This is a genomic window from Aminobacter carboxidus (genome assembly GCF_014863355.1).
GTDB lineage: Bacteria > Pseudomonadota > Alphaproteobacteria > Rhizobiales > Rhizobiaceae > Aminobacter > Aminobacter carboxidus.
Genome location: NZ_JACZEP010000010.1, coordinates 112,358 through 155,224, shown reverse-complemented (window position 1 = coordinate 155,224; position 42,867 = coordinate 112,358). Strand labels below are relative to the sequence as shown.

Here is a 42,867-nt window from a genome sequence, read left to right as displayed (position 1 = left end):
GGCTATCGCCCAACGCTCCGGATCAAAGAAATGCGCTATCATCGCTGTCGCGCGAAAGCTCATCACCATCCTCAACGCCATGATCCGCGACCAAAAACACTTCGCTTGAACACAGTTGCCATGCCGTTACCGGCGGCGACAAGGCGCTGTCTTCACGGACGCCTCGCCGCGTTGCGGCAGACCGATGAGACGACAGTCAAAGCGATGCCGGGATTTAGTTTGGGCTGCCCTCGATACGACGTCAGCATGGCGCCCGCGCCGGCTGGGGCTCGGCCCGGACGGGCGCAAGCTGTAGCCAGCGCGGCACCGGCCACGCGCCGCGAGGCCGGTGCAACGCCTGAGACGGTGAAGGCCTAAGGCTGCAGCAGCCGGGCGATCGCCGCCTTGATCAGCGCAAGCACCGAGATGAAGGCAAAGGCGCCGCCAAGCCCCCAGGCGGTCGCCAGCTGCAGGTCGCGCAAGGTGATGCCGTAGCTGTTGGCAACGATCAACGCGCCGAAGAAGCCTGTGGTGAACAGCAGCATGTTGCCGGTCGGACCGAAGCCGTCGTCCTTCATGATGGCGTCGAGTGCAGCGCCAAAAAAGAAGGCCATGACGGCGACGAAGGCGACTGCCATCATCAACCAGCCCGGATCGAGATTCCACAACATGCGCGGTCCTTTCAAAGGCCGTCTGTGCAGTTCTCCCAGGCCCCCTCCCAGGCAAGCGTCGTTCCGATCAGCTCGTCAGATCAGGTTCGATGATTCTATGGATCAATCGTTTCATTTTGCTTGTCCTAATGTTCGGCATTAGAGCGAACCGGGTAAGATTCCTTCCTCCTCCTTCCGGCCCGGCCGCGCGGAGCATCCCATGACGTCGTCTCCCAAGCGCCTGATCCCCGCCACCTTTGTGCTGCTTTGGGCAACCGGCTTCATCGGCGCGCGCTATGCCATGCCCTGGGCCGAACCGTTCACCTTCCTCGCCGTGCGCTTCGTGCTCGCCTTCCTGCTCCTGGGTGCTTTGATGCTGGCGCTCGGCTCGGCCAGGCTTTCGCGTCGCGCCGCCCTTCATGCCGTGCTGATCGGCATGCTGCTGCACGGGGTCTATCTCGGCGGCGTGTTCTGGGCGATCCACCAGGGATTGCCGGCCGGCCTGTCGGCGCTCATCGCCGGGCTGCAGCCGCTGGTCACCGCCGTTTTGGCCGGCAAGCTTCTGGGCGAAGAGATCAAGCCCAGGCACTGGGTCGGCCTCGCCATCGGTTTTGTCGGCGTGGTCATCGTCTTGTCGCCCAAGCTCGGCGCGCTCGGCGGCGGCGTGACCTGGCAGACGCTGACGGCATCCGTCATCGCCATGGCCGGCATCAGCGCCGGCACCATCTGGCAAAAGCGCGTCGGCGCCACAGGCGACCTGGTATCAGGCACGTTCTGGCAATATGTCGGCGCCGCTGTCGTGATGGCGGTCGCCTCGGTGATCTTCGAAACGCAGGCGATGACGGTCAATGGCGAGCTGGTCTTCGCCATGGCCTGGCTGGTCTTCGTGCTGTCGATCGGCGCGATCTTCCTGTTGCTGGTGATGATCCGCGACGGCGCGATGTCGAAGGTCGCCTCGCTGTTTTACCTCGTGCCGGCGGTAACCGCTCTCATCGCCTGGGCGCTGTTTGGCGAGCAGCTGTCGGCGATCCAGCTTGTCGGCATGGCGATCGCCACGCTCGGCGTCGGCCTGGCCACGGCTCAGCCGGGCCGGGCCACGGCGCAGCCGGGCCGGGCCACGGCTCAGCCGGGCCGGCCACAACTCAGCTCGGAACCCGGGCGCGGGCCTCGAGATAGCGGCTGATCGCGGCGTTGAGCTCGCCGCCAAGGATGAAGATCGCCGAGACGATGTAGAGAAACACCACCGCGATCATGATCGAGGCGAGGCCGGCATAGGTGGTGACGTAGGACGAGAACGTGTCGAGATAGGCGGCGAAGATCGTCGACCCCAGCACCCAGGCGATGAGGGTGAAGACGATGCCGGGGATGATGCTGAACAAGCGGCGCCGACCCGCCGGCAGCCACATATGCACGGCAAACAGGCCAAACACGATGACGCCTGAGGCGATGGTGAAGCGCCACACGGTGATGGTGCCCATATAGGGCTGGATCCATTCGAACCTGGCTTCGAGGAGGCGCGCGATGATCGGCGCGAACACCAAAAGCACCGAGATGGCAACGAAGCTGATCGTGGCGATGAAAACGAAAATCAGGCTCTGCGTGCGCCGGAACCAGATGGTGCGGGTCTCGGTGATGCGGTAGGCGCGGTTGAGCGAGGTGCGCAGCGCCTCGACCCCGTTGGAGGCGAAATAGGCGGCGAGCACCACACCATAGGTCAAAAGGTCGGTGCGCGGCACCGTCAGCACGTTGACCACCTCGCGCGCGATCGGGGCGGCGATCTGGTCGGGCCAGGTGTCGAAGACCAGATGCACGGCGGTTTCAGCAAAAGCGTCGGCGCCGAGGAAGCTGGCAAGCGTGGTGGCAAAGATCAGGAACGGAAACAGCGCCATCAGCGCCGAAATCGCCAGATGACTGGCCATCGCCCAACCGTCGTCGTCATGGAAATGGCCGGCTGCGTCAAAGAGCACGCGCCTTGTGGCGACGATCCTGCGCATCAGCTCCAGTTTACCACTCCGTCCGATTGTTTCTGAGGCGCGAATATGGGAAGGCTTTGCCCCAGTTGGCAAGTAGCGCATCGGCTCCAAAATCGGCAAGACCTTCGGCAACAACGATGCGAAGATTCGACAAAGTGGCGGCAACGAGGTGAACCCGATCAACGAGTTACGCACTGTCATCGTGACCGGCGCGTCGTCGGGCATCGGCGCTTTTTGCGCCCGCGCGCTGCATGCCGAAGGCTGGCGCGTCTTCGCCACCGCCCGCAAACCGGACGATCTGGCAGCCCTTGAAGCCGACGGGCTCGAAGCGCTTTATCTCGATTATGCCGAGCCGCACTCGATCGAAACGCTTGTCAAAACCGTGCTCGAACGCACCGGCGGCCGGCTCGACGCGCTGTTCAACAATGGCGCGCACGCCCAGCCCGGTGCCGTCGAGGACCTGCCGATGGCAGCATTGCGCGACCAGTTCGAGGCCAATTTTTTCGGCTGGCACGACCTGACGCGGCGCCTCGTGCCGGTGATGCGCGCCCAGGGCCACGGCCGCATCGTCAACTGCTCGTCGATCCTCGGGCTGACACCAGTGCCGTTCCGCGGTGCTTATGCCGCCTCCAAGCATGCGCTCGAAGGCCTGATGCTGTGCATGCGCCAGGAGCTGTCAGGCAGCGGCATCCATGTCGCGATGATCGAGCCCGGTCCGGTGACCTCGAAGATCGCCAGCAACGGGCTGACCTGGTTCCTGCGCTACATCGACCACGACAACTCGCCGCATCATGAGGCCTATCGCGCCCAGCTCGAAAGGCTGTCGGGCGGCGGTTCGAAATCGCGGCTGAAGCTTGGGCCGGAAGCGGTGCATGCGGTATTGCGACACGCCCTGCTGTCGCCGCGCCCGCGACCGCATTATGTTGTCACCACACCCGCAAGAATCGGCGTCATGCTCAAGCGGATATTGCCCGCAGCCCTGCTCTATAAAATACTGGCCCGCCAGGCCTGAGCGGCCGTCGACTGAACTGGAATCAACATGGCTACCGTCTTCAACATCCTCGCCGTCGTCTTCATGTTCGCCGTGGTCGTCGTTTTGATCCGCGGCCTGGTCAATCTGTTGCGCGGCGGCTCGGGCAACACCTCCAACAAGCTGATGCAGGCGCGTGTGCTGTTGCAGGCGGTGGCGCTGGTGTTCATCTTGCTGACGCTTTATTTCACCCGCGGCGGCTGAGCAAAGATGGTCAAGCTCAACAAGATCTACACCCGCACCGGCGACGACGGCACCACCGGCCTCGGCTCGGGCGAAAGGCGGCTGAAATCGGATCTGCGCGTCGAGGCCTATGGTGGTGTCGACGAGGCCAATGCCTGCATCGGTCTGGCGCGGGTGCATACGGCATCGCAACATCCCGACATCGACGCGATGCTTTTCCGCATCCAAAACGACATGTTCGACCTCGGTGCCGATCTGTCGACGCCCGACACCGGCAAGGATCTCGGCTACGAGCCATTGCGCATCATCGCCAGCCAGACCGCCCGCATCGAAGCCGACATCGACGCGCTCAACGCCGGTCTCGAGCCGCTGCGTTCCTTTGTGCTCAATGGCGGCTCACCGGCAGCGGCTGCCCTGCATCTTGCCCGCACCGTCGCCCGGCGCGCCGAGCGCGTCATGGTGGCGCTGGCGCAGGATCCGAACGAGCACGTCAACCCGGAGGGCATCCGCTACATCAACCGCGTCTCGGATCTGCTGTTCGTTGCCGCCCGCGTCGTCAATGACAACGGAAAAGCCGATGTGCTATGGGTTCCCGGCAAGAACCGTTGATTTGCAGATAGTCTGAATTGCGCGTCATTGCCGAAATCGCCTTCGATTTCGGGTCGATGCCATCGCTGGGGAGGCGGAAGCGAGCCGCATGTTCATTCCGCTCTACGATTCCAACCATCTGCGCCACATCAGGCTGCAATATGTCACCCTTGGCCTGATCGCCATCAACGTCGTCGTCTATCTCCTGACCTCGGTCGGCGGCGAGGAATTTGCCACCGCAGCCGTGCTCGGGCTCGGCTACATCCCTTCTGTCGTGCATGATCTGGCCGAGCTGTCGCCTGACCTGATCATCATTCCGGAGAAGTTCAGCTACGTCACCTATTCCTTCCTGCATGGCGACATCTTCCATCTCGGCGGCAACATGCTGTTTTTGTGGGTGTTCGGCGACAATGTCGAAGACGCGCTCGGCCATTTCCGCTTCCTGGTGTTCTACCTCCTGTGCGCCGCCGCCGGCGCCTTCCTGCACGGCTTCATCCTGCCGGATTCGCAGATGCCGCTGATCGGCGCCTCGGGCGCGATTGCCGGCATCGTCGCCGCCTATCTGATCCTTTACCCCCGGGTGAAGGTGTGGGTGCTGGCCTTCGCCCGTATCCCGCTGCGCATTCCGGCCTGGATCCCGCTGGTGCTGTGGGTCTGCTTCCAGTTCCTGATGATCGCCATCGGCGGCGACGACGAAGTCAGCTGGGCAGCCCATGTCGGCGGCATCGTTGCCGGCGCGCTGCTGGTGCTGGTGTTGCGCCGCAGCGAGGTGCCGCTGTTTGCCGATGCCGAAGAGGCGGTGCCAGGCGCCGGCAAGGCCGCAGCACCTGCCATGCCGGAGCCGGCGACAGCAGAGCCGCCGACCGCCCAGCCGACCACCCAGCCATCGGCCCAGACACCGGGCCAGACACCGGGCCAGCCGGGCACACGCTGGGGCCGGCAATAGCGGCCATGGGCACAGGCTTTTTTCAAACGATTTGAGCTTGAAGCAGATATTGACGCTAACGTTAGCCGCAACTACGGTCCCGCCGCTTGCGGCAGCCCTCCCGCCACCAAAAGCGCGAGATCAAGTCTGTTTTTCCGCCCAATATGTCGGCAATCGACAATTGGGTGGCCACAAGCGCTGCTATAGCGCGCACACTATCGCTGTTCAGAGAGGTACCAGCCCATGAAAGTTCTCGTCCCGGTCAAGCGGGTTGTCGATGCGAACGTGAAGGTGCGCGTGAAGTCGGACGGCTCGGGCGTCGAGCTCGCCAACGTCAAGATGGCGATGAATCCGTTCGACGAGATCGCGGTCGAAGAAGCGATCCGCCTCAAGGAAGCCGGCAAGGTCGAAGAGATCGTCGTCGTTTCGATCGGACCTGCCCAGGCCCAGGAAACCTTGCGCACAGCACTCGCCATGGGCGCCGACCGCGCCATCCTGGTCAAGACCGACGAGGCGGTCGAACCGCTCGGCGTCGCCAAGGTGCTGAAGGGCGTGGTCGAGGCTGAACAGCCCGGCCTGGTGCTGCTCGGCAAGCAGGCCATCGACGACGATTCCAACCAGACCGGCCAGATGCTGGCCGCCCTGCTCGGCTGGGCCCAGGGCACCTTCGCCTCGAAGATCGAACTCACTGGCGACAAGGCCAATGTGACGCGCGAAGTCGATGGCGGCCTGCAGACGGTGTCGCTGAAGATGCCGGCGATCGTCACTGTCGACCTGCGCCTCAACCAGCCGCGCTACGCCTCGCTGCCCAACATCATGAAGGCCAAGAAGAAGCCGCTCGACGAGAAGTCGGCTGCCGATTTCGGTGCCGATATCACCCCGCGCCTCAAGGTCTTGAAGACCGAGGAGCCGGGCGGCCGCAAGGCAGGCATCAAGGTCAAGACCGCGGCAGAGCTGGTCGACAAGCTCCGGAACGAAGCCGGCGTGCTCTGAGATTTGAGCTGAGGCCGGGCTGCAAATGGCGCCGTCCTGCGCTCACCGCGGCGACGTACGAAAGTACGCTCCGCTCCGGTTCTCGGACGTCACCATTTTCGCCACGGCCTGAGCTCAAATCAGGCAGCTGATGAATTAAGGGATAAAGAAATGGCAATTCTCCTCATCGCCGAACACGACAACGCTTCGCTCTCCGACCAGACCGCCAAGGCCCTGTCGGCAGCGCTCAAGATCGGCTCAGACATCGACGTGCTGGTTGCCGGCAAGGGCGCCAAGGCAGCCGCTGACGCCGCTTGCAAGCTCAAGGGCGTGCGCAAGGTCCTGCTCGCCGAAGCCGACGAGCTGACCGAGCGCCTGGCCGAGCCGATGGCGGCACTGGTCGTTGGCCTCGCCGCCAACTACGACACCATCGTTGCCGCGGCGACCTCGACCGGCAAGAACGTCGCCCCGCGCGTCGCAGCCCTGCTCGACGTCGCCCAGGTCTCTGAGATCGTCGAGGTCGTTTCGGCCGACACCTTCAAGCGTCCGATCTATGCCGGCAACGCCATCCAGACGGTGCAGGCACAAGGGCCCAAGAAGGTCATCACCGTGCGCACCGCCTCGTTCCAGGCAGCACCCGATGGCGGTTCGGCCGCTGTCGAGACCGTTGCCGCTGCCGCCAACCCCGGCCTGTCGAGCTTCGTCGAAAACAAGCTGTCGGCGAGCGACCGTCCGGAGCTGACCTCGGCCAAGATCATCATCTCGGGTGGCCGCGCACTCGGCTCTTCGGAGAAGTTCCAGGAAGTCATTTTGCCCGTCGCCGACAAGCTCGGTGCTGCCGTCGGCGCCAGCCGCGCTGCAGTCGACGCCGGCTACGCCCCGAACGATTGGCAGGTCGGCCAGACCGGCAAGGTGGTGGCGCCCGATCTCTACATCGCCTGCGGCATTTCGGGTGCGATCCAGCACCTCGCCGGCATGAAGGATTCCAAGGTCATCGTCGCCATCAACAAGGACGAGGAAGCGCCTATCTTCCAGGTTGCCGACTACGGCATCGTCGGCGACCTGTTCGTCATTCTGCCGGAACTCGAAAAGGCGCTTTGACGCCCAAACGCCTGCGGGATTAAAATATGATGGCCGGGGTAGACGAGTGCTACCCCGGCCATTTAGTTTGCATTGCACAAAACTAAAAAAGCCTGCGACGGGATAGGTGTGATGACGGGTAAGATCGAGACGATCGGCATTGTCGGCGCTGGCCAGATGGGCGGCGGAATTGCGCATGTCTCGGCGCTGGCCGGCTACTCCGTGCTGCTTTACGACGTGTCGCTGGACCGCATCGAAAAGGGCATCGCCACCATCAACGGCAACCTGGCGCGCCAGGTCGCTTCGGGCAAGCTCGAGGACCAGGCCCGCAAGGACGCCATGGCCCGCATCTCGTCGGCCCCTGCCATGGCCGACCTTGCCAGTGCCGACCTCGTCATCGAGGCGGCGACCGAAGACGAGACCATCAAGCGCAAGATCTATGCGCAGCTGTGTCCGCAGCTCAACCCGGAGGCGATCCTCGCCACCAACACCTCGTCGATCTCGATCACCAGGCTTGCCGCCCAGACCGATCGCCCCGAGCGTTTCATCGGCATCCACTTCATGAACCCGGTGCCGCTGATGAAGCTTGTCGAGCTGGTGCGCGGCATCGCCACCGAAGACAAGACCTTCGAGGCGTCCAAGGAATATGTCCGCAACCTCGACAAGACGGTGACGGTGTCGGAGGATTTCCCCGCCTTCATCGTCAACCGCATCCTGTTGCCGATGATCAACGAGGCGATCTACACGCTGTATGAAGGCGTCGGCACTGTCGAGGCCATCGATACCGCCATGAAGCTCGGCGCCAACCACCCGATGGGGCCGCTGCAGCTTGCCGACTTCATCGGCTTGGACACCTGCCTGTCGATCATGCAGGTGCTGCATGACGGCCTGTCGGACTCGAAGTACCGCCCCTGCCCGCTGCTGGTGAAATATGTCGAAGCCGGCTGGCTCGGCCGCAAGACCGGACGCGGCTTCTACGACTATCGCGGCGAGCACCCGGTTCCGACGCGCTGAGCCGCGTTCAGGCGGATGCGCCTTGTCTGCCGGTCGCCAGAAAAAACCTGGCTGCCGGCCAAAGGCACTGACCAGTGCCTTTTCAGCCTGGATGACATGCAGCCAGAGCAATTCCGGGAAAACTGCGCAGCGGTTTTCCCTCAGGAATTGCGCAAAAACAGGAAGCCTGAGCAATTCCGGGAAAACTGCGCAGCGGCTTTCCCAGGGAATTGCGCAAAAACAAAGAAAAGCGGAAATGCTCTAATGGCCACTCCCGGCTGCGAGGGTGGCCCCCTCCTTGTCATGTGTCGCCAGCTTTTCGACCATGGTGGCTGTCGCTTCGTTCATGCCAATGATTTCGACCGGGATGTCGTGGTGGCGGAATTTCAGCACCACCCTGTCCAGAGCGCTGATGCTGGTGATGTCCCAGAAGTGTGAGGCATGCAGATCAATGACAACACCCTTCAGATCCTCTTCGCGGAAGTCGAAAGCCGAATGAAAGGCCTCTGCCGTGGCAAAGAAGATTTGGCCGGTGACGTAGTAGGTACGAACGGCATTGGTGTCGTCGCGGGTTGAAGCGACCCCGAAGAATTGCGTCACCTTATGCGCGAAAAACAGACCGCTCAGGATCACGCCAAACAACACGCCCTTGGCCAGATCGTGGGTGGCAACCACGACGATCACCGTTCCGAGCATGACGAAGCTTGAGCTTTTCGGATGCGTCAGCAGTGCCTGGAGCGAGCGCCATTGGAATGTGTTGATCGACACCATGATCATGACAGCGACCAAGGCAGCCATCGGAATCTGAGCGACGTAGGGTCCGAGTACGACGATCAAGAACAGCAGGAATGCCCCGGCCCAAAGTGTCGATAGCCTGCCACGTCCGCCAGAAGACACATTGATGACGGATTGCCCGATCATGGCGCAACCGGCCATGCCGCCGAAGAAACCGGCCGTTATGTTGCCGAGACCTTGACCGGCGCACTCGCGGTTCTTGTCGGAGGTTGTATCTGTCATCTCGTCGATGATGGCCGCAGTCATCAGACTTTCCAACAATCCAACCATGGCCAGGGTGAGCGCATAGGGCAGGATGATCCGCAGCGTCTCGAGCGTGAACGGAACCTGCGGCAGCGCGAACCAGGGCAGCTCACTTGGCAACGCGCCCATGTCGCCGACGGTACGGATACCGAAGCCGAAATACATCGATACCGCCGTCAGCAAAACGATGGTCACGAGTGGCGAAGGCACGGCCTTGGTGAGGTAGGGGAAACCGTAGATGATCGCGAGACCAGCAGCGGTCATGAGATACACGTTTGGCCCCTGCCCCAGCAGCTCGGGCATCTGCGCCAGAAAAATCAGAATGGCGAGGGCATTCACGAAGCCGGTGACCACGGACCGGGAGACAAAGCGCATCAAGTTGCCGAGTTTGAGGACGCTTGCAATGAGCTGAAAAACGCCTGTCAAGATCGTTGCGGCGAAAAGGTAGCCGATACCATGCTCGCGTACGAGCGTGACCATGACCAAGGCCATGGCGCCCGTCGCGGCTGAGATCATCGCCGGGCGTCCACCGGCAAAGGCTGTAACAACGGCTATGCAGAAAGACGCATATAGGCCGACCTTGGGGTCGACGCCGGCGATAATCGAAAAGGCGATGGCCTCGGGAATAAGCGCGAGCGCCACAACGGTGCCGGACAGCAGTTCGCGTGTAACATTTGGAGCCCATTCGCTCCGAAGGTGAACCAGGGTCATGTGGAAGTAACTTTCATCGTCTCGCAGAAGCCTGGTTGAGGCATGCGAGGCTCGCAGCACGGAGAGCCGGCGTCTTCAGGGGAGCCGTATCCAGCGAGACCGTGAATTGAGTTGTCCGGCGGATCGGCGGCCGGAAGAGCCACCCGGGATTTCACCGGGTCCAGTTTAGTGGCCCTTCCTAGCCGCATTTCACGCTGCGTTGCAATAGCCTCTGACACCCAGACATGGAAACACAATGGGCTGCGAGCATGCGGTTTCGGGGGTCAAGAACATCTCGACACGCACGAACGAGAACGTGGAACGGGCGCCGGTGCCGACGCGCTGACAGCCGTCAGTTCACGTTTTCCGATGTGTCAGGCAAGGGTCCGATAGGTCGGGCTCTTTGTCTGCACGCCCGGTTGGAGGCGCCAAAACGCTCAGCCGAGCCGCCTCTGGATAAGCCCCTGGATGACCATCAGGATCGAGACGATCACCAGATAATAGATGAGTGCCGCGCAATACCATTCGACGAAGCGGAAGCTCGCGGCGATCGCGTCATTGACCACCGCCATGATCTCGCGCAGCGAGATGACATAGGCCAGCGGGTAGTGTCTCAGTTCGAATTTAGCAGTTGCGGATTCCCTCGAATAAGTTGACGCTACAGCATGTCGTTTGGGAGGGGGACATGCCAAGCGCGTTGCCGGTAATGGGTGAAGTCGCGGGCGCAGCCGCTGCTCTTGCTGGGTTCATCCTTGTCTTTCTTGGCGGGATTTTCGCCAGCTTCGATTCCTACGAAAGGACCGAGAAGAAGAGTGTCCTGCCACGCTTTCAAAGGCGCGCGTGGTTCGGCTTCGTTGGCTTCGTACTTGCTCTGGCATCAACCTTTTTGGCCCTTGTGGCAAAATGGCTCACAAATGAATGCACCGCCGCTGTCGCCTTGGTGTTATTGTTCATTGCCCTGATTTGGGTGCTGTACGCGACGCTCTCTGACGTTCGAGAGGTTAGCTGATGGCCCTGACTCTGGAGTCTGAGCAGCGCTTGGAAGAGGCTGGACTGATCGACTTCTACGATGAGCACGCGGCAGCGTGGCTCGACACCGCTAAGCAGACTAAGAAATTCGTCAAAGGGAACTTCCCCGCCGGGTCATTGATTAGGCGGGATGACGTAGCGAAGGCGCTTTATCCAATTGTCGAGGTCAATGAACTACTCAAAGACCAACTCAATGCGGACAAACTTCGTGGAAAATTTTGGATTCGCTACTTCGTGGATCTGATAATCGATCGAACCTGGGAGCAATTAGATGACGACGAACAAGCCGCTGAATAAATACGAAGAGTTCGTGTCGAACGTCCTTGCCCGGAATTTCAATCAAAAGATCGATGCTGAAAGCCTTCGCACGGCAGCAGAGAAGATGGCTGAGGCGGTTAAGTTGACTCAGCCAAAAGCGGCAGCTAACCGCGCTTCTGATACGGACCACGCTTACCGGGCTTAGGCGCTACCGCATCCATCATCCCGCATAGGTCGGCCATCGACCAAAGCGTCTGCGAAACGCCAGCGGCCATTGCCGGAGACATTTTCAGCGTCTTGTGGATGAGAATGAAATTGTACCAGACGGTGTACAGCGCGACCATGTGAACGTGGTTCTCAAATTTTTCCGAGAACGCATTCGTCAATCGCGTGAACCGGCGCATGTGCATGCGCATCGTAAGGTTCTGGCGCTCCACATACGACGTGCTGACGTGCGCCAGATCGGGCGATCCTTCGATCCGGTTCTCGACAGCGCCAGTGCAGACAGCGGGGCTGTAGCGACGTTCGGCGGTCGGCTTCTTGCCTTCCGGTTCGCCATACTGCTTCACCAGCATCGCGTAGTCGATATCCGCGCCGAACGTCTCCTCAACCGCGTTGAGATAGGCGCGATGCTCACCAGCGCCCTCAACCACGCTTTTCATGGCCGCAACGTTCTTCTGCTTGGCTGAGGTGAAGGACCAGATTTCATCGCACTGGACACGCTGGGACTTCACGTTGCGCACTTCACGGTCGTGCAGTTCGGCGCAGAACTTGCCCGCATCGACCAGCAGCTTCGAAACCGTATTGATCTACACATCGCAGATTCGGGAGATCGACCGCATGGACGATCCCTCACACAGCAGGGTGAGGATTTGGACGCGGGTTTTCAGGGGCCGCTTGTTCATGCCCCAAATATCTGAATTTTATGCTTAGTGTCACGCATATATGTTCGGTTTTAACCGTAGCTGAACGACGGTTTCACCGAAGAAGCCCTTTTCTGTCCCGCACAACATCTCAATATCCTGTGCATTCAAATTGAGGGCATCGACAATTTCCGCTTTGGTCCTCACCCCGTGCTTGATGAGCATATCTAAGGCTGCAACGAGGATCGAAGGTGCTTCCGTTTTGAATGCCGTATCAAGAGGCTCCCGTTTCCTCATGCCTTTTGCCGAAAGTTGCCGGTAGAGGTAGCTAACCTGCGTTGGGGAAAGTATCCCAAGCTCCTTGCAGCGGTATATCATCGCCGCTACCGATACCCGCCAGCGCTCTTTTAGCTTTAGGAAGTAGTGAACAGAAGTCGATACCACTTCACGAGAAAAAACCTCCCTCGGAAGCAAGAATGCGCCAGCGAAATAGTTCGCTTGGCGTTCGATCTTATTTATGTTTTCCGATGTAACGTCGACACCGTTGTGTAGCAAGATATGCCCAAGCTCGTGCGCTAGGTCGAAGTTGAACCTGGGCAATTCGTCCCTGTCAGCGCTGCATAGGATGAACGGACGTCCGCCTTGCCAACGGGAGACTGCATCCATGTCCTCGCAATCAACCGGCTCTTTTATGATGATGACGCCATTGGCCTCCAGTACCTTGGATAGATGGAAAACCGGCCCGCGTCCCAATTGCCAATGGTCGCGAACGGCCCCGGCAATACGCTCCAGAGCGTGTTCGTCTCCAGTTTCCCAGTCCCAATCAAAGACTGGCAGATTAACCTTTGGCAGTTCGATAAAGCCTTCGATGTAACTAATAATATCCCACGCCCATTCGAGGCGACGAGCAATCCTCAACCGATCAGGCTTGTTCATCCGCTTAAGGCCTCGCCAGAATGGCGAGCCAAAACTTCCAACATCGCGTGGCCTGTTTGTCGTGAAGAAGGATGGAGGCTGCCCGGTGGCCGCAATGATCTTCGACAGCGCCTCGGCAGAAGGCGCTATCTGACCAGTCTCGTATTGACCGACCGCCTGTCGCGTGACGCCGAGCATTTCAGCGAAGCTTTCAACTGTGTAGCCTCGGGCTTCACGGGCTTCGCGAATCCTCTCGGGCACAACACGCGGCGGCGTCGCCGGAGTCGTGCGAAAAATGTTCGACATAATATCTGCCTGCTATTTCTGCTTCTTCTTGTCAGACTTGGTGTCCATGAAGCGCTCGACAACATCGAGCTTGAACTTCATCGCCGTCGTCGGGTCAGGAGGTGGTGGCACATGCGGTTCTACACTCAACGTACCAGCGTTCCGCATGATGTTGATGCGGCCGAGAAACACCTTCCTATTCGCCTCAGGCATGCACCAACAAACATGCGTAAGGCCACCGGTCAGGTCTGCGTTGAAGGACAGCCACGCATAGTATTTGTCGGGCGCTATCTCATGGAAGGGGACGACCTTGCCGTCATTGAAAAGATCAAGTTGGTTGCTGAGGCTCTTGTCCTGGCGGATCGGGGCGTCCTGCGGAAAGGCCCCCTCCGTGTCTGTCCGAACGATGTGCGCTTCGAAGTCGGCAGCCGCGATGTTCAGAAGGTGCGAGCTCCCCGTTGTGTTGGGTACTTCCATCGCTTCGAATGGAAGGCTGCCGTTCAAGCAATCCTGGCGAAATTGCCACATCGCCGCTACGCGGCGAAACAGGCCTCTATGATCGTTGCCTATTGAGGTCGTAAGCCACGGTGTGTTGCGCCGCATGTCATCTGCAAGGGATACGCCAGTCGCAAGGGCGCGGACAACCGCGACATCTGTGCTCGCAGGGAAAGCGCCCCGCAATTGATCTTCAAACTCAGCCGACATCCGAAAATCCTTGTCATCGTGAGATGCAAGTCTATTACCAGATTCGGCAAGTCGCGCAAAGTGAATTCTACTTCTTTCCCCATCGGCTTTCCGCCGCCTTCCTAGCAATCTCGGCGCGCCGCTCTGGCGTCATATTCTCGGCGCGCTTCTTACCGCCCTTGGCACCAAGCGCCTTGGCGGCAGGGTCTTTGCCATCGTCTATTACGTCGTCGGCTTCTTCACCGGTAGCAATGCGCATGATCTTGACGGCGTTGCCGATCACGTCGGCGGGTCGCTTCTGGCCTTTAGGTCCGGTTGGCATCTTTATAGAACCACACAGCGTTGTCGTCGGGTCGATTGTCTATCCTAGCGTCATGTGCTCGGGCGAACTCGTATGCCCGCCCCCGCGCTCCATCGTCCGGCTCCCCCGGCGGGAAAAGCAGTTCATAGACATCATAGGGAACCCGGGCACCTTTGCCGGGCTCCAACCCTCCGAGTATCTTGCCGAGATCGTCGAGGGTCATCCTCACCTCCTACATGCTTTCCGCTAAGCATATAGGAGGTTCCGCCTTTGGGAGCAAACCGGCTGCGGCGGTTTCGCCTGAACGTCAGATTTCAAACTGAGACACTACCCGGCTTCCATCTCGGATCAAAAGCGGTGCAGCATCGGCAGGAGCCGATATCAGCTAACCGACCGTCTCTGCGACCTGATGACCTTCAGTTCAGGAGATTGGGCTGATACCAGCTCGGTGTCATCTCCGACGGCATCGCTGCGAGCTCGACACGGTTGCGTCCCGCGCCCTTGGCTTCGTAGAGATGCAGGTCGGCGACGCGGAACAGTTCTTCGAACACCACTGGCCGGTCGAACAACGCACCGCCGACGCTGACCGTCAGCACATGGCTGTTGCCGCCGGGCCTGAACGGCGCGTCGGCCACCGAACGGCGGATGCGCTCGGCGATGTCGGCGGCATTGACCGGCGTCACGCCGGGCAAAAACACCGCGAATTCCTCGCCGCCAAGACGGCCCAGCATGTCGTCGCCCCTCAGGCAGGGCTGGATCGCCGCAACGATGAGGCGCAGCGCCTCGTCGCCCTCGGCATGGCCGAAGCGGTCGTTGACCGACTTGAAGTGATCGGCATCGATGACCAAAAGCGCGCCGATGGCGCGCTTTCGCCGCGCGATCTCGCCGGCCAGCACGTTTTCGACCCGGGTCGAAAACGCCCCCCTGTTGAGGCAGGCGGTCAGCGCATCGGTCGAGGCGGCGACGACGAGCTTGTGGTTGACGATCGCCAGCTCACGCAGCTTGAGCGTCAGGTAAAAGAACAACGGCCCTGCCAGCAGGATCGGCACGACAGTTGCCTCGATCAGCCCGAGATGCAGCACCTCGGCACTGGCGTTGCGGAACACCGCATAGGTCACCGCAAGCGACACCGCGATGCAGCCCAGTGTGCCGAACACGGTCCATCCGGCGAGTTGCAGCCATGCGCTAGGCGAAAGCTTCTTCAACGATACCGGCAACCCTGCCACCTCCTTGATGCCTCAACCGATCATCGATCGTGCTGCATGAACAGGAGGTTAGCGCGGGGCGTCAAATGCGAGCGATCACTGCAACGAGTTGCGCTCGGCCGGTCGTGCGTCGGTTAGGATATGCCAATATCGGCCGGCCTCATCGGGCTGTCTTCGCAGAACGCACGTGCTTTTTGAAGCGCATCTTTGGCTGGCCAAGACCGCCTTCGCGCTCGTAAAAGCGGATCGCATCCCAATTCCGCAGCGGCGTTTGCCATTCCATCCGCTCCACCCCCGCTTCCTCGGCCACAAGACCGACATGGTCGAAGAGCTGCTTTCCAATTCCCTGTCCGCGCGCAGTCTCGTGCACGAACAAGCAGTCGAGGTGGGCAAACCGGCCGGCAGTCCACAGCGCGTAGTCGAATGTGATAGCTGCATAGCCGATCAGGGTTTTCTCATCTTCAGCTACGATAAGATGTGCAGGAGGTTCACGAGCATCGAGAATGGCGACGAGATCGGCTTCATTCACGCATGCGCTCGCCCGCTCGAAGAGCGCATGTTGCCGGATCAAGTCCAGCAACTGTGCGGCGTCTTTGGGCAAGGCCTTTCTGATTAGAACCGTCACGCTGTCTTGGAAGCTGCAAGCGCAAAGCCTTCGTCGAGCCATCCGGTGATGCCGCCCGCCATGATCTTGACGGGGCGTCCCAACTCAGCGAACCGCAAAGCGCCGCGTGCCGCGCCGTTGCAGTGAGGACCGGCACAATAAGTCACGAAAATCGTATCGTCGGGCCACTCGACCATCTTCGACCGAACGATCTTGCCGTGTGGAAGATTGATGGCGCCCGGTACATGGCCCTTGGCAAACATCGCTGGGCTGCGCACGTCGACAAGCACGAAGTCAGCGCCCTTGCCGAGCGCCTCATGAACGTCCCAGCAGTCGGTTTCAGAAGTAAATTCAGCAGCGAAATGTTGCCGGGCGAGCTCGCTAGGTGCGGGTGGGATAGCGGTAACTGATGTGGTCATATCGGTCTCCTTTCCCTTTGTGTCTACGATTTGGCCCCGTGCTTGCAATTGGCAAGAATGACAATATACGTAAAGATCATGCCAAAGTTGACTGGACCCCTGGTTGTCGCCCTCCTTTACGACGGGCTGTGTACCTTTGAATTCGGCATCGTCGCCGAAATCTTCGGACTCTCTCGGCCTGAATTGGGATCGGGATGGTACCGGTTCGCCAGTTGTGCGGTCGATGAGGGGCCGATGCGTGCCCATGGCGGGTTCGTCATCGTCGCCGACAACGGCCCGGAGGTCATCGAACAAGCCGACATTGTTGTCGTTCCAGGCTGGAAGGGTGCTGACGTTCCCGTCCCTGAAGCGCTGTGCCAGCAACTGCGAGCGGCTCACAGGCGCGGGGCCCGGCTGGCGTCCATATGTTCCGGCGCATTTGTTGTTGCTGCGACGGGTCTGCTTTCGGGTGGTGCAGCAACGACGCACTGGCGTTATGCCGACAAGCTGCGCCGAAATTACCCCGACATCGAGGTTGATGACACCTCTCTGTACCGCGCTCATGATCGTATCTACACATCAGCGGGAAGCGCGGCGGGGATCGATCTCCTGATCGAGATCGTCAGGCAGGATTTCGGGGCGGTTGCAGCGAACTCAGTCGCTAGACGTCTCGTGATGCCCGCGCACCGAACGGGGGGACAGGCACAGTTTCTTGAACGGCCTGTTCCGATCCGGGAAGGGCTGGAAATCGCCCCGCTTCTTGACCGCATACGGGCCGATCTTGCGACCAACTGGAGCATCGAACGGATGGCACATGAAACCCGGATGAGCATGCGAACATTTCTGCGCCGGTTTTCCGAAGCCACAGGAAAGACCCCGGGGGATTGGATCGCGGCCGAACGTGTCAGCGAGGCGAAGCGCCTGTTGTGTCAAGGCAACGCGAGTATGGAGGCGATCGCGTTGGCAGCAGGTTTCGGAAGCTCCCATACGCTTCGACATCATTTTCGGAAAAAAGTCGGGATAAGCCCGGGTGAATATCGCGCACGTTTTATGATCGAGATGCCCGATAAACAGATGGCATCGGCCTAAGGTGTCAGTTCGCCCGTACCGGAACTGACCCCTAACGCCCGCGCCCTAGAGCAATTCCAGGAAAAGTGCGCAGCGGTTTTCCGTCCGGAATTGCGCAAAAACAAGAAGATAGAGCGATTCCGCGATTCGAAGAAAAGCGGAAATGCTCTAGACCCGCTTGCCGTCGCTGCCGAAGAAATGCAGCTTTTCGCGCCGCGCAAAGATCGGCAGCTGGTCGCCGACCAGCACCTCGGTCCGGCCGGCCACGCGCACCACGATCTTGCCGCCGCCGGCGGCGCAATAGAGAAAACTCTCTGATCCGACCGGTTCGACGCCGTCGACCCTGGCCATCAGCCTGAGCCCGTCGCTCGAGGTCGCGCCATCGGCGCCGACCTCGCAATCCTCGGGCCTGAAGCCGATCATTGTCGCATTGCCTGACACTTCAGGCAGCGTGATGGCGTCTTCGAGCTGGCCGCCGCGCAGCGGCAGGAGGTTCATCGGCGGTGCGCCGATGAAGGAGGCAACGAAGGTCGAAGCCGGCTTTTCATAGATGTCGAGCGGCGCGCCGAGCTGTTCGACAAGCCCGGCATTCATCACCACCAGCACGTCGGCGAGCGTCATCGCCTCGAGCTGGTCGTGGGTGACATAGACCGAGGTGACGCCGAGCTTGCGCTGCAGGCTCTTGATCTCGACGCGCATCTGGCCGCGCAGCTTGGCATCGAGGTTGGACAGCGGCTCGTCGAACAAAAAGACCTTGGGGTTGCGCACGATGGCGCGGCCCATGGCGACACGCTGGCGCTGGCCGCCCGACAGTTCGCGCGGCCGGCGCTCGAGCAGGTGCTCGAGCTCCAGCGTCTGGGCTGTCGCGCGCACGCGCTTGTCGATCTCGTCCTTGGGCGTGCCGCGGTTGCGCAGGCCATAGGCCATGTTGTCGTAGACCTTCATATGCGGGTAGAGCGCATAGTTCTGGAACACCATGGCGATGTCGCGCTCGGTCGGGCCGATGGCATTGACCACCTTGCCGTCGATCGAGCAGGTGCCGGCCGAGATGGTCTCGAGCCCGGCGATCATGCGCAACAGCGTGGACTTGCCGCAGCCCGAGGGGCCGACGAGCACGCACAGCGCCTTGTCGGGAATGGCGATGGACACGCCCTTCACCGCTTCGACCCCGCCGGCATAGACCTTGCGTACGTCCTTGAGATCGACGGTTGCCATTATTTCTCCGTATCGACGAGGCCGCGGACGAACCAGCGCTGCATCAGCACAACGACCAGGATGGGTGGCACGATGGCCAGCATTGAGGTGACCATCACCAGATGCCATTCGGTATCGGCATCGGCAAACGAGATCATCTTTTTCAGCGCAATGACGATGGTGTTCATGTCGTTGCGGTTGGTGACGAGCAGCGGCCACAGATATTGCGTCCAGCCATAGATGAACAGGATGACGAACAAGGCCGCGATATTGGTGCGCGACAAGGGCAGAAGTATATCCTTGAAGAAGCGCCACGGGCCGGCCCCGTCGACACGCGCCGCTTCGACCAGTTCGCCCGGAATGGTCAGGAAGAACTGGCGAAACAGAAGTGTTGCGGTGGCCGAGGCGATCAGCGGCACGATCAGCCCGGTATAGGTGTCGATCAGGCCGAGATCGACCATCACCTTGTAGGTCGGCAGGATGCGGACCTCGACCGGCAGCATCAGCGTGATGAAGATCAGCCAGAAAAACACCATGCGCAACGGAAAGCGGAAGAACACGATGGCATAGGCCGACAGGATCGAGATGATGATCTTGCCGATGGCGATGCCGAGCGCAACGATGGTGGTGTTGAACAGAAGTGTCGTGACGCTGACCCCGCCGATGCGCCCGACCCCGCCGAACAGCGCTTCGGAATAGTTCTCGACAAAACGGTCGCCGGGCAACAGCGGCAGCGGCGGGCGCAGGATGGTCTGCAGCGAGTGGGTCGAGGCAACGAAGGTGTAGTAGATCGGAAACGCCACAATCACGATGCCGAGGATCAGGATGGCATGGGCGACATAGATGCCGGCCTTCGACTGGCCGATCATCAGCTTGTCGTGGCCGCTTGCGGGCGGAAGGGCTTTCGGCTCAGCCATAAGGGCCTTCGGCTCAGCCATAATGCACCTTCTTTTCGACATAGCGGAACTGGATCGCGGTCAGCGCGATGACGATGACCATCAGGATCACCGACTGTGCCGCCGAGTCGCCGAGGATCAGATTGACGAAGCCGTCATTGTAGACCTTGTAGACCAGCGTCTCGGTCGACTTGCCCGGCCCGCCGCCTGTCACGGCATGGATAATGCCGAACGTGTCGAAGAAGGCATAGACGGTGTTGACCACCAGCAAGAAGAAGGTGGTCGGCGCCAGCAGCGGAAAGACGATCGTCCAGAAACGCTTGTTTTCGCCGGCACCATCGATCGCCGCCGCCTCGATCAGCGTCTTGGGGATCGCCTGCAGGCCGGCGACGAAAAACAGGAAATTGTAGCTGATCTGCTTCCATGATGCGGCGGCAACCACCAGCGCCATCGCGTGCTCGCCGTCGAGCAGCGGGTCCCAGTTGATGCCGAGCCAGCGCAGGCCATAGGCCAGCGAGCCGATCGAGGGGTTGAACAAAAACAGCCACAGCATGCCGGCAATCGCCGGTGCCACCGCATAAGGCCAGATCATCAGCGTGCGGTAGAGGTTGCGGCTGCGCACCACCTTCTCGGCCATGACGGCGAGCAAAAGTGCGGTGCCCATGGCAACGGCTGCCACCGAGACCGAAAAGATCGCCGTGACCTGGATCGAGTTGAGGTAATTGGGGTCCGACAGCACCTTCTTGAAATTGTCGAACCAGACGAATTTCGACGACAGGCCGAACGGATCCTCGCGCAGCATCGACTGGCGCAGCGCCTGGCTGGCCGGCCAGTAGAAAAACACCAGCGTGATCGCCAGCTGCGGCGCCACCAGCAGATAGGGCAGGATCTTGTTGGGAAAGACGACGCGTGGGGACAATGAGGGCCTCTTGTTACGCGTTTGTCAGAAGCTGGATGGCATCGCTGCCGTCCTTCGGCCCAGCGTTGGCGCCGCCCCTCACCCTTGCCCTCCCCCGTAAACGGGGCGAGGGCGGCGTCCACCTTGCCGCTTGTCCTTTCTCTCCCCGTTCGCGGGGGGAGAAGGTGCCGGCAGGCGGATGAGGGGCAGCGCTACGATGGCATCAAGCTGATGTCAGTTGCCGATCGCTTCCTGGATCGCCTTGTTGCCGCGTGTCACCGCATTGTCGAGCGCCTGCTGGGCGGTCTGCTGGCCGGCGAGCATCTTTTCGAACTCTTCGTTCTCGATGTCGCGGACCTGCGGCAGGTTGATCAGGCGCACGCCCTTGGAGTTTTCGGTCGGCGCCTTGCCCATCATCTGCGTGATCGGAATCTCGCGGCCCGGGTTCTTGTCATAGAAGCCCGACTTCTTGGTTTCGTCATAGGCAGCAATGGTGACCGGCAGGTAGCCCGATACCTGGTGCAGGCGGGCCTGGATCGGCGTCTGCGACAGGAAAGTGAAGAAGGCTGCGACGCCCTTGTACTCTTCATCCGACTTGTCGCCGAAGACCCAGAGGCTGGCGCCTCCCGGAATGGTGTTCTGTGGCGTGCCTTCGAGATCGGGATAATAGGGCAACTGGCCGAGGCCATAGTTCATGCCCGACTTGATGACGTCGCCCAGGCCGCCCGAAGATTCGGTGAACAGGCCGCATTCGCCGGCGAGGAAAAGCTGCTTGGCCTCGGACGTGCGACCGCCATACTTGAAGGTGCCGTCCTTGGCGAGGTCGGCGATGGCCTGGAAGTGCTTGACGAAGGGCTCCGAATTGAACTTCAGCTCGACGTCTGTCCCGGCAAGGCCGTTTTCGTTGGTGCCGTACTGAAGGTTGTTCCAGGCGGCGAAATTCTCCAGGCCGATCCAGGTCAGCCAGGTCGAGGTGTAGCCGCAATTCGCAGCGCCGCTGGTCTTGATCTTCTTGGCGGCTTCGAAGACTTCAGGCCAGGTCTTGGGTGGATTATCGGCGTCGAGACCGGCCTTCTGGAAGATGTCCTTGTTGTAGTAGAGGATCGGCGACGACGAATTATAGGGGAACGACAGCATGGTGCCGTCGGGCTTGGAATAATAAGCGACGATGCCGGGCAGGTACTGGCTCTTGTCGAAAGCCTTGCCGCCCATCGACAGGATGTCGGCGACCGGCTTGATGGCGCCTTCGGCACCCATCATGACACCCGTGCCGACGTCAAAAACCTGGATGATGTGCGGCGCCTGCTTGGCGCGGAAAGCGGCGATGCCGGCGTTCAGCGTCTCGGGATAGGTGCCCTTGAAAACCGGAACGATCTTGTAGTCGCTCTGGCTCTCGTTGAATTCCTTGGAAAGCTGCTCGACGACCTCGTTGTTCGCGCCGGTCATGGCATGCCACCATGAGATCTCGGTGACCGCGAAGGCGGAGGTGCTGGACAACAGCGTCATGGTGGCGGCAATTCCGGCCGCGAAGCCTAGGGTCTTCATTGTCTCGCTCCCGTTCTGGTTGGCGAAATGTTTAGTTCCGCTAGGACCAGTATTGTCGGATTATGACAGCGCGACAACAGTTTTGTAGCGATCGTATGAAGGTCGCATTTGGCGCGCTTCGATTTCGCTTTCGCCACAACCTCCTGACAAGCTTTCGCTTTTTTAAAAAACGAAAGCAATTTGCCGAGAATTGGACTCGTCTCAACTGTCGGCAACGCCGGCTAATGAAAGGCCGGAAATGGAATATATGTGCCGCCAGACGCCCTTCGCGGAAAAAAACCGCGAAGATGGCGGCGCCTAAGGTGCAATCTGAAATTGCAGTTGCGCAGCGCTAAACGTGTGTGGACACGCAAGGCCTTGATCCCGGCCTTATTCGGCGAGTGCCGCCTCGATCAGCTTTTTGGCGTCGGCGCCGGCCCATTCGGCGGGGCCGTTCATGTTGGCGAGCAGGCAGCCTTCGCCGTCGATCAGCAGTGTCACCGGCAGGCCGAGCGCCAGCCCGCGCTTCTTCAGATCGTTGAACACGCCAAGCGTGTTGTCGCGGTAGTGACCGAGCGAGGCGACACCGGTTTCTTCGAGGAACTTCTTCGGCTTGGTGTCGTCGCCGGTATCGACATTGATCGCCACGACCTCGAACTCCTCGCCGCCCATCTCACGTTCGAGCGCGTCGAGTGCCGGCATCTCGGCGCGGCACGGCGCGCACCATGTCGCCCACAGATTGACCAGAAGCGTACGCCCCCCATGGTCGGCAATGGTCATCGGCTTGCCCTCGGGGTCGTTGAAGGCAAGCGTCTTCAGCGACTGCGGCGGATCGGCCGGCATCATTGCCGCGACATGGCCGGTGGCCGCCGCGCCCACGACCTTCGCCCTTTCGGCCTTCGCCGCGCAGAGCTTGTCGTCGGGGCTTGTTGCCTTTGTATCGGCAATGACGCTCGGCTGCGGCGTCTTGTTGCCAGGAAGGGTCGTGCTGACATATACCGCGACCGCGCCGGCGATCACGCCCGCAACGGCGGCAACCAGGATATGGCGTGGGGTTGGAAACATTTTTCTGCGGTCCGACATCTAATCAATTTTCTCCGGAGCCCGGGTATCACGATGAGCGACAAGAAGGCCAGCAACCAGATGTGGGGCGGACGTTTTGCCTCGGGCCCGGCGGCGATCATGGAGGCGATCAACGCCTCGATCGGCTTCGACAAGAAGCTCTACGCCCAGGATATAAGAGGTTCCGTCGCCCACTCCGAGATGCTGGCGGAAACGGGCATTATTTCAGCCGACGATCAACACAAAATCGCTCACGGGCTGAACACGATCCTGCGAGAAATCGAAGACGGCACATTTGCCTTCTCGACCCGGCTTGAAGACATCCACATGAATGTCGAGTCGCGCCTCGCCGAGCTGATCGGCCCGGCGGCCGGGCGCCTGCACACCGCGCGTTCGCGCAACGACCAGGTCGCCGTCGACTTCCGGCTCTGGGTCAAGGACGAGTTCCACCGCGTCGCTGCAGCGCTGAAGGGGCTGATCGCCGCTTTCCTCGAACGCGCCGAGCAGCATGCGGCAACCGTCATGCCCGGCTTCACCCATCTGCAGACGGCACAGCCGGTGACCTTCGGCCACCATTGCATGGCCTATGTCGAGATGTTCGCGCGTGATTTGAGCCGCGTCCGCGACGCCATCGAGCGCATGAACGAAAGCCCGCTCGGTGCCGCCGCCCTTGCCGGCACCGGCTTTCCGATCGACCGTTTCCAGACCGCCAAGGCACTCGGCTTCCGCGAGCCGACCCGCAACTCGCTCGACAGTGTCTCGGACCGCGACTACGCGCTCGAGTTCCTGTCGATCGCCGCGATCTCGGCCACCCACATGTCGCGGCTTGCCGAAGAGATCGTCATCTGGTCGACGCCGCAATTCGGCTTCGTGCGCCTGTCGGATTCCTTTTCCACCGGCTCGTCGATCATGCCGCAGAAGAAGAACCCCGACGCCGCCGAGCTGGTGCGGGCCAAGACCGGCCGCGTCAATGGCCATCTGATCGGGCTTCTGACCGTGATGAAGGGCCTGCCGCTGACCTATTCCAAGGACATGCAGGAAGACAAGGAAGCGGTGTTCGACGCTGCCGAGACGCTCGACCTGATGCTGGCGGCGATGACCGGCATGGTCGGCGACATGACCATCAACGACCAGGCGATGAAACGCGCCGCAGGCTCCGGCTATTCGACGGCGACCGACCTTGCCGACTGGCTGGTCCGCGAGATCGGCCTGCCCTTCCGCGAGGCGCACCATGTCACCGGCCGCGCCGTGGCCCTGGCCGAAAGCAGGAAGCTTGGGCTCGAAAAGCTTTCGCTCGAAGAGCTCCAGTCGATCCATGCCGGCATCACCGCCGATATCTTTTCGGTGCTGTCGGTGCAGAACTCGGTCAGGAGCCGGACCTCGTTTGGCGGCACGGCACCTGTCGAAGTGAAGAAACAGATCCGTTACTGGAAGAAGAGACTGACGAAAGCTTGATTGAGCCGGGGTGCAAAGCCCAAGAATCTCCGCTACAAGCGGCGGGGAAATTTTCTCGGATGGATGGGTCATGACCGCTGGCAGGATTTTGGTGACGCTCGGGCTGATGGCGGCGGTCGGCATGGCTTCGGCCTGCGGCCGCAAGGGCGACCTCGATACGCCTTATGACGCCGCCGTTCAGGCGCAGAAGGATGCGCAGAAGGCCGGCCAGCCGGCGACGGCAACGCCGCAGAAACCGGTCGCAGACAAGCCGTTCATCCTCGACCCGCTGCTCTGAGCCGCACTTCATTTTCGAAAGCATGCTGCCGTGAACCATTTCGACTATCGTGACGGCGTCCTGCACGCCGAAGACGTGGCGCTGACCGATATCGCCGCTGCCATAGGCACCCCGTTCTACTGCTATTCGACAGCGACGCTGACCCGCCATTTCCAGGTCTTCTCCAAGGCCTTCGCCGATCTCGATACGCTTGTGTGCTATGCGCTCAAGGCCAATTCGAACCAGGCGGTGCTGACGACGCTTGCCAAGCTCGGCGCCGGTGCCGACACGGTGTCGGAAGGCGAGATGCGACGCGCGCTTGCCGCCGGCATCCCGGCCAGCAAGATCGTGTTTTCAGGCGTCGGCAAGACGGCGCGCGAGATGGACTTCGCGCTTCAGGCCGGCATTTTGTGCTTCAACGTCGAATCCGAGCCGGAGCTCGAACTGTTGTCGGCGCGTGCTGTGGCCAACGGCAAGATTGCCCCGGTGTCGCTGCGCATCAATCCTGACGTCGATGCAAAGACACACAAGAAGATCTCGACCGGGCTTGCCGAAAACAAGTTCGGCATCCCGCGCCAGCGGGCGCGCGAGGTCTATGCTCACGCAGCCGCCCTGCCCGGCCTCAAGGTCACCGGCATCGACATGCATATCGGCAGCCAGATCACCGAGCTGCAGCCCTTTGACGATGCCTTCGCGCTGATGGCCGAGCTGGTCGAAACGCTGCAAGCGGACGGCCACGCCATCGATCATGTCGATCTCGGCGGCGGCCTCGGCATTCCCTACAAGACCGACAACAACCCACCGCCTTTGCCCGACGCCTATGCCCGGATCGTGCACAAGCGCGTCGGCAAGCTCGGCCTCAAGGTGATGTTCGAGCCGGGCCGGCTGATCGTCGGCAATGCCGGCATCCTGGTTTCGGAAGTCATCTATGTGAAGGAAGGCGACGCCAAGAACTTCCTGATCGTCGATGCGGCAATGAACGACCTGATCAGGCCGACGCTCTATGACGCCTATCACGACATCCGTCCGGTTGTGCAGGCTGGGGCCGACGCGCCGCGCATGACTGTCGACATCGTCGGGCCGGTCTGTGAAACCGGCGATTATCTCGGCCTCGACCGCGACCTGCCCAAGCTTATGGCAGGCGACCTGATCGCCGTCGGCACCGCCGGCGCCTATGGCGCGGTGCAGGCCGGCACCTACAACACGCGCCTGCTGGTCCCCGAAGTGCTGGTCGACGGCGAGCGTTTCCACGTCGTGCGCAAGCGCCAGAGCTATGACGAGCTGATCGGGCTCGATTCGGTGCCCGACTGGCTCGCCTGACGGCGCGACTTCGCCATCAGCGAGCCGACCTCAAGCCTAACCGCAGCATGGCTGGCCCTTATCAGGTCCGCAGCACGACGCCGCCTGGCTTTGCGCGGCCAGCCACCGATCCCTTGGCTTGCAGCTGGCAGCCCTTGGCACAAGCTGCACATCGACCCGCCCATTGCTGACGGTAGCGGTCGAGGCCTTGTGCAGCTGCATCGGCGCCAGGCCATCGCTGACCTCGAAGGTAAGCTTTGCGGCAGGATCGAGCGACAGATGCTCGCTGACCTTGCCAATGATGGCCGCGAATTTGCCTGACGGCATGTGCGTGCGCTCGCCCTCGTCGACATCCCACAGCTGAATGAAGATTTCGGTCCAGGATTCGGGATTGGCGCCGCAGTCCAGTGCGGAGAACGCTCCAGCCTTGACCTCGGTGACGTGGTAGCCGGGCTTCACCGCCCGCCCGTCATAGCTGAACACCAGGGGCTTATCCCTATGATCTGCGAGCAAGCCGAGCAGGTCGCCAATTGTCATTTCGTCGGGCGTCATGTCGTCGGTTTTCGTGACCTGCTCAAATTCCCGGTTGTCAGGCGTCAGCATGTCAGCTATTCCTCATTTCGACATTTCTAGGATTGTTGAAATATGGATGAACGTCAAGCACTGATCGCGTTCGGGGCGATGTCTCAGGAAACGAGGCTCAAGATCGTTCGCCTGCTGGTCAAGGCCGGCCCCGATGGCATGGCCGCCGGCAGCATCGCCGACGCCGCAGCCGTCTCGGCCTCGAACGTATCGTTCCACCTCAAGGAGCTCGAACGCGGCGGACTGGTCGCTGCCCGTCGCGACGCCCGCTCGATCGTCTACTCGGCACAATATGATGCGCTGAGCGGCCTGATCCGGTTTCTCATGGAGGATTGCTGCGCCGGCAATCCGGCGATCTGCCAGCCGGCACTCACCCCATCCTGCTGCGAGCCGGCGGAGATCGCGTCATGACCTTTCAGCCCGGGCAGGTCGCGCCTGGTGTGAATCGTGAACCGCAGCAAAGGCGCGGCCCGGCAGTCGCTGCAACCAGCCAATCAGCCAACCAGCCAATCAGCCAATCAGCCAATCAGCCAAGCAATCAGAAAGGACTGCATGATGGACGTCACCATCTACCACAACCCCCAATGCGGCACATCGCGCAACACGCTTGCGCTGATCCGCAATGCCGGGGTCGAGCCAACAGTCGTCGACTACCTCGCGACACCGCCGAGCCGCGCCGTTCTCCAGGATCTGATCGCCAAGGCGGGGCTGACTGTGCGCCAGGCCATCAGGCAGAAGGGCACGCCTTATGCTGAACTCGGACTTGCGGATGCGACACTCAGCGACGATGCGCTGCTCGATGCCATGCTCGCGCATCCGATCCTGATCAATCGTCCCTTCGTCGTCACGCCCTTTGGCGTACGCCTCAGCCGTCCCTCGGAGGTGGTGCTCGAAATCCTGCCGCTGCCCCAGAAGGGACCGTTCCACAAGGAAGACGGCGAGCTGTTGATCGATGCCGAGGGAAACCGTGTTGCCTGAGGAAACCGCGTTTTTGGAGGCAACCGCATTGCCTGACCTGCCCAACATCATGGCAGAGGCGCAACAGCCGCCTGACGCCAGCCGCCTCTTTGTGCCGGCGTCGAACCACAAGCCGCGCATTCTGCTGCTCTACGGGTCGCTGCGCGAGCGTTCCTACAGTCGTTTCCTCACCTGGGAAGCAGCCCGCCTGCTGCAAAATTTCGGCGCGGAAACCCGCATCTTCGACCCCAGCGGGCTGCCCTTGCCTGACGGCGCGCCGACAGATCATCCCAAGGTCAAGGAACTGCGCGACCTCTCGCTCTGGTCGGAAGGCCAGGTCTGGACCAGCCCCGAGCGCCATGGCGCAATCAGCGGCGTCTTGAAGTCACAGATCGACTGGATCCCGCTCGCTGTCGGGTCGATCCGGCCGACACAGGGCCGCACCCTGGCGGTCATGCAGGTGTCAGGCGGCTCGCAGTCGTTCAACGCCGTCAACCAGATGCGCGTGCTCGGCCGCTGGATGCGGATGCTGACCATTCCCAACCAGTCCTCCGTTGCCAAGGCCTATCAGGAGTTCGACCCTGACGGCCGCATGAAGCCGTCCTCCTATTACGACCGGGTGGTCGATGTGATGGAAGAACTGGTGAAATTCACCTTGTTGACGCGCGATGTCTCGGGCTACCTCACCGACCGCTACAGCGAGCGCAAGGAAGATGCCGAAAAATTTGAGGCACGGGTCAAGCTAAAGGCCATCTGAACCTGCCACTGTCGTTTCATTGTTATATTTCCGCAATTGCCGAAATACCGATTGACGGCTCCGACGGAGGCATTTAGCCTATTTCCATGAACATCGAAACAGCGGCAAGTCAGCTTGAGGCACTCGGCAATCAGACCCGATTGCGGGTGTATCGGGCGCTCGTTCGCGCAGGTGTCGACGGTCTTGCCGTTGGACACCTGCAAGACAGGATCGGCATCGCTGCATCGACCCTTTCCCATCACCTGCATCGACTGATTGCAACTGGACTGGTCACGCAGGAGCGGCATGCGACGACGCTGATCTGCAGGGCCAACTACGCTGCCATGAATGGACTGGTCGGGTTCCTCGCCGATGAATGCTGTGCCGACGCAAAGGCTCCCGCGCAGGACGACGCCGCTTAATTTTGGCTGTTAATTTCGATAATCCCGGAAAGATCGAATATGCCCCGTCCAATTGAGCAGCGTTACGGTGCCGTGATCTGGGGCCTTGGGCTGACACAGATCATTGGCTACGGCACGCTCTACTATAGCTTCAGCATGCTCGCGCCCGACATGGCCCACGACTTCGGCTGGTCTCAGCAATGGGTGTTCGGGATATTCTCCGTCTCGCTGCTGATTGGCGGCTTTGCGGCTCCAACTATTGGCCGCCGGATCGACCAGCATGGTGCAGGTCAAATGATGGCGCTCGGCTCCGTGGTCGCTGCCTGCGCGTTGACTGTGTGCGCAATGGCCCCTGGTCGCATTCCCTTCATTGCGGGAATGGTTGTCATGGAGATTGCCTCGGCTTTTGTCCTTTACAACGCTGCCTTTGCGGCATTGGTGCAGATCACCCCGCAAACCGGGCAGAGAAGCATTACGCATCTGACCCTTATTGCAGGCTTTGCTTCGACCATTTTTTGGCCAATTACGTCCGAGCTCCACAAGTATCTGACCTGGCGTGAGGTCTACCTCGTTTTTGCCGTCCTCCACCTCGCTGTGTGCCTGCCTGTCCACTATTGGCTAGCACGGGCGATGGCGGCTGAGAGCAAGCGACAGGACCCAGCGAAAGACAGGAAAGTCGCACCAGTAGAGGCAAGCATAGCTTTTTCCGATCGGCGGCGAGCCTTCGCATTGATGGGCCTCGGCTTCGCCCTCGAAGGTTTTGTTCTCTCGGCCCTGCTTGTCCACATGGTGCCGCTGCTCACGGCCGTTGGGCTTGGAGCCAGTGCCGTATTGGTGGGCACACTGTTTGGTCCTGCCCAGGTGTTCAGCCGTTTTATCAATATGCTTGCAGGACGTGGGCTTTCGCCTTTGATGCTGGCGGTCATCTCCGCAACATTGCTGGTCGCGGGCCTGACGATGCTGGTGGCCACAGCGCCCTGGTTCGCCGGCGCCGTGGTATTTGCCATTGTCTTTGGCTTGGGTTCCGGCCTGACCAGCATCGTCCAGGGCGCCTTGCCGCTGGCGCTGTTTGGTTCTGAAGGCTACGGCGCCATGCTGGGCCGGATTTCCGCCATCAGGCTGATCGTCTCGGCGCTGGCACCGTTCATTTTTTCCATGCTGATGGCCCATGTCGGCACCTGGGCCGCCCTTGCGGTTGCCATCGTGCTCGGCATCGCCGCAGCCCTCGCCTTCGCTGCCATCGGCTGGCGGCGCCGAGGCAGGTTACCGGTGCCGCAAGGCATGACGACAAAATAGCCGCATCGCCTTTCGGGCGATGGACATGCCTTTCGGCGTTCACGGCAATCGATCGGCAACTGATGCCAACGTGCGCAATCGCGCCCATCGAAAGGTCGTGCTACAGGCCCGGCGCATCTGCTGGCAGCGTGGCTGCCAAGCTTCACGATTACGTAGGTCGCCTCGCCTTCGCCGTGATTGATGCTATTCTGCCAAAAGGCAGGTGGCCCGCGCCACCCATGCGGAAAGGCCGATGACGGAACCGACAAGACCAGCTTTGCACCGCAAACTCGCCGCCAGCCTGGGCCGGACGCGCCTGGCCATATCGGCGGCCATGGTCGTCGAGCGCGGCTGGCCGCTGGTGCTGCCGGCAATCGTTGTCGTGAGCCTGTTCGTCAGCCTGTCATGGCTTGGCCTGTTCAGGGTGCTGCCCGACATGGCGCGGCTGGCGCTGGCCATTGCCTTCGGCCTTGCCGGGCTTGCCGCACTTTATCCGTTGCGCTTTTTCCGCTTGCCGACATGGGTCGAGATCGACAGCCGTCTCGAACGTGCCAACCAGCTGCTGCACACCCCGGTGCAGGTTCAGACCGACCGGCCCTCGGGCAAGCCCGACGGCTTTGCCGACGCCTTGTGGCGCGAACACCAGAAGCGCATGGCCGAACGGCTCGGCAGCCTTGGCGGCGACCTGCCCAGGACGCGTGTGCCCGAGCGCGATCCATGGGCGCTGCGCGCTGGGGCCGCCTTGCTGTTTGTCTCAGCCTTTGCCCTCTCGTTCGGTCCGAGCGGCGGCCGCTTGGGCGACGCCTTCAGGGCGCATGCGGCGCATGACCTCGTTCCGCCGCGCATCGACGCCTGGGTGACGCCGCCGACCTATACCGGCAAGGCACCGATCTTCCTGACCGCCGATGCCAGCAAGGATGCTGGCGTCGTCAGTGTGCCCGAGGGCAGTGAATTGTCGCTGCGTGTCACCGGCGGCTCGGGCGAAGAAACCCTCGCCTTCACCGATGCTTCAGGCACGGTGCGCGACATCGCCCCGATGGGCCCAAAAGCCGATCCCGCAGCACCCGTGACTTCGGGGCCTGTCGCCACTGTCAGGCAGTTTGCCGACAAGCTCACCACCGAGGGTAAGCTTACGCTGAAGTCCGGCGACGACGAGCTCGACAGCTGGGCCTTCACCGTCATTGCCGACACGCCACCCAAGATCAGCTTTGCCGGCGAGCCCAAGCGCGCCGTCAACGGCACGCTGGAGCTGAACTACACTATCGAGGACGACTATGGCGCAGCCTCGGCCAAGGCCGACTTCGCCTTGGCCGAACAACAGGCGCCGAATGCCCGCCCGCTCTACGGCCCGCCCGAAATGCCGCTGTCCTTGCCGCGCCGCAATGCCGCCAAGAAGCCCATCAAGGCGACACGCGACCTGACCGAGCATGTCTGGGCCGGGGCTTCGGTGAAGCTCACCTTGCACGCCACCGACGACGCCGGCCAGCAAGCCAAAAGCGAAACCAAGACCATCATCCTGCCCGAAAAACCCTTCACCAACCCCCTCGCCCGCGCGGTGATCGAGCAAAGGCGGCTGCTTTCGCTCGACGCCAATGCCAGGGCGCGCGTGCTCGAGCTGATGGACGCGATCACGCTCAGGCCCGAAGATACGATCGACAACCTGTCGCATTACCTCGCCTTGATGAGCGCCCGCACCCGGCTCAAGATGGCCGGCTCCGACGATCAGCTGCGCGAGGTCGCAACCTACCTCTGGCAGGTGGCGCTCGGCATCGAGGACGGCGACCTGTCGGCGGCGGAAAAGCGCCTGCGCCAGGCCCAGCAGGCCTTGCAGGACGCGCTTGAACGCGGCGCCAGCGATGAAGAGATCGACAAGCTGATGGCCGAGCTGCGCGAGGCGATGAACGAATTCCTGCGCGAATTCGCCGAACGCAACCAGCAAAACCAGACCACCCAGGACCAGTCGCCGGGCCAGGAGCTGCGCCAGAGCGACCTGCAGCGCATGCTCGACCAGATCGAGAACCTGGCCAAGTCGGGCAATCGCGACCAGGCGCGTGAGCTTTTGTCGCAATTGCAGGACATGATGAACAACCTGCAGGCCGGCAAGCGCCAGCAGGGACAGCAGGGCCAGCAGAATTCCGAGATGCGCCAACAGATGGACAAGCTCGGCGAGATCATGCGGCGCCAGCAGGAGATGATGAACGAGACCTTCCGCATGGACCAGATGCAGCGCGGCCAGCAGGGCGACCAGCAGAGCGATCCGTTCGGCGACAGCGGCGAGCCCGGCCAGCAGCAGCAACAGGGCGAGCAAGGCAAGGACGAGCAGGGCAAGGGCCAGCAGGGCCGGCCGATGACGCCGCAGGAATTCGCCGATGCGCTGAAGCAGTTGCAGCAGGGCCAGGGCCAGCTCGAAAAGGATCTCGAAGCGCTGATGAAGGGGCTCGAGGGCCTTGGCATCAAGCCCGGCAAAGGTTTTGGCGACGCCGGTGAATCGATGAACCAGGCCGAGGGTTCGCTCGGCAAGGGCGAAGGCGACCGCGCCGTCGGCCATCAGGGCCGTGCGCTCGAAGCGCTGCGCCAGGGCGCCCAGGACATGATGCAGCAGATGCAGGCGATGCAGGGCGACCAGGGCGGCAGCGGCGAAGGCGGCCGCCAGCAGAATGCCGACCGCGACCCGCTCGGCCGGCCGCGCGCCACCACCGGCCCCGATTTCGGCGACTCGACCAAGGTGCCCGACGAGATCGACGTCCAGCGCGCCCGCCAGATCCTCGACGCCATCCGCAAGCGCCTGGGCAACGCGCTCAGCCCCGAACTGGAACGCAGCTATCTCGAGCGGCTGCTGGAGCTGAGATAGGCGGTTTTAGCGGCGGCGGGAGCTGCCTTGATTCGTGCGCCCTTACTGCACCGGCGCTCTCCGTCCCACCCCTCTCTGGCCTGCCGGCCATCTCCCCCGCAAGGGGGGAGATTAATCTTGCCGCCGACGGCGCTCATCCTGTGACGACGTAGAACCAGCTTTGCGGCGTTAGTGATTGGCTTCGGCGCCGATGACGGCCTGATCTCCCCCCTTGCGGGGGAGATGTCCGGCAGGACAGAGAGGGGTGTGAAGAAGCGCGAGGCCGAAAGTGCAAGGTCCCGCTCTGCCCTTCAGCCGCCCCCTCCCTTCACCCCGCAACCATGCCCGCCTCTTGCGCCATGGCATAATCCTTCTGGCTGGCGCGCTGGAAGGCGGGGCGTGCTGCGAGGCGCTCGACATAGTCGAGGAACACCGGCTTTTCGGGCAAGGTCTTGAGCACGCGGATGCCGAAATTGATGCCGCCGCCGATCTGGGTGTCGGCCGCGGTGAAGCGGTCGCCGGCGATGTAAGGGCGCGAGGCCAGCGTCTTTTCGAGATTGGCGACCATCTCGCTGAACGAGCCATAGGAATAGCCGCCACCCATGAATTCGTGGCCATGCGCCTTGGCCGCAAGCGTAGGGTCGAACACCGCATCGGCATAGACCAGCCAGGTCAGATAAGGCGCGCGCATCTTGTCGCCGATGGCGGGCGCAAGGCCGGCTTCGGGAAAGGCATCGCACAGATAGGTGCAGATCGCCGCCCGCTCGGTGACCACCACGCCGTCATGGACGATCGCCGGCACCTTCTTGTTGGGCTGGATCGCGCGGTATTCTTCCGCCACCCCGCCAGGCGCGCGGATGTCGACAGTCTCGATCTCATAAGGCGCGCCGAGTTCCTCGAGCAGCCAAAGCATGTTGGACGCGCGCGACCAAGGGGCGTGATAGAAGGTGATCATGGCTCTCTCCTCGTTCTGAGGGTGCCAGAATAGCACCGCCATCCTGACACCATTTTGTCAGGAGCGTTGGCAGGAGGTCGATTCAGTTTCGCATTCAGCGCCGTTGATGAAACGCCTCGCGGATGGCATCGGCCATGGCGTCGACGGCTTCGCTGGTGGCGCGCGGATTGCGGTGCAGCACCACCCTTGTCGTGTCGATCGCCCCAAAACCTTCTGTTTCGGTCAGTTCGCGGCAGTCCAGGGGAATGTTGGAGCGCGCCATCGGCGCCACGGCAAGGCCGGCGGTGACGGCCAGCGACAGCCCGTTGGTGGTGTCGCTGGTGTAGGCGAAGCGGTAGTCGATGCCGCGCCGTTCGAGCGAGCGCAGCGCATAATCGCGCGACCAGCCATGGCGGGTGTACATGGCGATCGGCAGCGGCCGCAGCATGTGCAGATGATGATGGATCGAGGTCACCCAGACGGTCGGGTCGCTCATTAGCACTTCGGCGCCTGAGGGATGCTGCCATTCGAACACCACCGCCAGATCAAGCTCTCCCGCCGCAAGGGCGGCCAGCTGCGACACCGAATAACCGAAGCGGACGGTGACCTCGACCTGGGAATGGCGCTTGGCAAACGCTCCGAGCGCACGCGACAGCACGGGCTGGCCATATTCCTCGGGCAGGCCGATCCGCACCGGCCCGCCCAGCGGTGCCGCGCGCATCGCCGAGGCGGTTTCGTCGAGCAGGGCAACGATGCGGCGGGCATTGGCGACAAGCTCGGTGCCGCGCTCGGTCAGTGCGACGCCGCGTGCGCCGCGCGCAAACAATGTGTCGCCGACGATCTGTTCGAGCCGCTTGATCTGCATCGAGATCGCCGACTGGGTGCGGCCGACGCCTTCGGCCGCGCGGGTGAAATTGCCGCTCTCGGCCACCGCGAGAAATGTGCGCAACAGGTCGCTGTCGAGGCGGGCGGTCATGAAAACGTTTTCAGCCATGAAAAAATCTAATGACTGTCATCATTTCAATTCGTTTGCATCGTGTCAAACGGCGGAGAATAGTCCCGCTACCCATTGGAAGGTGGCCGTCAGATGCGGCTGCCGACTGGTAGTTACTCACCCGCCGCGACTTTGCCGGCGGGTTTTTTTTGGCTCGGCGCATCGTTTTTGGCCGAATGCTCCGAAGACCGGACGCCCGCCGCTGGCCCAACAGGCAGCGCCGGCAAGCGCTCTCGCGCCGCCCGATCTCAGGCTACAATCGTCAGGACGACCTCACAGCTGGGCACCCCCATAACATGCGCAACAGAACGCTTGTCGGCATCCTTTGCCTATGCCTGGGCGTGCTGGTGTTTTCGATCCAGGACGCGCTGATCAAGGCGGTTTCAGGCACCTACCCGGTCAGCGAGGCGCTGCTGATACGCGCTGTCGTGGCGCTGCCGATCCTGCTTGTGCTGGTGCATCGCGATGTCGGGCTGGCGGCACTGGCCTCGCCCAACTGGCGTTTCCTTGCCACGCGCTCGGCGATCCTGTTTGTGTCCTACTGCGCCTATTACCTGGCGATCCCGGCACTGCCGATCGCCGATGCGGCAGCCCTTTTCTTCCTCGCACCGCTTTTGATCATGACCATGGCCGGCCCCTATCTCGGCGAGCGCCTGCCGTGGCAAAGCCTTTGTGCCGGCACCGTCGGCCTTTTCGGCGTCATCGTCATGGTCAATCCCGGTGCCGGCATCTTCGAATGGGCAGCCCTGCTGTCGCTGGCCTCGGCGTTTCTCTACAGCTTCTCGCAGCTGATGGCGCGCAAGGTCGGCGTCAGCGAAAGTGCAACGACCATGGCCTTTTACCAGAACGCCGCCTATCTCCTCGGCGCGGTGGTCATCACCACGGTCTTTGCCGCCACCGGCTTCCAGCAGACCGGGCATCCCAGCCTCGATTTCCTGATGCGGCCATGGCTCTGGCCAAGCCTCAGCGATTTCCTGATGATGGGCGCCTGCGGCGTCATTGCCGCTGCCGGCATGGTGCTGCTCGGCCAGGCCTACCGGCTGACCCCGGCCAACAAGGCGGCGACCTTCGAATATACCGGGCTGCTGTGGGCGCCGTTATGGGGCTTCCTGTTCTTCGCCGAGGTCCCCGGCTCAGGCACTGTCATCGGCGCCTTGCTGATCGTCGGCGCCGGCATCTTTGCGCTCAATGTCGGGACGCGGCCGCCTCAGGCAGCACCGGCAAGCGCCACGCTCGACTGAGCGGCGAGCGCCAGCGAGACGCGGTCGCGGATCTCCGACAGAGTGAACGGCTTTTGCACGACATCGATGATGATCGCGTCGAGTTCCTCGGCGCGTTCGCGCTGGTCGGCATAACCGGTCATCAACAGGATCGGCAGGCCGGGATAGGCGCGCGCCGCATTCTGCGCCATCTCGATGCCGTCCATCTCCGGCATGCGGATGTCGGAGACGACGAGGTCATAACAGCCGCGCGCCTGAAGGATGCGGTCGAGCCCTTCAGCACCATCGCACGCGACATCGACCTTGTGGCCCAAGCGTTCGAGCGCGCGGGCAGCGAGGGTACGGACGGACTCATCGTCCTCAACGATCAGAAGTTTTGCCATGGCGGCGATATTTGCCGCGACTGGTTGACGATTTCTGAACGCCGCAAAATTTGTGATCGCCGCTCAGGCTTCGCCTTTGACCACGCCGACGAAAGGCAGCTCGCGGAAGGCGTGCGCCACGTCCATGCCGTAGCCGACGACGAAATAATCGGGGCAGTCGAAGCCGACATAATCGGCGTCGAGGTCGGTCTTGCGGCGCATGCGCTTGTCGAGTAGCACGGCGATCGAGCAGCTCTTGGCGCCGCGCGACATCATCAGCTCGCGGGTGAACTTCAGCGTCTTGCCCGATTCGAGAATGTCGTCGATCAACAGCACGTCGCGGCCGGCAACCTCGTTGTCGATGTCGCGCAGCACACGGACCTCGCCGCTGGTGGTGCCCGCGCCGTAGCTGGAGATGAAGATGAACTCGACTTCCGGCGACAGGCCGACATCGTGCATGGCGCGGATCAGGTCGGCGGCAAAGATGAACGAGCCCTTCAGCACCGAGATGACCAAAAGGTCGGTGTAGTCGTGCGCCGCGATGTCCTTGGCCAGTTCGAGATTGCGCCGCGCGATCGCCGAGGCGGAGAACAGCACTTCGATTTCCTTGTCGCGCACAACAGGCATGACAGCATCCTATTCCGAAAAAGCGACCGTGACGGTCTTTATCCCGTTCATAGGCACGTCGAGCCGGCTCGAAAAGGCCCAACTTGCGCCCGGCGCCACCGGAACGGCCCCTGTCCCCAGCCTGTAGCGCAAGGTTTTGCCGTCATTGCCTGTCACGGCCACGTCGATCGGCGGCAACAGGGCCGGGCTTTGACCATCGTTGAAGGCGGCACCGTCGACCAGCAGCAGCGGCCTGACCCCGGAGCTGTCGATGCGCGAACTGATCTCGGCGATGCGCAGATCAGGCGCCTGCCAGGGCAGCGGCAACGCTGCCGCATGTACAAGCTGGTGCCCGCCGGCGACCCAAAACGCCACTGCTGCCAAGGAGATACCGGCAAGCCAGAAGATCGGCCCCCCGCGCACCGGCCCGGCCTCAGGGCGCAGTCGCGCCGAACGCAACATCTCCATGCCGCCGACATTGGCGGACGGGTTGGCGAAAACGGGCTGGGCGGCAGATGATTCGTTTTGGCGCTCGGCAGGCGTCACGACCTCGAAATCGGCGTCGATGATGTCACAAGCATGCACGCGCTGGAGCTGGGCGGAAGTGTCGCGGCCGTCATCGGTCATGATTTCGCCGGAAACCGGGCGTGCTTTCCGCTGCTCAGCCATCAGACCCCTTAGACATTTTGCTGAGAGGGGGTAAACGGAAATGGTTAATGCTTCGCCACCGAGGTGCCACAGCGCCCCACCCCGGACGGAAACTTAACCGTCCGTTAACCATGCGGACCCATGGTCGTTTCGTAGAAACGGGCAGCCAGGGTCCCGATGAATCTCCGTGGATTCGCAAGTTCCCATGGTTTCGTAAGTTCCCGGGGTTTCGCCAGTTCCCAGGGTTTCGCCACTTCAAGGTCTGTTGCACGTGATCCGCTTCGAGAATGTCGGCCTCAGATACGGGATGGGACCGGAGATCCTTCGTGACATCTCCTTCCACATCCCCGAGCGCTCGTTCCAGTTCCTGAGCGGGCCTTCCGGTGCCGGCAAGACCACCTTGCTCAGGCTGCTGTTCTTGTCGCTCAAGCCGACACGCGGCCTGATCAGCGTCTTTGGCAAGGACCGCTCGCGCATCACGCGCACCGAACTGCCGCTGATGCGCCGGCGCATCGGTGTGGTGTTCCAGGATTTCCGCCTGCTCGACCACATGACCACCTACGAGAATGTGGCGCTGCCGCTGCGCGTGCGCGGGCGCGAGGAGGCCAGCTACCGCACCGACGTCACCGAGCTGCTCAAATGGGTCGGCCTCGGCGAGCGCATGCATGTGCTGCCGCCGGTGCTGTCGGGCGGTGAAAAGCAGCGCGCCGCGATCGCCCGGGCGCTGATCGAGCAACCCGAAATCCTGCTCGCCGACGAGCCGACCGGCAATGTCGATCCGCCGCTGGCGCGACGCCTGCTCAGGCTGTTCATCGAGCTCAACCGGCTTGGCACCGCCGTCGTCATCGCCACCCACGATCTCGGCCTGATGGACCAGGTCGACGCGCGCCGCATGATCCTCGCCGGCGGGAGGCTCGACATCTATGACTGAGGCCCTGACCGACACCCGCGCCCACGACGACGAACTCGAAGACGAGTTCGAAGACGAGTTGGGAGGCGCCGGCCAACAGCAGCCGGCACCGCGCTTGCAGCGCAAGACCGCGCCCATCGTGCCGTCGCAGAACATCGCCGGCCGTGCTTTGGTGCTGGTCATCGCCATCATGACCTTTTTGTCGTGCCTGACATTGGGCGCGGTCACTTTGGTGCGCGACACCGCCTCGGTGTGGGAGAACCAGATTTCGCGCGAGGCAACGATCCAGATCAAGCCGGCCGAAGGGCTCGACATGGAGGCGGCACTGGAGACGGCGGCCCGCATCGCCGGCGAGTTTGCCGGCGTAAGCTCGACCAGGATCGTCGACCGCGCCGCCACCGCCCGACTGCTCGAACCCTGGCTCGGCTCGGGGCTGAACATCGACGAGCTGCCGGTGCCGCGGCTGGTGATCGTCACCATCGACCAGACGAGCCCGCCCGATTTCGGCGCCATGCGCGCGGCGATCACGCCCAAGGTGGCGACCGCAACCCTCGACGATCACCGCACCTGGGTCGACCGGCTGGTGGCAATGGCGCGCACCACCGTCACCATCGGCACCGGCGTGCTGGTGCTGATGCTGGCGGCGACCGTGCTGTCGGTGGTGTTTGCAACGCGCGGCGCCATGGCCGGCAACGGCCACATCATCGAGGTGCTGCATTTCGTCGGCGCCGAGGCCGGTTTCATCGCCAGCGAGTTCCGCCGCCATTTCCTGCTCACCGGCATGAAGGGCGCTGCCGCCGGCGGCGTCGCTGCGGTGCTGGTGTTCATCATCTTTTCCTGGTGGTCGTCGCTCAACCTCGCCACACCAGAAGCCGACCAGGCGACAGCCCTGTTCGGCAACTTCGCCATCGGGGTGAACGGCTATCTCGGCGTCGCCGTCATCGTTGCGGTGATCGGCGCGCTGACGGCTGCGACCTCGCATTTCACCGTCGTCAACTATCTCGGCGACATCGACGTGCAGCATCCGGAGAGGATGTGATCACCGATGATGTCACAATGTTGCAGAATGTGCTTAGATAGGCGCTGCAAAAGCCTCAATCCCTGCGTAACCATGGTTTCGTGATGGGTCAGAACACGCTCGCCGCATCGGGATCGGTTTCGGAAAGGAAATTCTACCCGGCCGGGCTCAAGCCGCGCCGGAGAATGATTTTTTTGCGCCGCCTATTGTTCATCCTCGTCGCGGCCGCCTTCATCTTCACCGGCGGTTTCGCGCTGTTTGCCACCCATGTCAGCAGCCTGACCACGCCCGCCAACCCTGAAAAAGCCGACGCCATCATCGTCCTGACCGGCGGCCAGTCGCGGCTGGACGCGGCACTCGACCTGCTCAAGGCCGGCAAGGGCGACCGCCTGCTGATCAGCGGCGTGCACCCCGCAGCGACGCGCCGGCAGCTGCAGCTGGCGACGCGCAGCGACAAGTCGCTGTTCAACCGCGTCGACATCGACCGCGCCGCGCTCGACACCATCGGCAATGCCGAAGAAAGCGCCAAGTGGGTCGAAAGCCACGATTATGCCCGCGTCATCCTGGTCACCAACAACTACCACATGCCGCGCAGCATGCTGGAAATGGGCCGGCTGCTGCGCAAGGCCAGCCTCGAGCCCTATCCGGTGGTCAATTCCAAGCTTGGCGAGGGCCGCTGGCTGACCAAGCCCGAGGCGTTCCGCGTGCTGTTTACCGAATACAACAAGTACCTGCTGGCGCTGGCGCGTGGCATCGTGCCGGTCAAGCCGACGACAGACGGCATCGTCGTCGTCCAGGCGGCCGCCGAATAGCTTCCGCACAAGCGGGCCCGCAAAAGCCGGATCCTGTGCGCGCCGCCGTTTTCCTTTTTGGGCGGCTTGGTGTAACCAACGGCGACATTTAGTCCTCAGGCGCGCCTCACCCATGCTCATTATCCGCTCGCTGGCATTCAACTTCGTCTTTTATGTCAGCCTGATCGTCCAGATGATCCTGTGGACGCCCTACTACTTCCTGTCGCCGCGCCATCGCGCCTGGCTGGTGCCCAAGTTCTGGGCCCGTTCGAGCCTGTGGCTGCAGGAAAAGATCGCCGGAACCAGAAGCGAGGTGACAGGGCTCGAAAACCTGCCCGAGGGTTCGTTCATCCTGGCGCCCAAGCACCAGTCGTTCTGGGACGCCATCGCCTTTTTCCCCTATCTGCGCGACCCGCTCTACATCCTCAAGCGCGAGCTGATGTGGATTCCGTTCTTCGGCTGGTACATCGCCAAGATGAAGATGATCCCGGTCAACCGCGGCAAACGCTCGGCAGCGCTGAAGGCGGTGGTGGTGGCGACACGCCGCGAAATGCAGAACGACCGCCAGCTGATCATCTATCCCGAAGGCACGCGCCGCGCGCCCGGCGACGAACCGGCCTACAAATGGGGCATCGCCGAACTTTACGCCGCACTCAACATGCCGGTGGTGCCGGTCGCCCATGTCGCCGGCCTGTACTGGCCGCGCCGCAAGTTCCTGCGCTTCCCCGGCACCATCAAGGCGCGTTTCCTCAAGCCGATCCCGGCCGGCCTGTCACGCGAGGAATTCATGCAGCGCCTGATCTCGGAGACCGAAGCCGCCTGCGACGCATACCTGATCGAAGCGGCAACTTCGAAAAACCCGCCGCCAATGCCGCCGACGGCAGCAAAGCGACTGAAGGAACTCGGCGTAGAGGTCGCGAGCTAGCGGCTGGCTAGCGCTTCAGCCATCCGCCGCTCATGTTCGAGCAGCCAGCGCTTGCGCCACAGCCCACCGCCATAACCGGTGAGATCGCCGCTGACCCCGACCACGCGGTGGCAGGGAATGACGATGGCGATCGGGTTGGCGCCATTGGCGCGGCCAACGGCACGCACCGCAGCGGGATTGCCGATCTCGGCGGCAAGGCCCGAATAGGTCGCAGCAACGCCCGCCGGGATGCGCCGCAACCCGTCCCAGACCTGGCGTTCGAAGGCGGTGCCTTGCGGCGAAAGCCGGGTGGTGAACTCAGCCGTATCACCGGCAAAATAAGCCCCAAGCTCGGCCTCGATCTTGTCGATGGGGGCCGCCCGGCCGAAGGCGATGGCCGAGCCGGTGGCAGCCTTGAGCTTGGCGACCTCGCTCGCCAGTGCCTTGCGTTCGAGAAATTCGAGAATGTGCAGCGCATGCTGGTCGGCAATGGCGATCATCGGCCCGATCGGCGTTTCGATCCAGTCCGCCCAAAGCATGGTCTTGCCGCGCAATTTGGCTGGCGCCTCGCCAAGCAGCCTTGTGACAGCGGCACGAAAACCGCTGCCGGAATCAAAACCCGCCTCGACCTGCGTCTCCAAAACGCTGTCGCCGGAGGCCAGCCGTTGTGCCGCCTGCCCGAGCCGGCGCAGCCGCGCCATTTCGAGGAAACTCATGCCGAAGCGGCGCTTGAAGGCGCGGCGGACCGTCGAGGCATCGAGGCCCATGGCAATAATGTCGGCTTCGAGCCAGCGCCGCTCCGGCGCACGCTCGAGCGCATCGACCAGCGTCGCCACCAGCGGCTCCGGCTCGCCCGAGCCCAATCGGCCGGCAGCGCAGGCAGGGCCTGAAGCCGGCATGCAGGCATTCGACTGTCGTGTCGAAGAACTGCACGTTCTCGCGCCTGGGTTTGCGGGCGGTGCAGGTCAGCCGGCAGAAGATGCCGGTCGTGCGCACGCCGACATAGGCAAAACCGTCATAAGCTGCATCGCGGGTTATCAGTGCGTCATAGAGCGTATCGTCATCGGGGCGTTGAAACAGCATGGCTGATCCTTAGCGCCAAACCGTTCGCCGCGCCGCCGAAAATCGGGCGTCGATCTCGGCTGCTGACATCAGGCCTGCTGACTGATGCGCCGCGCCACCTCTTCGAGCCAGTGGTCGCGAATGCCGAGCGCCTGGAGATGTTCGACCGTCGTCAGCACATAGTCTTCGTTGCGGCCCGATTGGCCGACAGCGCCGGTGACGATTTGCGCGGCGTGTGCCGCGTCGAGATTGCCGGCATATTGGTGATGCTTGCGGTCGGCGATGTAGCACACCGCCTCGACCTTTTCGCCCCGGTCGAGCTTTATCGCCAATTGCCGTTCG

General features: G+C 62.1%; 49 protein-coding genes, 2 pseudogenes and 1 other annotated feature (1 of these 52 running past the window's edge). Of the genes and pseudogenes, 26 read left to right on the top strand and 25 right to left on the bottom strand.

The features are described 5' to 3' along the window. Nucleotides 1-353: 353 nt before the first annotated feature. Entirely contained in the window at nt 354-650 is a 297-nt protein-coding gene (locus tag IHE39_RS24540) for a hypothetical protein (protein ID WP_184774045.1), read from the bottom strand. Between the two features lie 199 nt (nt 651-849). On the opposite strand from IHE39_RS24540, the gene IHE39_RS24535 reads away from it, so the two are divergent. After that, nucleotides 850-1,812 carry a DMT family transporter gene (locus tag IHE39_RS24535; protein WP_192568293.1) on the top strand — a complete coding sequence of 321 codons (963 nt, stop codon included), beginning with the start codon at nt 850-852 and terminating at the stop codon, nt 1,810-1,812. Here IHE39_RS24535 and IHE39_RS24530 read toward each other — a convergent pair. Beyond that, nucleotides 1,772-2,623 (bottom strand): YihY/virulence factor BrkB family protein, encoded by an 852-nt coding sequence (locus tag IHE39_RS24530; RefSeq protein ID WP_184774041.1) that lies wholly within the window; start codon nt 2,621-2,623, stop codon nt 1,772-1,774. The two genes, IHE39_RS24535 and IHE39_RS24530, sit on opposite strands and share 41 nt — an antisense overlap. A gap of 148 nt (nt 2,624-2,771) precedes the next feature. Between IHE39_RS24530 and IHE39_RS24525 the strand changes: the two genes are divergently transcribed. The 7 genes from IHE39_RS24525 to IHE39_RS24495 all read left to right on the top strand — a co-directional run bounded on the left by IHE39_RS24525 (nt 2,772) and on the right by IHE39_RS24495 (nt 8,394). Continuing rightward, nucleotides 2,772-3,614, top strand: coding sequence for an SDR family oxidoreductase (locus IHE39_RS24525; protein ID WP_343070126.1), 843 nt, complete (start codon nt 2,772-2,774; stop codon nt 3,612-3,614). Between the two features lie 27 nt (nt 3,615-3,641). Continuing rightward, on the top strand, nt 3,642-3,836 hold the full coding sequence (locus tag IHE39_RS24520) for a twin transmembrane helix small protein (protein WP_184774039.1): 195 nt from the start codon (nt 3,642-3,644) through the stop codon (nt 3,834-3,836). Nucleotides 3,837-3,842: 6 nt separating this feature from the next. Continuing rightward, entirely contained in the window at nt 3,843-4,424 is a 582-nt protein-coding gene (locus IHE39_RS24515) for a cob(I)yrinic acid a,c-diamide adenosyltransferase (protein WP_192568292.1), read from the top strand. A gap of 88 nt (nt 4,425-4,512) precedes the next feature. Then, entirely contained in the window at nt 4,513-5,349 is an 837-nt protein-coding gene (locus IHE39_RS24510; protein WP_192568291.1) for a rhomboid family intramembrane serine protease, read from the top strand. A 222-nt stretch (nt 5,350-5,571) separates the two neighbouring features. Further along, nucleotides 5,572-6,321: an electron transfer flavoprotein subunit beta/FixA family protein gene (locus tag IHE39_RS24505; RefSeq protein ID WP_184774033.1), complete on the top strand. Its 750-nt coding sequence runs from the start codon at nt 5,572-5,574 to the stop codon at nt 6,319-6,321. Between the two features lie 150 nt (nt 6,322-6,471). Then, complete coding sequence (locus tag IHE39_RS24500) at nt 6,472-7,401, top strand: electron transfer flavoprotein subunit alpha/FixB family protein (RefSeq protein ID WP_192568290.1); 930 nt, start codon at nt 6,472-6,474, stop codon at nt 7,399-7,401. 111 nt (nt 7,402-7,512) lie between these two features. Next, nucleotides 7,513-8,394: a 3-hydroxybutyryl-CoA dehydrogenase gene (locus IHE39_RS24495; protein WP_184774029.1), complete on the top strand. Its 882-nt coding sequence runs from the start codon at nt 7,513-7,515 to the stop codon at nt 8,392-8,394. Between the two features lie 240 nt (nt 8,395-8,634). Here IHE39_RS24495 and IHE39_RS24490 read toward each other — a convergent pair whose 3' ends face one another. Further along, nucleotides 8,635-10,122, bottom strand: a complete 1,488-nt coding sequence (locus IHE39_RS24490; RefSeq protein WP_192568289.1) for a SulP family inorganic anion transporter — start codon at nt 10,120-10,122, stop codon at nt 8,635-8,637. 109 nt (nt 10,123-10,231) lie between these two features. After that, nucleotides 10,232-10,287, bottom strand: a sequence feature (sul1 is cis-regulatory element that is thought to sense ions involved in sulfur or methionine metabolism; They are found in Alphaproteobacteria). A 251-nt stretch (nt 10,288-10,538) separates the two neighbouring features. After that, the gene (locus IHE39_RS31005; protein ID WP_281399402.1) at nt 10,539-10,673 is read right to left on the bottom strand and encodes a hypothetical protein; all 135 of its coding nucleotides are present in this window, start codon (nt 10,671-10,673) and stop codon (nt 10,539-10,541) included. A gap of 113 nt (nt 10,674-10,786) precedes the next feature. On the opposite strand from IHE39_RS31005, the gene IHE39_RS24485 reads away from it, so the two are divergent. From IHE39_RS24485 to IHE39_RS24475, 3 genes are read left to right on the top strand one after another with little or no spacing between them, the layout of a single operon-like run. After that, nucleotides 10,787-11,110 (top strand): hypothetical protein, encoded by a 324-nt coding sequence (locus IHE39_RS24485; protein ID WP_192568288.1) that lies wholly within the window; start codon nt 10,787-10,789, stop codon nt 11,108-11,110. Continuing rightward, a complete protein-coding gene (locus tag IHE39_RS24480) occupies nt 11,110-11,427 on the top strand; it encodes a hypothetical protein (RefSeq protein ID WP_192568287.1) in 318 nt (105 codons plus the stop codon). Before IHE39_RS24485 ends, IHE39_RS24480 begins: the two co-directional genes overlap by 1 nt. Continuing rightward, nucleotides 11,402-11,593 (top strand): hypothetical protein, encoded by a 192-nt coding sequence (locus IHE39_RS24475; protein WP_192568286.1) that lies wholly within the window; start codon nt 11,402-11,404, stop codon nt 11,591-11,593. Before IHE39_RS24480 ends, IHE39_RS24475 begins: the two co-directional genes overlap by 26 nt. On the opposite strand, the pseudogene IHE39_RS24470 reads toward IHE39_RS24475, so the two are convergent. The 8 genes and pseudogenes from IHE39_RS24470 to IHE39_RS24435 form a co-directional block, all read right to left on the bottom strand. Further along, nucleotides 11,553-12,293: pseudogene (locus IHE39_RS24470) on the bottom strand (IS1 family transposase). The gene IHE39_RS24475 and the pseudogene IHE39_RS24470 sit on opposite strands and share 41 nt — an antisense overlap. 30 nt (nt 12,294-12,323) lie before the next feature. Continuing rightward, complete coding sequence (locus IHE39_RS24465) at nt 12,324-13,472, bottom strand: XRE family transcriptional regulator (protein WP_192568285.1); 1,149 nt, start codon at nt 13,470-13,472, stop codon at nt 12,324-12,326. Nucleotides 13,473-13,484: 12 nt separating this feature from the next. Next, nucleotides 13,485-14,156 (bottom strand): hypothetical protein, encoded by a 672-nt coding sequence (locus IHE39_RS24460; protein ID WP_192568284.1) that lies wholly within the window; start codon nt 14,154-14,156, stop codon nt 13,485-13,487. Between the two features lie 67 nt (nt 14,157-14,223). After that, complete coding sequence (locus IHE39_RS24455; protein ID WP_343070125.1) at nt 14,224-14,418, bottom strand: RNA-binding protein; 195 nt, start codon at nt 14,416-14,418, stop codon at nt 14,224-14,226. A gap of 22 nt (nt 14,419-14,440) precedes the next feature. Continuing rightward, a complete protein-coding gene (locus IHE39_RS24450; protein WP_192568282.1) occupies nt 14,441-14,659 on the bottom strand; it encodes a hypothetical protein in 219 nt (72 codons plus the stop codon). A gap of 193 nt (nt 14,660-14,852) precedes the next feature. Continuing rightward, entirely contained in the window at nt 14,853-15,653 is an 801-nt protein-coding gene (locus tag IHE39_RS24445; RefSeq protein ID WP_192568281.1) for a GGDEF domain-containing protein, read from the bottom strand. A 148-nt stretch (nt 15,654-15,801) separates the two neighbouring features. Then, nucleotides 15,802-16,242 carry a GNAT family N-acetyltransferase gene (locus IHE39_RS24440; RefSeq protein WP_192568280.1) on the bottom strand — a complete coding sequence of 147 codons (441 nt, stop codon included), beginning with the start codon at nt 16,240-16,242 and terminating at the stop codon, nt 15,802-15,804. A gap of 20 nt (nt 16,243-16,262) precedes the next feature. After that, the gene (locus tag IHE39_RS24435; RefSeq protein WP_192568279.1) at nt 16,263-16,664 is read right to left on the bottom strand and encodes a rhodanese-like domain-containing protein; all 402 of its coding nucleotides are present in this window, start codon (nt 16,662-16,664) and stop codon (nt 16,263-16,265) included. 78 nt (nt 16,665-16,742) lie between these two features. Here IHE39_RS24435 and ftrA point away from each other — a divergent pair, with 78 nt between their 5' ends. Next, entirely contained in the window at nt 16,743-17,732 is a 990-nt protein-coding gene (gene ftrA, locus IHE39_RS24430) for a transcriptional regulator FtrA (RefSeq protein ID WP_246485618.1), read from the top strand. 147 nt (nt 17,733-17,879) lie between these two features. Here ftrA and ugpC read toward each other — a convergent pair whose 3' ends face one another. The 5 genes from ugpC to tlpA all read right to left on the bottom strand — a co-directional run bounded on the left by ugpC (nt 17,880) and on the right by tlpA (nt 23,306). Next, entirely contained in the window at nt 17,880-18,926 is a 1,047-nt protein-coding gene (gene ugpC, locus IHE39_RS24425; protein WP_184774010.1) for a sn-glycerol-3-phosphate ABC transporter ATP-binding protein UgpC, read from the bottom strand. Continuing rightward, the gene (gene ugpE / locus IHE39_RS24420) at nt 18,926-19,774 is read right to left on the bottom strand and encodes a sn-glycerol-3-phosphate ABC transporter permease UgpE (protein WP_192568303.1); all 849 of its coding nucleotides are present in this window, start codon (nt 19,772-19,774) and stop codon (nt 18,926-18,928) included. Before ugpE ends, ugpC begins: the two co-directional genes overlap by 1 nt. A 61-nt stretch (nt 19,775-19,835) precedes the next feature. Next, entirely contained in the window at nt 19,836-20,720 is an 885-nt protein-coding gene (gene ugpA / locus IHE39_RS24415) for a sn-glycerol-3-phosphate ABC transporter permease UgpA (protein ID WP_192568277.1), read from the bottom strand. Nucleotides 20,721-20,933: 213 nt separating this feature from the next. Next, complete coding sequence (ugpB, locus tag IHE39_RS24410) at nt 20,934-22,244, bottom strand: sn-glycerol-3-phosphate ABC transporter substrate-binding protein UgpB (RefSeq protein WP_184774006.1); 1,311 nt, start codon at nt 22,242-22,244, stop codon at nt 20,934-20,936. Nucleotides 22,245-22,613: 369 nt separating this feature from the next. Continuing rightward, entirely contained in the window at nt 22,614-23,306 is a 693-nt protein-coding gene (gene tlpA / locus IHE39_RS24405) for a thiol:disulfide interchange protein TlpA (protein WP_192568276.1), read from the bottom strand. Nucleotides 23,307-23,339: 33 nt separating this feature from the next. On the opposite strand from tlpA, the gene argH reads away from it, so the two are divergent. The 3 genes from argH to lysA all read left to right on the top strand — a co-directional run bounded on the left by argH (nt 23,340) and on the right by lysA (nt 26,316). Continuing rightward, nucleotides 23,340-24,740, top strand: a complete 1,401-nt coding sequence (argH, locus tag IHE39_RS24400; protein ID WP_192568275.1) for an argininosuccinate lyase — start codon at nt 23,340-23,342, stop codon at nt 24,738-24,740. 70 nt (nt 24,741-24,810) lie between these two features. Beyond that, nucleotides 24,811-25,017 carry a lipoprotein gene (locus IHE39_RS24395; protein ID WP_192568274.1) on the top strand — a complete coding sequence of 69 codons (207 nt, stop codon included), beginning with the start codon at nt 24,811-24,813 and terminating at the stop codon, nt 25,015-25,017. 30 nt (nt 25,018-25,047) lie between these two features. Then, nucleotides 25,048-26,316: a diaminopimelate decarboxylase gene (gene lysA / locus IHE39_RS24390; protein WP_192568273.1), complete on the top strand. Its 1,269-nt coding sequence runs from the start codon at nt 25,048-25,050 to the stop codon at nt 26,314-26,316. A 36-nt stretch (nt 26,317-26,352) separates the two neighbouring features. On the opposite strand, the gene IHE39_RS24385 is transcribed toward lysA, so the two are convergent. Further along, the gene (locus tag IHE39_RS24385) at nt 26,353-26,898 is read right to left on the bottom strand and encodes a DUF6428 family protein (RefSeq protein WP_246485617.1); all 546 of its coding nucleotides are present in this window, start codon (nt 26,896-26,898) and stop codon (nt 26,353-26,355) included. Nucleotides 26,899-26,940: 42 nt separating this feature from the next. On the opposite strand from IHE39_RS24385, the gene IHE39_RS24380 reads away from it, so the two are divergent. The 6 genes from IHE39_RS24380 to IHE39_RS24355 all read left to right on the top strand — a co-directional run bounded on the left by IHE39_RS24380 (nt 26,941) and on the right by IHE39_RS24355 (nt 33,097). Continuing rightward, nucleotides 26,941-27,288, top strand: coding sequence for an ArsR/SmtB family transcription factor (locus IHE39_RS24380; protein ID WP_192568272.1), 348 nt, complete (start codon nt 26,941-26,943; stop codon nt 27,286-27,288). Between the two features lie 144 nt (nt 27,289-27,432). After that, nucleotides 27,433-27,855, top strand: a complete 423-nt coding sequence (gene arsC / locus IHE39_RS24375) for an arsenate reductase (glutaredoxin) (protein WP_210327679.1) — start codon at nt 27,433-27,435, stop codon at nt 27,853-27,855. A 49-nt stretch (nt 27,856-27,904) separates the two neighbouring features. After that, nucleotides 27,905-28,591 carry an arsenical resistance protein ArsH gene (gene arsH, locus IHE39_RS24370; protein ID WP_192568301.1) on the top strand — a complete coding sequence of 229 codons (687 nt, stop codon included), beginning with the start codon at nt 27,905-27,907 and terminating at the stop codon, nt 28,589-28,591. 86 nt (nt 28,592-28,677) lie between these two features. Next, nucleotides 28,678-28,992, top strand: coding sequence for an ArsR/SmtB family transcription factor (locus IHE39_RS24365; protein ID WP_192568270.1), 315 nt, complete (start codon nt 28,678-28,680; stop codon nt 28,990-28,992). A gap of 39 nt (nt 28,993-29,031) precedes the next feature. Beyond that, nucleotides 29,032-30,267: an arsenite efflux MFS transporter ArsK gene (arsK, locus tag IHE39_RS24360; protein ID WP_192568269.1), complete on the top strand. Its 1,236-nt coding sequence runs from the start codon at nt 29,032-29,034 to the stop codon at nt 30,265-30,267. A 232-nt stretch (nt 30,268-30,499) separates the two neighbouring features. After that, nucleotides 30,500-33,097 carry a TIGR02302 family protein gene (locus tag IHE39_RS24355; RefSeq protein ID WP_192568268.1) on the top strand — a complete coding sequence of 866 codons (2,598 nt, stop codon included), beginning with the start codon at nt 30,500-30,502 and terminating at the stop codon, nt 33,095-33,097. Between the two features lie 307 nt (nt 33,098-33,404). Here the strand turns inward: IHE39_RS24355 and IHE39_RS24350 are convergent, their stop codons facing one another. Together IHE39_RS24350 and IHE39_RS24345 are read right to left on the bottom strand one after the other, a co-directional pair. Beyond that, nucleotides 33,405-34,031, bottom strand: a complete 627-nt coding sequence (locus IHE39_RS24350) for a glutathione S-transferase family protein (protein WP_192568267.1) — start codon at nt 34,029-34,031, stop codon at nt 33,405-33,407. A gap of 94 nt (nt 34,032-34,125) precedes the next feature. Continuing rightward, nucleotides 34,126-34,986, bottom strand: coding sequence for a LysR substrate-binding domain-containing protein (locus tag IHE39_RS24345; protein WP_192568300.1), 861 nt, complete (start codon nt 34,984-34,986; stop codon nt 34,126-34,128). A gap of 314 nt (nt 34,987-35,300) precedes the next feature. Between IHE39_RS24345 and IHE39_RS24340 the strand changes: the two genes are divergently transcribed. After that, nucleotides 35,301-36,245: a DMT family transporter gene (locus IHE39_RS24340; protein WP_192568266.1), complete on the top strand. Its 945-nt coding sequence runs from the start codon at nt 35,301-35,303 to the stop codon at nt 36,243-36,245. Here the strand turns inward: IHE39_RS24340 and IHE39_RS24335 are convergent. The 3 genes from IHE39_RS24335 to IHE39_RS24325 all read right to left on the bottom strand — a co-directional run bounded on the left by IHE39_RS24335 (nt 36,212) and on the right by IHE39_RS24325 (nt 37,819). Then, nucleotides 36,212-36,607 carry a response regulator gene (locus tag IHE39_RS24335; RefSeq protein ID WP_192568265.1) on the bottom strand — a complete coding sequence of 132 codons (396 nt, stop codon included), beginning with the start codon at nt 36,605-36,607 and terminating at the stop codon, nt 36,212-36,214. The genes IHE39_RS24340 and IHE39_RS24335 overlap by 34 nt on opposite strands. Nucleotides 36,608-36,670: 63 nt before the next feature. Further along, the gene (gene hpt, locus IHE39_RS24330) at nt 36,671-37,213 is read right to left on the bottom strand and encodes a hypoxanthine phosphoribosyltransferase (RefSeq protein ID WP_184773976.1); all 543 of its coding nucleotides are present in this window, start codon (nt 37,211-37,213) and stop codon (nt 36,671-36,673) included. A 9-nt stretch (nt 37,214-37,222) separates the two neighbouring features. Further along, entirely contained in the window at nt 37,223-37,819 is a 597-nt protein-coding gene (locus IHE39_RS24325; RefSeq protein WP_246485616.1) for a hypothetical protein, read from the bottom strand. Nucleotides 37,820-38,111: 292 nt separating this feature from the next. Here IHE39_RS24325 and ftsE point away from each other — a divergent pair, with 292 nt between their 5' ends. The 4 genes from ftsE to IHE39_RS24305 all read left to right on the top strand — a co-directional run bounded on the left by ftsE (nt 38,112) and on the right by IHE39_RS24305 (nt 41,484). Continuing rightward, nucleotides 38,112-38,771, top strand: a complete 660-nt coding sequence (gene ftsE / locus IHE39_RS24320) for a cell division ATP-binding protein FtsE (protein WP_184773974.1) — start codon at nt 38,112-38,114, stop codon at nt 38,769-38,771. Beyond that, nucleotides 38,764-39,789, top strand: coding sequence for a cell division protein FtsX (locus IHE39_RS24315; RefSeq protein ID WP_246485615.1), 1,026 nt, complete (start codon nt 38,764-38,766; stop codon nt 39,787-39,789). Before ftsE ends, IHE39_RS24315 begins: the two co-directional genes overlap by 8 nt. 164 nt (nt 39,790-39,953) lie before the next feature. Next, the gene (locus IHE39_RS24310) at nt 39,954-40,580 is read left to right on the top strand and encodes a YdcF family protein (RefSeq protein WP_434781338.1); all 627 of its coding nucleotides are present in this window, start codon (nt 39,954-39,956) and stop codon (nt 40,578-40,580) included. Between the two features lie 112 nt (nt 40,581-40,692). Continuing rightward, nucleotides 40,693-41,484 (top strand): lysophospholipid acyltransferase family protein, encoded by a 792-nt coding sequence (locus IHE39_RS24305; RefSeq protein ID WP_192568263.1) that lies wholly within the window; start codon nt 40,693-40,695, stop codon nt 41,482-41,484. Here IHE39_RS24305 and IHE39_RS24300 read toward each other — a convergent pair. Both IHE39_RS24300 and IHE39_RS24295 read right to left on the bottom strand, forming a co-directional pair. Further along, a pseudogene (locus IHE39_RS24300) lies at nt 41,481-42,546 on the bottom strand (bifunctional transcriptional activator/DNA repair enzyme AdaA). The gene IHE39_RS24305 and the pseudogene IHE39_RS24300 overlap by 4 nt on opposite strands. Nucleotides 42,547-42,614: 68 nt before the next feature. Continuing rightward, on the bottom strand, nt 42,615-42,867 hold the final stretch of the coding sequence (locus IHE39_RS24295; protein WP_192568262.1) for a gamma-glutamylcyclotransferase. Its footprint extends 272 nt past the window's final position; only the last 253 of its 525 coding nucleotides appear in the window; its start codon lies beyond the right edge, outside the window; its stop codon occupies nt 42,615-42,617.

Excerpts from the sequence above, each read along its gene's own strand:
- arsC (WP_210327679.1), top strand. The coding sequence starts at position 27,433 with ATGGACGTCACCATCTACCACAACCCCCAATGCGGCACATCGCGCAAC.
- arsH (WP_192568301.1), top strand. The coding sequence starts at position 27,905 with ATGGCAGAGGCGCAACAGCCGCCTGACGCCAGCCGCCTCTTTGTGCCG.
- IHE39_RS24510 (WP_192568291.1), top strand. The coding sequence starts at position 4,513 with ATGTTCATTCCGCTCTACGATTCCAACCATCTGCGCCACATCAGGCTG.
- IHE39_RS24325 (WP_246485616.1), bottom strand. The coding sequence starts at position 37,819 with ATGACCGATGACGGCCGCGACACTTCCGCCCAGCTCCAGCGCGTGCAT.
- IHE39_RS24365 (WP_192568270.1), top strand. The coding sequence starts at position 28,678 with ATGAACATCGAAACAGCGGCAAGTCAGCTTGAGGCACTCGGCAATCAG.
- IHE39_RS24310 (WP_434781338.1), top strand. The coding sequence starts at position 39,954 with ATGATTTTTTTGCGCCGCCTATTGTTCATCCTCGTCGCGGCCGCCTTC.
- IHE39_RS24460 (WP_192568284.1), bottom strand. The coding sequence starts at position 14,156 with ATGTCGGCTGAGTTTGAAGATCAATTGCGGGGCGCTTTCCCTGCGAGC.
- IHE39_RS24305 (WP_192568263.1), top strand. The coding sequence starts at position 40,693 with ATGCTCATTATCCGCTCGCTGGCATTCAACTTCGTCTTTTATGTCAGC.
- ftrA (WP_246485618.1), top strand. The coding sequence starts at position 16,743 with ATGCCAAAGTTGACTGGACCCCTGGTTGTCGCCCTCCTTTACGACGGG.
- IHE39_RS24540 (WP_184774045.1), bottom strand. The coding sequence starts at position 650 with ATGTTGTGGAATCTCGATCCGGGCTGGTTGATGATGGCAGTCGCCTTC.
- IHE39_RS24345 (WP_192568300.1), bottom strand. The coding sequence starts at position 34,986 with ATGACCGCCCGCCTCGACAGCGACCTGTTGCGCACATTTCTCGCGGTG.
- IHE39_RS24350 (WP_192568267.1), bottom strand. The coding sequence starts at position 34,031 with ATGATCACCTTCTATCACGCCCCTTGGTCGCGCGCGTCCAACATGCTT.
- IHE39_RS24515 (WP_192568292.1), top strand. The coding sequence starts at position 3,843 with ATGGTCAAGCTCAACAAGATCTACACCCGCACCGGCGACGACGGCACC.
- argH (WP_192568275.1), top strand. The coding sequence starts at position 23,340 with ATGAGCGACAAGAAGGCCAGCAACCAGATGTGGGGCGGACGTTTTGCC.
- IHE39_RS24535 (WP_192568293.1), top strand. The coding sequence starts at position 850 with ATGACGTCGTCTCCCAAGCGCCTGATCCCCGCCACCTTTGTGCTGCTT.
- tlpA (WP_192568276.1), bottom strand. The coding sequence starts at position 23,306 with ATGTCGGACCGCAGAAAAATGTTTCCAACCCCACGCCATATCCTGGTT.
- IHE39_RS24385 (WP_246485617.1), bottom strand. The coding sequence starts at position 26,898 with ATGCTGACGCCTGACAACCGGGAATTTGAGCAGGTCACGAAAACCGAC.
- IHE39_RS24495 (WP_184774029.1), top strand. The coding sequence starts at position 7,513 with ATGACGGGTAAGATCGAGACGATCGGCATTGTCGGCGCTGGCCAGATG.
- IHE39_RS24500 (WP_192568290.1), top strand. The coding sequence starts at position 6,472 with ATGGCAATTCTCCTCATCGCCGAACACGACAACGCTTCGCTCTCCGAC.
- arsK (WP_192568269.1), top strand. The coding sequence starts at position 29,032 with ATGCCCCGTCCAATTGAGCAGCGTTACGGTGCCGTGATCTGGGGCCTT.
- IHE39_RS24465 (WP_192568285.1), bottom strand. The coding sequence starts at position 13,472 with ATGTCGAACATTTTTCGCACGACTCCGGCGACGCCGCCGCGTGTTGTG.
- IHE39_RS24480 (WP_192568287.1), top strand. The coding sequence starts at position 11,110 with ATGGCCCTGACTCTGGAGTCTGAGCAGCGCTTGGAAGAGGCTGGACTG.
- ugpC (WP_184774010.1), bottom strand. The coding sequence starts at position 18,926 with ATGGCAACCGTCGATCTCAAGGACGTACGCAAGGTCTATGCCGGCGGG.
- IHE39_RS24355 (WP_192568268.1), top strand. The coding sequence starts at position 30,500 with ATGACGGAACCGACAAGACCAGCTTTGCACCGCAAACTCGCCGCCAGC.
- IHE39_RS24520 (WP_184774039.1), top strand. The coding sequence starts at position 3,642 with ATGGCTACCGTCTTCAACATCCTCGCCGTCGTCTTCATGTTCGCCGTG.
- IHE39_RS24435 (WP_192568279.1), bottom strand. The coding sequence starts at position 16,664 with ATGACCACATCAGTTACCGCTATCCCACCCGCACCTAGCGAGCTCGCC.
- IHE39_RS24490 (WP_192568289.1), bottom strand. The coding sequence starts at position 10,122 with ATGACCCTGGTTCACCTTCGGAGCGAATGGGCTCCAAATGTTACACGC.
- IHE39_RS24530 (WP_184774041.1), bottom strand. The coding sequence starts at position 2,623 with ATGCGCAGGATCGTCGCCACAAGGCGCGTGCTCTTTGACGCAGCCGGC.
- ugpE (WP_192568303.1), bottom strand. The coding sequence starts at position 19,774 with ATGATCGGCCAGTCGAAGGCCGGCATCTATGTCGCCCATGCCATCCTG.
- IHE39_RS24450 (WP_192568282.1), bottom strand. The coding sequence starts at position 14,659 with ATGACCCTCGACGATCTCGGCAAGATACTCGGAGGGTTGGAGCCCGGC.
- IHE39_RS24505 (WP_184774033.1), top strand. The coding sequence starts at position 5,572 with ATGAAAGTTCTCGTCCCGGTCAAGCGGGTTGTCGATGCGAACGTGAAG.
- IHE39_RS24475 (WP_192568286.1), top strand. The coding sequence starts at position 11,402 with ATGACGACGAACAAGCCGCTGAATAAATACGAAGAGTTCGTGTCGAAC.
- IHE39_RS24335 (WP_192568265.1), bottom strand. The coding sequence starts at position 36,607 with ATGGCAAAACTTCTGATCGTTGAGGACGATGAGTCCGTCCGTACCCTC.
- ugpB (WP_184774006.1), bottom strand. The coding sequence starts at position 22,244 with ATGAAGACCCTAGGCTTCGCGGCCGGAATTGCCGCCACCATGACGCTG.
- IHE39_RS24485 (WP_192568288.1), top strand. The coding sequence starts at position 10,787 with ATGCCAAGCGCGTTGCCGGTAATGGGTGAAGTCGCGGGCGCAGCCGCT.
- IHE39_RS24395 (WP_192568274.1), top strand. The coding sequence starts at position 24,811 with ATGACCGCTGGCAGGATTTTGGTGACGCTCGGGCTGATGGCGGCGGTC.
- IHE39_RS24315 (WP_246485615.1), top strand. The coding sequence starts at position 38,764 with ATGACTGAGGCCCTGACCGACACCCGCGCCCACGACGACGAACTCGAA.
- hpt (WP_184773976.1), bottom strand. The coding sequence starts at position 37,213 with ATGCCTGTTGTGCGCGACAAGGAAATCGAAGTGCTGTTCTCCGCCTCG.
- IHE39_RS24380 (WP_192568272.1), top strand. The coding sequence starts at position 26,941 with ATGGATGAACGTCAAGCACTGATCGCGTTCGGGGCGATGTCTCAGGAA.
- IHE39_RS31005 (WP_281399402.1), bottom strand. The coding sequence starts at position 10,673 with ATGGCGGTGGTCAATGACGCGATCGCCGCGAGCTTCCGCTTCGTCGAA.
- IHE39_RS24340 (WP_192568266.1), top strand. The coding sequence starts at position 35,301 with ATGCGCAACAGAACGCTTGTCGGCATCCTTTGCCTATGCCTGGGCGTG.